The sequence below is a fragment of the Streptomyces sp. NPDC090077 genome (genome assembly GCF_044747545.1).
Lineage (GTDB): Bacteria > Actinomycetota > Actinomycetes > Streptomycetales > Streptomycetaceae > Streptomyces.
On record NZ_JBIVEG010000001.1, the window covers coordinates 727448 to 783968 of the forward strand.

49 protein-coding genes and 2 pseudogenes (1 of these 51 only partly in view) are annotated in these 56521 nt (G+C 73.8%); 21 read left to right on the plus strand and 30 right to left on the minus strand.

Features of this window, described 5'->3' with window-relative positions; all coding sequences use genetic code 11:
• Positions 1 to 222 precede the first annotated feature (222 nt).
• Positions 223 to 885, plus strand: coding sequence for a class F sortase (locus ACIPW5_RS03185; protein WP_401239568.1), 663 nt, complete (start codon positions 223 to 225; stop codon positions 883 to 885).
• Between the two features lie 84 nt (positions 886 to 969).
• Here the strand turns inward: ACIPW5_RS03185 and ACIPW5_RS03190 are convergent, their stop codons facing one another.
• Together ACIPW5_RS03190 and lysX are read right to left on the minus strand one after the other, a co-directional pair.
• Entirely contained in the window at positions 970 to 1833 is an 864-nt protein-coding gene (locus tag ACIPW5_RS03190) for a polysaccharide deacetylase family protein (protein ID WP_401239570.1), read from the minus strand.
• A 91-nt stretch (positions 1834 to 1924) separates the two neighbouring features.
• Positions 1925 to 5227, minus strand: a complete 3303-nt coding sequence (lysX, locus tag ACIPW5_RS03195; protein ID WP_401239573.1) for a bifunctional lysylphosphatidylglycerol synthetase/lysine--tRNA ligase LysX — start codon at positions 5225 to 5227, stop codon at positions 1925 to 1927.
• Positions 5228 to 5287: 60 nt separating this feature from the next.
• Between lysX and ACIPW5_RS03200 the strand changes: the two genes are divergently transcribed.
• A complete protein-coding gene (locus tag ACIPW5_RS03200; RefSeq protein ID WP_401239576.1) occupies positions 5288 to 5749 on the plus strand; it encodes a universal stress protein in 462 nt (153 codons plus the stop codon).
• Positions 5750 to 5764: 15 nt separating this feature from the next.
• Here ACIPW5_RS03200 and ACIPW5_RS03205 read toward each other — a convergent pair whose 3' ends face one another.
• Complete coding sequence (locus tag ACIPW5_RS03205; protein WP_401239578.1) at positions 5765 to 6964, minus strand: CapA family protein; 1200 nt, start codon at positions 6962 to 6964, stop codon at positions 5765 to 5767.
• 298 nt (positions 6965 to 7262) lie between these two features.
• Here ACIPW5_RS03205 and ACIPW5_RS03210 point away from each other — a divergent pair, with 298 nt between their 5' ends.
• Both ACIPW5_RS03210 and ACIPW5_RS03215 read left to right on the plus strand, forming a co-directional pair.
• Positions 7263 to 7796 (plus strand): sigma-70 family RNA polymerase sigma factor, encoded by a 534-nt coding sequence (locus ACIPW5_RS03210; RefSeq protein WP_401239580.1) that lies wholly within the window; start codon positions 7263 to 7265, stop codon positions 7794 to 7796.
• A 209-nt stretch (positions 7797 to 8005) separates the two neighbouring features.
• On the plus strand, positions 8006 to 8506 hold the full coding sequence (locus ACIPW5_RS03215) for a hypothetical protein (RefSeq protein WP_401239583.1): 501 nt from the start codon (positions 8006 to 8008) through the stop codon (positions 8504 to 8506).
• On the opposite strand, the gene ACIPW5_RS03220 is transcribed toward ACIPW5_RS03215, so the two are convergent.
• Positions 8503 to 9216 carry a TetR/AcrR family transcriptional regulator C-terminal domain-containing protein gene (locus ACIPW5_RS03220; protein WP_401239585.1) on the minus strand — a complete coding sequence of 238 codons (714 nt, stop codon included), beginning with the start codon at positions 9214 to 9216 and terminating at the stop codon, positions 8503 to 8505. The two genes, ACIPW5_RS03215 and ACIPW5_RS03220, sit on opposite strands and share 4 nt — an antisense overlap.
• 139 nt (positions 9217 to 9355) lie before the next feature.
• Between ACIPW5_RS03220 and ACIPW5_RS03225 the strand changes: the two genes are divergently transcribed.
• Positions 9356 to 10384, plus strand: coding sequence for an NAD(P)-dependent alcohol dehydrogenase (locus ACIPW5_RS03225; RefSeq protein ID WP_401239588.1), 1029 nt, complete (start codon positions 9356 to 9358; stop codon positions 10382 to 10384).
• Positions 10385 to 10400: 16 nt separating this feature from the next.
• Here ACIPW5_RS03225 and ACIPW5_RS03230 read toward each other — a convergent pair whose 3' ends face one another.
• From ACIPW5_RS03230 to ACIPW5_RS03245, 4 genes are all read right to left on the minus strand, one after another.
• Positions 10401 to 10784, minus strand: coding sequence for a hypothetical protein (locus ACIPW5_RS03230; RefSeq protein ID WP_401239590.1), 384 nt, complete (start codon positions 10782 to 10784; stop codon positions 10401 to 10403).
• Positions 10785 to 10811: 27 nt separating this feature from the next.
• On the minus strand, positions 10812 to 11672 hold the full coding sequence (locus tag ACIPW5_RS03235) for an Fpg/Nei family DNA glycosylase (protein ID WP_401239593.1): 861 nt from the start codon (positions 11670 to 11672) through the stop codon (positions 10812 to 10814).
• A gap of 73 nt (positions 11673 to 11745) precedes the next feature.
• Positions 11746 to 13809, minus strand: coding sequence for a SpoIIE family protein phosphatase (locus tag ACIPW5_RS03240; RefSeq protein WP_401240083.1), 2064 nt, complete (start codon positions 13807 to 13809; stop codon positions 11746 to 11748).
• Positions 13810 to 13816: 7 nt separating this feature from the next.
• Complete coding sequence (locus ACIPW5_RS03245) at positions 13817 to 15370, minus strand: DUF6777 domain-containing protein (protein WP_401239596.1); 1554 nt, start codon at positions 15368 to 15370, stop codon at positions 13817 to 13819.
• Positions 15371 to 15555: 185 nt separating this feature from the next.
• On the opposite strand from ACIPW5_RS03245, the gene ACIPW5_RS03250 reads away from it, so the two are divergent.
• Positions 15556 to 16995: a lipase maturation factor family protein gene (locus tag ACIPW5_RS03250; protein ID WP_401239598.1), complete on the plus strand. Its 1440-nt coding sequence runs from the start codon at positions 15556 to 15558 to the stop codon at positions 16993 to 16995.
• Here ACIPW5_RS03250 and ACIPW5_RS03255 read toward each other — a convergent pair.
• Together ACIPW5_RS03255 and ACIPW5_RS03260 are read right to left on the minus strand one after the other, a co-directional pair.
• A complete protein-coding gene (locus tag ACIPW5_RS03255) occupies positions 16981 to 17964 on the minus strand; it encodes an NAD-dependent epimerase/dehydratase family protein (RefSeq protein ID WP_401239601.1) in 984 nt (327 codons plus the stop codon). The two genes, ACIPW5_RS03250 and ACIPW5_RS03255, sit on opposite strands and share 15 nt — an antisense overlap.
• A gap of 190 nt (positions 17965 to 18154) precedes the next feature.
• Positions 18155 to 18325, minus strand: coding sequence for a hypothetical protein (locus ACIPW5_RS03260; RefSeq protein ID WP_401240124.1), 171 nt, complete (start codon positions 18323 to 18325; stop codon positions 18155 to 18157).
• Positions 18326 to 18621: 296 nt separating this feature from the next.
• On the opposite strand from ACIPW5_RS03260, the gene ACIPW5_RS03265 reads away from it, so the two are divergent.
• A complete protein-coding gene (locus tag ACIPW5_RS03265) occupies positions 18622 to 19032 on the plus strand; it encodes a hypothetical protein (RefSeq protein WP_401239604.1) in 411 nt (136 codons plus the stop codon).
• Between the two features lie 46 nt (positions 19033 to 19078).
• On the opposite strand, the gene ACIPW5_RS03270 is transcribed toward ACIPW5_RS03265, so the two are convergent.
• Positions 19079 to 20554, minus strand: coding sequence for an SDR family NAD(P)-dependent oxidoreductase (locus ACIPW5_RS03270; RefSeq protein WP_401239607.1), 1476 nt, complete (start codon positions 20552 to 20554; stop codon positions 19079 to 19081).
• Between the two features lie 280 nt (positions 20555 to 20834).
• Here ACIPW5_RS03270 and ACIPW5_RS03275 point away from each other — a divergent pair.
• Positions 20835 to 21560, plus strand: a pseudogene (locus tag ACIPW5_RS03275) (DMT family transporter); the annotation flags it as partial.
• Between the two features lie 156 nt (positions 21561 to 21716).
• On the opposite strand, the gene ACIPW5_RS03280 reads toward ACIPW5_RS03275, so the two are convergent.
• From ACIPW5_RS03280 to panD, 5 genes are all read right to left on the minus strand, one after another.
• Positions 21717 to 23135 carry a transglycosylase family protein gene (locus tag ACIPW5_RS03280; protein WP_401239609.1) on the minus strand — a complete coding sequence of 473 codons (1419 nt, stop codon included), beginning with the start codon at positions 23133 to 23135 and terminating at the stop codon, positions 21717 to 21719.
• Positions 23136 to 23378: 243 nt separating this feature from the next.
• On the minus strand, positions 23379 to 23573 hold the full coding sequence (locus ACIPW5_RS03285; protein WP_401239612.1) for a hypothetical protein: 195 nt from the start codon (positions 23571 to 23573) through the stop codon (positions 23379 to 23381).
• Positions 23574 to 23594: 21 nt separating this feature from the next.
• On the minus strand, positions 23595 to 24215 hold the full coding sequence (locus ACIPW5_RS03290; RefSeq protein ID WP_401240086.1) for an arylsulfatase: 621 nt from the start codon (positions 24213 to 24215) through the stop codon (positions 23595 to 23597).
• Positions 24209 to 24550 (minus strand): GNAT family N-acetyltransferase, encoded by a 342-nt coding sequence (locus ACIPW5_RS03295; RefSeq protein WP_401239615.1) that lies wholly within the window; start codon positions 24548 to 24550, stop codon positions 24209 to 24211. The genes ACIPW5_RS03290 and ACIPW5_RS03295 overlap by 7 nt, the downstream gene beginning before the upstream one ends.
• 17 nt (positions 24551 to 24567) lie before the next feature.
• Positions 24568 to 24987, minus strand: a complete 420-nt coding sequence (panD, locus tag ACIPW5_RS03300; RefSeq protein WP_401239618.1) for an aspartate 1-decarboxylase — start codon at positions 24985 to 24987, stop codon at positions 24568 to 24570.
• Between the two features lie 303 nt (positions 24988 to 25290).
• Between panD and ACIPW5_RS03305 the strand changes: the two are divergent.
• Positions 25291 to 25475 (plus strand): annotated as a pseudogene (locus ACIPW5_RS03305) (thioredoxin-disulfide reductase); the annotation flags it as partial.
• A 200-nt stretch (positions 25476 to 25675) separates the two neighbouring features.
• Here the strand turns inward: ACIPW5_RS03305 and ACIPW5_RS03310 are convergent.
• The 11 genes from ACIPW5_RS03310 to ACIPW5_RS03360 form a co-directional block, all read right to left on the minus strand.
• Positions 25676 to 26203, minus strand: a complete 528-nt coding sequence (locus ACIPW5_RS03310; protein WP_401239620.1) for a hypothetical protein — start codon at positions 26201 to 26203, stop codon at positions 25676 to 25678.
• 33 nt (positions 26204 to 26236) lie between these two features.
• The gene (locus tag ACIPW5_RS03315; protein WP_401240089.1) at positions 26237 to 26755 is read right to left on the minus strand and encodes a hypothetical protein; all 519 of its coding nucleotides are present in this window, start codon (positions 26753 to 26755) and stop codon (positions 26237 to 26239) included.
• A complete protein-coding gene (locus ACIPW5_RS03320; protein ID WP_401239622.1) occupies positions 26752 to 27624 on the minus strand; it encodes a hypothetical protein in 873 nt (290 codons plus the stop codon). Before ACIPW5_RS03320 ends, ACIPW5_RS03315 begins: the two co-directional genes overlap by 4 nt.
• Positions 27625 to 28275: 651 nt before the next feature.
• On the minus strand, positions 28276 to 29046 hold the full coding sequence (locus ACIPW5_RS03325) for a hypothetical protein (RefSeq protein ID WP_401239625.1): 771 nt from the start codon (positions 29044 to 29046) through the stop codon (positions 28276 to 28278).
• Positions 29030 to 30622, minus strand: a complete 1593-nt coding sequence (locus tag ACIPW5_RS03330) for a substrate-binding domain-containing protein (protein ID WP_401239628.1) — start codon at positions 30620 to 30622, stop codon at positions 29030 to 29032. Before ACIPW5_RS03330 ends, ACIPW5_RS03325 begins: the two co-directional genes overlap by 17 nt.
• A complete protein-coding gene (locus ACIPW5_RS03335) occupies positions 30619 to 31875 on the minus strand; it encodes a hypothetical protein (protein ID WP_401239630.1) in 1257 nt (418 codons plus the stop codon). The genes ACIPW5_RS03330 and ACIPW5_RS03335 overlap by 4 nt, the downstream gene beginning before the upstream one ends.
• Positions 31876 to 32029: 154 nt before the next feature.
• Positions 32030 to 32665, minus strand: a complete 636-nt coding sequence (locus tag ACIPW5_RS03340; RefSeq protein ID WP_401239633.1) for a carbonic anhydrase — start codon at positions 32663 to 32665, stop codon at positions 32030 to 32032.
• 61 nt (positions 32666 to 32726) lie between these two features.
• Positions 32727 to 33371 (minus strand): L-threonylcarbamoyladenylate synthase, encoded by a 645-nt coding sequence (locus ACIPW5_RS03345; protein ID WP_401239636.1) that lies wholly within the window; start codon positions 33369 to 33371, stop codon positions 32727 to 32729.
• A gap of 126 nt (positions 33372 to 33497) precedes the next feature.
• Complete coding sequence (locus tag ACIPW5_RS03350) at positions 33498 to 35363, minus strand: glycoside hydrolase family 15 protein (RefSeq protein WP_401239639.1); 1866 nt, start codon at positions 35361 to 35363, stop codon at positions 33498 to 33500.
• Positions 35364 to 35418: 55 nt separating this feature from the next.
• Positions 35419 to 36252: a class II glutamine amidotransferase gene (locus tag ACIPW5_RS03355; protein ID WP_401239642.1), complete on the minus strand. Its 834-nt coding sequence runs from the start codon at positions 36250 to 36252 to the stop codon at positions 35419 to 35421.
• A 150-nt stretch (positions 36253 to 36402) separates the two neighbouring features.
• The gene (locus tag ACIPW5_RS03360) at positions 36403 to 37689 is read right to left on the minus strand and encodes a DUF2254 family protein (protein ID WP_401239644.1); all 1287 of its coding nucleotides are present in this window, start codon (positions 37687 to 37689) and stop codon (positions 36403 to 36405) included.
• 272 nt (positions 37690 to 37961) lie between these two features.
• Between ACIPW5_RS03360 and ACIPW5_RS03365 the strand changes: the two genes are divergently transcribed.
• The 3 genes from ACIPW5_RS03365 to ACIPW5_RS03375 are packed head-to-tail and all read left to right on the plus strand — an operon-like array spanning position 37962 to position 39878.
• Positions 37962 to 38339 carry a PadR family transcriptional regulator gene (locus tag ACIPW5_RS03365; protein ID WP_401239647.1) on the plus strand — a complete coding sequence of 126 codons (378 nt, stop codon included), beginning with the start codon at positions 37962 to 37964 and terminating at the stop codon, positions 38337 to 38339.
• Entirely contained in the window at positions 38332 to 39603 is a 1272-nt protein-coding gene (locus ACIPW5_RS03370) for a hypothetical protein (protein WP_401239649.1), read from the plus strand. Before ACIPW5_RS03365 ends, ACIPW5_RS03370 begins: the two co-directional genes overlap by 8 nt.
• A complete protein-coding gene (locus tag ACIPW5_RS03375) occupies positions 39600 to 39878 on the plus strand; it encodes a hypothetical protein (RefSeq protein ID WP_401239652.1) in 279 nt (92 codons plus the stop codon). Before ACIPW5_RS03370 ends, ACIPW5_RS03375 begins: the two co-directional genes overlap by 4 nt.
• A gap of 6 nt (positions 39879 to 39884) precedes the next feature.
• Here ACIPW5_RS03375 and ACIPW5_RS03380 read toward each other — a convergent pair whose 3' ends face one another.
• Complete coding sequence (locus ACIPW5_RS03380; RefSeq protein ID WP_401239655.1) at positions 39885 to 41048, minus strand: PP2C family protein-serine/threonine phosphatase; 1164 nt, start codon at positions 41046 to 41048, stop codon at positions 39885 to 39887.
• A gap of 217 nt (positions 41049 to 41265) precedes the next feature.
• Between ACIPW5_RS03380 and ACIPW5_RS03385 the strand changes: the two genes are divergently transcribed.
• A complete protein-coding gene (locus tag ACIPW5_RS03385) occupies positions 41266 to 44136 on the plus strand; it encodes a peroxidase family protein (RefSeq protein WP_401239658.1) in 2871 nt (956 codons plus the stop codon).
• Positions 44137 to 44148: 12 nt separating this feature from the next.
• Entirely contained in the window at positions 44149 to 45531 is a 1383-nt protein-coding gene (locus ACIPW5_RS03390; RefSeq protein ID WP_401239661.1) for a hypothetical protein, read from the plus strand.
• Between the two features lie 3 nt (positions 45532 to 45534).
• Here ACIPW5_RS03390 and ACIPW5_RS03395 read toward each other — a convergent pair whose 3' ends face one another.
• A complete protein-coding gene (locus ACIPW5_RS03395) occupies positions 45535 to 48081 on the minus strand; it encodes a DUF6185 family protein (protein WP_401239664.1) in 2547 nt (848 codons plus the stop codon).
• Positions 48082 to 48283: 202 nt separating this feature from the next.
• On the opposite strand from ACIPW5_RS03395, the gene ACIPW5_RS03400 reads away from it, so the two are divergent.
• From ACIPW5_RS03400 to ACIPW5_RS03415, 4 genes are all read left to right on the plus strand, one after another.
• Complete coding sequence (locus tag ACIPW5_RS03400) at positions 48284 to 48667, plus strand: hypothetical protein (protein WP_401239666.1); 384 nt, start codon at positions 48284 to 48286, stop codon at positions 48665 to 48667.
• A 79-nt stretch (positions 48668 to 48746) separates the two neighbouring features.
• On the plus strand, positions 48747 to 49370 hold the full coding sequence (locus ACIPW5_RS03405; RefSeq protein ID WP_401239668.1) for a hypothetical protein: 624 nt from the start codon (positions 48747 to 48749) through the stop codon (positions 49368 to 49370).
• Positions 49371 to 49543: 173 nt separating this feature from the next.
• A complete protein-coding gene (locus ACIPW5_RS03410) occupies positions 49544 to 50302 on the plus strand; it encodes a DUF4142 domain-containing protein (RefSeq protein ID WP_401239670.1) in 759 nt (252 codons plus the stop codon).
• A gap of 4 nt (positions 50303 to 50306) precedes the next feature.
• Complete coding sequence (locus ACIPW5_RS03415) at positions 50307 to 51698, plus strand: DUF1996 domain-containing protein (protein ID WP_401239673.1); 1392 nt, start codon at positions 50307 to 50309, stop codon at positions 51696 to 51698.
• 103 nt (positions 51699 to 51801) lie between these two features.
• Here ACIPW5_RS03415 and ACIPW5_RS03420 read toward each other — a convergent pair whose 3' ends face one another.
• The gene (locus ACIPW5_RS03420) at positions 51802 to 53073 is read right to left on the minus strand and encodes a PucR family transcriptional regulator (protein WP_401239675.1); all 1272 of its coding nucleotides are present in this window, start codon (positions 53071 to 53073) and stop codon (positions 51802 to 51804) included.
• Between the two features lie 454 nt (positions 53074 to 53527).
• On the opposite strand from ACIPW5_RS03420, the gene ACIPW5_RS03425 reads away from it, so the two are divergent.
• The 3 genes from ACIPW5_RS03425 to ACIPW5_RS03435 form a co-directional block, all read left to right on the plus strand.
• The gene (locus ACIPW5_RS03425; RefSeq protein ID WP_401239677.1) at positions 53528 to 54517 is read left to right on the plus strand and encodes a hypothetical protein; all 990 of its coding nucleotides are present in this window, start codon (positions 53528 to 53530) and stop codon (positions 54515 to 54517) included.
• The gene (locus tag ACIPW5_RS03430) at positions 54514 to 55965 is read left to right on the plus strand and encodes an NADH-ubiquinone oxidoreductase-F iron-sulfur binding region domain-containing protein (protein WP_401239680.1); all 1452 of its coding nucleotides are present in this window, start codon (positions 54514 to 54516) and stop codon (positions 55963 to 55965) included. Before ACIPW5_RS03425 ends, ACIPW5_RS03430 begins: the two co-directional genes overlap by 4 nt.
• A 153-nt stretch (positions 55966 to 56118) precedes the next feature.
• Positions 56119 to 56521 carry the 5' portion of an SCO0930 family lipoprotein gene (locus ACIPW5_RS03435; RefSeq protein ID WP_401240091.1) on the plus strand. The gene runs 641 nt beyond the window's last position, so the window shows 403 of its 1044 coding nt (coding positions 1–403); the start codon lies at positions 56119 to 56121; the stop codon falls past the right edge of the window.

The window sequence follows — 56521 nt, forward strand, 5'->3', positions numbered from 1 at the left end:
ACGCCGAAGCGCGCACTGATCATCTGACGGATCCGCAGGTCATGAGCCGTCAGGCATTTATGTGACGAATACCTGGATGGGCGCACCCCAACCGGACGCGGCCACCCGTTCGCCCCTCCCCGATCGCCGTCCCGACCGTGCACCCTTAGCGTGCGTGAAGAAGGGCGTACCGGGGAGGGACTGGAACGCGGGTCGGGACCCCCGCGTCGGGAAGGGAGAGCCATGACCGAGGACGAGTACGAGCAGCGGCCGAGGAGACGCTCCCCCTGGGGAGCGCTCGCGCTGGTCATGCTCAGCGGCCTCGCCATGATGAGGAACGGGGCGAACGCCGAGGCCGGGCCGCCGCAGCCCGCCGCCGCGGCGGCGGTCGCGCACGCGGACCGGCTGCCGGACCGGCCGCCCGCGCCGGCGGCGGACGTGGAGGTGCTGGAGCACTCGTCGGTGCAGCGCATCCGCATCCCGACGATCAACGTGGACGCGCCGGTGATGACGGTCGGGCTGGACGCGCAGGGCTGGATCGACGCCCCGCCGCCGCAGGACCGCAACCTCGCGGGCTGGTACCTCAACGGCATCTCGCCGGGCCAGCAGGGCTCCGCGGTGATCGTGGGCCACGTGGACAACGCGCAGGGCCCGGCGGTCTTCTACGGCCTCGGCTCGCTCAAGCCGGGCAGCCGGATCGAGGTGGAGCGCTACGACGGGCGGACCGCGGTCTTCGAGGTGTACGGGGTGGAGGTGTTCTCCAAGGAGGCCTTCCCCGGCTCCCGGGTGTACGGGGACACCGGCCACCCGGAGCTGCGCGTGATCACCTGCGGCGGCAGCTACTCCAAGGCCAAGGGGTACGACGGCAACGTGGTGGTCTTCGCCCGGATGGTGTCGACCCGCTGACGGAACGTTTCACCTGGGCAGCGGCGGGCCTCGCCGCCCCCGTGGTCCCCCGCACCCGCCGGGAGGGGGACCACGGGGCCGGCCTCAGCGGGCCGGCAGGGTCATCCGGTAGCCGCGCCCGAGGAGCTGCGGCAGGTACGCCTCCAGCGCGCGGACGGTCTGCGAGCGGTTGCCGCCGGCGTCGTGGTTCAGCACGACCACCCCCGGCCCGGCGCCCGCCAGTACCCGGGAGACGATCGTGGTGCTCCCCGGCTCCTTCCAGTCGAGGGTGTCCACGGTCCAGGCGAAGGGCTCCATGTTGAGGTCGGCGCCGATCTCGAAGGCGGCCCGGTTCCACGCCCCGTAGGGCGCCCGGAACCACAGCGGGGCCTGTCCGGTCACCTGGTGCACGACCTCGCTGGTGCGCCCGATCTCGGCCTCCAGGGCGGACCGGGAGAGGCTGGGGATGAGCGGGTGCGTCCAGGTGTGGTTGCCGATGACGTGTCCCTCCGCGGCGATCCGGCGCAGCAGGGCGCGGTTCTCGGTGGCCATCTCCCCGCAGACGAAGAACATCGCGCGGACCCCGTACCGGGCGAGGGTGTCGAGGATGGCCGGGGTGTAGCGGGGGTCGGGGCCGTCGTCGAAGGTGAGCACCATGGCGTTGCCGGTGTCCGGGCCGGCCGGCAGTTCCAGGATGGGCCGGGTGCGGACGGCGGGCTTGGCGGCGGGGGGCCGGGCGGGGGCCTCGGCGGTCATGGGCCGCAGCCGGTAGGACTTGTCCGGGGGGCCTTCGGGACGGAGTCCGGGGGCTCCGGGGGCGGGAGCGGGGGTACCGGGGGCGCCGGCCGTGGACCCGCCCTGGGGGCCGCCCTCGCCGGCGCTGAGCAGTCCGGAGGCGGCGGCGATTCCGAGGAAGACGGCGGTACGCAGGAGCACGCGTCGTCCCACTGTCGGCTCGTCATTTTTCATTATTACTACGTATCAACGACATCGCCGGAGATGTCGAGAGGCGCGGACGCGCCCCGCCCCCGTCACCCCCTCGGACCAGCCGTCCCGTTGATCAGCCCTGTCGCACCAGGGGGAACGGCAGCGTCTCGCGGATCGTCAGGCCCGTGAGGAACATGACCAGCCGGTCGACCCCGATGCCGAGTCCGCCGGTGGGCGGCATGGCGTACTCCAGGGCGTCGAGGAAGTCGTTGTCGAGCTCCATCGCCTCGGCGTCGCCGCCCGCCGCCAGCAGCGACTGGGCGGTCAGCCGGCGGCGCTGCTCGACGGGGTCGGTCAGCTCCGAGTAGGCGGTGCCCAGTTCGGTGCCGAAGGCCACCAGGTCCCAGCGTTCGGCCAGCCGAGGGTCCTTGCGGTGCTGGCGGGTGAGCGGGGAGACGTCGGTCGGGAAGTCCTTGTAGAAGGTGGGGAGTTTCGTCCGCTCCTCCACCAGCCTCTCGTACATCTCCAGGACCACGTCCCCGCGGGTGTCGTCGGGGCCGTGCGGGACGGCCGCCCGGTCGCAGAGCACGCGCAGCAGGTGCTCCTCGGTGTCGGCGTCCACCTCCTCGCCGAGGGCCTCGCTGATGGCCCCGTACATCGTCTTGACCGGCCAGGGTCCCGAGATGTCGTGGACGACGAGCTTGCCGTCGGGGCCCGCCTTGTGCGCGACGGGCGAGCCGAAGGCGGCCGTGGCGGCGCCCTGGATGAGCTCCCGGGTGAGGTCGAGCATCACGTCGTAGTCGGCGAAGGCCTGGTAGGCCTCCAGCATCGTGAACTCGGGGTTGTGCTTGTAGGAGACGCCCTCGTTGCGGAAGGTGCGGCCCATCTCGAAGACCTTCTCCATGCCGCCGACGCACAGCCGCTTGAGGTAGAGCTCGGGGGCGATGCGCAGGTACAGGTCGAGGTCGTAGGCGTTGATGTGGGTGCGGAAGGGCCGGGCGTTGGCCCCGCCGTGGATCTGCTGGAGCATCGGGGTCTCGACCTCCAGGTAGCCGCGGTCCAGCAGGCCCTGGCGCAGTGCCTGGACCGCGCTGGAGCGGGCGCGCACGACGTCCCGCGCGTCGGGGCTGGCGACGAGGTCGAGGTAGCGGCGCCGGACGCGGGCCTCCGGGTCGGCCAGGCCCTTGCGCTTGTCGGGGAGGGGGCGCAGGCACTTGCCGGTGAGCTGCCAGGAGCCGACCACGACGGACGGCTCGCCGCTGCGGCTGGCGCCGACCTCGCCGGTGGCCACGACGTGGTCGCCGAAGTCGACCTGGGAGGTGAAGGCGTCCAGCACGCCGGGGCCGGACTCGTCGCGGGTGAACATCAGCTGGGCGTCGCCGGTCCAGTCGCGCAGGACGGCGAAGACCACGCCCCCGAGGTCGCGCACGACCATGACCCGGCCGGCGACGGTGACCCGTTCGCCGGTGCGGGCGCCGGGGGTGCGGCCGGGGCGGGCGGCGGCGAGGGCGGCGGCGGTGTGGGTGCGCTGCGGGATCCCGACCGGGTAGGGGTCGGTCCCGGCGGCCCGGATCCGCTCCAGCTTGGCGTGCCGGACCCGGACCTGTTCGGGCAGCCGCTCGGCGGGGGCCCGGTCGCCGTCCTCCCCCACGAGGTCCAGGCCCAGGGAGTCGATGGAGGGCAGCCCCGCGGTGTTGGCGGGGGCGGTGAGGCCCTTGGCGTGGCCGTTGCCCCAGAGCTTGCGCATGCTGGGCACGGAGACGAAGCCCTCGGCGATGCCGGAGGCGAGGCTGACCCGGGCGAGCGAGCCGGCGTCCTGGTAGCAGAGGAAGCGCGGGTACCACTCGGGGCCGTACTTGACGTTGGAGCGGTACAGGGCCTCCAGCTGCCACCAGCGGGAGAAGAACAGCAGCAGCCGGCGCCACAGTTTGAGGACCGGGCCCGCGCCGATCCGCCCGCCCTCCTCGAAGGCCGAGCGGAACACGGCGAAGTTGAGGGAGATCCGGCGCACGCCGAGGCCGGGGGCGGCCGCGCACAGCTGGGCCACCATGAACTCCATGACCCCGTTGGGCGCGGACCGGTCGCGGCGCATCAGGTCGAGGGAGATGCCGTCCCTGCCCCAGGGCACGAAGGACAGCAGGGCGATCAGCTCGCCGTCCGCGTCGAGGGCCTCCACCAGCAGGCAGTCCCCGTCCTCGGGGTCGCCGAGCCGGTCCAGGGCCATGGAGAAGCCGCGTTCGGTCTCGGTGTCGCGCCAGTGGTCGGCCCGGTCGACGATGGTCCGCATCTCCTCCTCGGTGAGGGCGGAGTGGCGGCGGATCACGGTGGTGGCGCCGGTCCGCCTGACCCGGTTGACGGCCTGCCGGGTGACGCGCATGTCGCGGCCGTCGAGGTCGAAGTGGGCGACGTGCAGGATGGCCTCGTCGCCGAGCTGGAGGGCGCTCAGGCCGGAGCGGGCGTACGCGGTGGCCCCGTCCTCGGAGGCACCCATCACGGCCGGCTGCCAGCCGTAGCGGCGGGCGACGCCGAGCCAGGCGTCGATGGCGGGGGTCCAGGCGCCGGGGTCGCCCACCGGGTCGCCGCTGGCCAGGCAGACCCCGGCCTCGACGCGGTAGGTGACGGCGGCCTTGCCGTTCGGGGCGAAGACGACGGCCTTGTCGCGCCGGGTGGCGAAGTAGCCGAGGGAGTCGGCCCGTCCGTAGGCGCCCAGCAGTGCCCGGATCCGGGGTTCCTCGTCCCCGTGCAGGGCGGCGGTCAGCCGCTGCGAGCGGAAGAGGGTGGCGGCCGCGTTCAGCAGGGCGAGGGCGCCGAAGAGGCCGAGCAGGAAGTAGAGCGGGCGGGGCGGGTGGCCGTCGAACTGGCGGGCGGAGAAGAGCCCGCCGAAGACCTGTTTGGCGGCCCAGTCCAGCCACTGCCCCTTGGGCAGGGTCCCGGGGAAGAGCGCGACGAGCGCCCAGCCGAGGAACACGGCGCCGAGCAGCCCGAGGCCGAGCACGAGCAGGGCCCGCCAGACGGCGCCGGGGCGCGAGGCCGCGTAGAACTCCTTGCGGGCGGCGACCAGGACGCCGAGCGCGGCCACTGCGAGGACCATGGAGGGGCCCCCGACCCAGAAGTCCCCGTCTGCGATGATCAGCAGGTCGACCAGGATCAGCAGGGCCAGATAGGTGACGACGATCCACCAGGCGATCTTCTTGCGGGTGCCGAGGGCGGCGGCGAGGAGGAAGAGGAACACGGCGTACGCGAGGTTCTCGCTGACGGGCACCACGAAGTCGTCGAGGAAGCGCACCACGGGCCGCAGGAGCCTGCGCAGCGTCGGGGAGAGCGCCAGCAGCGCGCACACCAGGCCCAGGGTTCCGAAGAACGCCCCGAAGGCGTCCGGGACCCGGTGCAGGAAGCGGTTGCGGGTCCCCCGGGTCTCCTCCAGCGTGGCGCTCATGCTTGGCACTGTAGGGAGGGCGGCGCCGCTCCGCGCGCCGAACCGGATAGCCTCGGCAGGGTGACGGAGCACGTGAACACGGGATTCGAGCGCGGCACCGACGGGCCGAAGGTGATCCTCGCGGGGGTTGACGGCTCGGAGTCCTCGCTCCGGGCCGCCGCGTACGCGGCCGGGCTGGCGCGGCGGCAGAACGCGCTGCTGGCCCTGGTGTACGTCCAGCCGGTACTGGCCGGCGGGGCCTCCCTGGGCGCGCCGGTGGCGGACACGACCGGGGAGATCGCCGAGGGGCTGGTGGCCGAGATCCGTGCCTCGGCCGAGCGTCTGAAGGGCATCTTCGAGGTGCGCTGGCAGTTCCACACCTTCCGCGGGGATCCTTATGCGGGGCTGGTGGGCGCCGCGGAGGAGCTCCGGGCGGACGCGGTGGTGGTCGGCGCCTCCGAGCAGGCCGGGCACCGGATCGTGGGCTCGGTCGCGGTCCGCCTGGTCAAGGCGGGCCGCTGGCCGGTGACGGTCGTCCCGTAGCCCTCCCGCGCCCCCTCAGCGCGCGCGTTTCAGGCCGTCCTCGGCGGCGCCGCGGCTGAGGACGGCCTCGGTGACGGCCTCGTCGGCGCTCTCGTACTCCTCGTCGCCGGGGTCCTCGGCGAGGGCGGCGGGCAGGTTGACGACCCTGCCGATGGACAGGTCCATCATCTGCGGGACGAACTCGGCGCCGGTGACCCGCCAGCGCCCGCCGGGGGCGGCGGGCGGGGCGAAGGTGAAGCGGGCGATGGAGCCGTAGTTGCCGCGCATGTCGCGGGCTCCGGAGTGGTTGAACATCTCGCCGGCGACCTGGTCGCCCATCCCGTAGACGATCCAGGTCCCGTTGACCTTCTCGTAGGCCTGGGGGATGTGGGCGTGCGTCCCGAGGATCATGTCGATGTCGGGGCGTCCGCCGGTCTGCGCGGCGGTGAGGGCCCTGCCCAGCGAGAGCTGCGTCCCGTCCGGTTCGGTCTGCCATTCGGTGCCCCAGTGGAGGCTGACGAGCACCACGTCCGCGCCGGCCTTCCGGGCCGCTCGGGCGTCCGCGAGGATCTTGTCCTGGCGCATCAGGTTGACCGCCCAGGGCTGTCCGTCGGGCATGGGGTAGCCGTTGGTGTCGTAGGTGTACGCGAGGTGCGCGACCTTCGCCGAGCCGGCCGGGTAGAGGGTGGTCCGCGCCGCCTCGGCGGCGGTGCGGGCGGAGCCGGCGTGGCCGAGGCCGACCTTGTCGAAGCGGTCGAGGGTGCGCGCGATGCCCTCGGCCCCGTCGTCGAGGGTGTGGTTGGAGGCGGTGGAGCAGCCGTCGTACCCGGCGTCCTTGAGGGCGTCGGCGACGGCGGGCGGGGAGACGAAGGCCGGGTAGCCGCTGAAGGGGCCGTCGTCCTCGCCGTAGATGGTCTCCATGTGGCACAGGGCCAGGTCCGCCGCCGAGACCACCGGCTTGACGCGGGAGAACATCGGCCGGAAGTCGTGGCCGTCGCCGTCCGCGTCGGCCGCCGCGCGCTTGATGACCGAGGTGTGCGGGAGTACGTCTCCGCTCGCGACCAGGGTGAATCCCCGGGCGGCGGGGGCGGCCGGGGAGGTGCCGGCGGGGGCTCCGGCGGCGCTGGAGCCGAGGCGGGCCGGGGTCCGGTCGCCTGCGGTGGAGCAGCCGGCGGCCGACGCCGGGAGCAGCAGGGCCGTCAGCAGGGCGAGGGCCCGCCGGGTGCGTTGGGTCATCTGTCCCAGCTCCCATTTGTAGGACTGTCGGATCAAATGAAATCCATAGGAGGAGGGCTTTCAAGTCAAGGAGCGGCGCCGTCCTCCGGCCGCGTCCCACCCCGACGGCCGATGGCCGTTCGCCGCGCCGTTCGACCGTTCGTCGCCCGGCGCGGCCGCCCACCGGACGACCCGGGGCCTTGGGCGCAACGCCCCCGCCGGACGGTTCCCGGGCGGCCCGGTGCAGGTGAGGGTGAGTGGGACGCCCCCCAGCCCGGCCCGCGGCCCGGCAGCCCAGCGGACCCGGAAGGAGCCACTCGTGTCGCCCTCCCCCACCCTCCAGCGCACGGAACCCGAGGCGCTCGCCGAACTCCAGCGCGACCACGGGCGGGCCCTGTTCGGCTTCCTGCTCGGCCTCACGGCCGGCGACTCCCAGCGCGCGGAGGACCTCGTCCAGGAGACCCTGGTACGCGTCTGGCAGCACCCGGAGGTCCTGGCCACCGGGCACGAGTCCATGCGGCCGTGGCTGTTCACGGTGGCCCGGCGGCTCGCGATCGACGCCCGCCGGGCACGGCTGTCGCGGCCGCAGGAGGTCGACCCCGACGGTCTGGAGCAGGCGCCCGCCCCCGTGGACGCGGTGGCCGGCTCGGTCACCGCGATCGACGTCCGGCGGGCGGTGGGGAGCCTCGGGCCGGAGCACCGGGCCGTGCTGATGCAGGTCTACTTCCAGGACCGCTCGGTGGCCGAGGCGGCGGCGGAGCTCGGCATCCCCGCCGGGACGGTCAAGTCCCGTACGTACTACGCCCTGCGCGCCCTGCGGAAGGGGCTCCAGGGGTACGGGCTCGGCGCCTGAGCGGTGCCCCCGCGCCGCGGGCCCGCTGGAGAAACACTCAAGGATCGCCCCCGAAGCGCACGATCCGGACACGGATCACACCGATATCGGCACCAGTCCGTGCAAGTTGAGTAAACATCCCCCGTTCCGCGAGCCGTCCGGTGAAGGCTCAGGGGTGACGGCGGCAGGCTCGACACGCGGGAGAGGGTGGCACGGTGCAGCCCGAGGGTATGAACGGCACCAGTGACGGCGGACTGGCTGTGCCCATGGCGTGGCTCTACGCGGAGTACATCGCCGACGAGCTGCTGCGCACGGGGCGGCTGATCCCGGTGAGCACGCTGGAGTTCCGGGCCGGGCGCGACACGCTCGCGCTGACGATCTACCTCTCGGACGCGGCCGGCGAACTGTCCGGGATCCGGGTGGTCTCGCAGCTCGACGAGTGGCTCTCCCTGACGGCGTACGGGCACCCCTGGCGCGACTGGGTCCACACCCGGTTCCTCGCGCTGGGCGAGGAGGCCCGCGAGCGCGGCGGCGAGGACCCGGACCTGGAGCTGGCCCGGGCGGCGTGGCGCTGGCTGGACCGCACGGAGCTCTTCGCCACCAACCTCGACCCGGGCCGGCCCGGCGAGGCCGACGACGCCCCGCCGGCCCTGGACGAGAACGCCCGCGTGTGGACCCCGGCCTGGCAGCTCGGCCTGCCGCTGGGGCACCTGGCGATGCACCTGTTCTAGAGCCCCGGGGCGGCGTCCCCTTCCGACGGGGCGGTCCCCTGCGGCCGGTCCGCCGCCTGTCGGAGGCCGTCCAGGACGAGGTCCAGCCCGTACTCGAACTCGTCGCCGTAGGAGTAGCCCGGCCGCATGACGTGGGCGGTCGCGATCTCGGTGAGGTACGGGTACTCGCCGTCCCCGAAACCGCTCATGATGGCGTCCGCCAGTCCGGCGGTCTCCTCCGGGGAGCCGACGGGGAGCGTCTTCTCCTGGAGGGCGAACCCGTAGACGTAGCTGTCGATGACCGAGACCGCGTGCGCGGTCAGGACGAGGGAGAACCCGTCCCGGCGCAGACAGCCCAGGACCGCGTCGTGGTGCCGCAGCGTCGCCGGGCCCGGCGCGGAGCGCGATTCCATCAGCCCGATCGCCCAGGGGTGGCGCGCCAGCGCGAGGCGCATCGAGACCGCCCGGCTCCGCATCGCCGGCCGCCAGCGGTCGCCGGGCACGGGCAGTTCGACCTCGGCGAAGACCAGGTCGACCATCCCGTCGAGCAGGGCCTCCTTGTTGGCCACGTGGTTGTACAGCGACATCGCCTCGACCCCGATGGCCTCGCCGAGCCGGCGCATGCTGAGCGTCTCCAGCCCGCCCGCGTCCGCGAGTGCGACGGCGGCGTCCAGCACCCGCTGCCGGGTGAGCGGCTCGCGGGGCGGCCGCCCGGTGGTACGTGGGCTCACGGTGGACCGTCACTTCCTCATCCTGGGTTCCCGGCGTTGACGAGCTTACGCCGTAAGTGCTCTACTTACGGCGTAAGTGAAGCACTTACGGCGTAAGTTACAGCCGTGGGCGACAGACGGCGGGACAGGACCGGAGAACATGACGAGGACGAGCGGGCCGACGGCGGTCACCGATGCGGGCGGGACGATGGCGGCCGTCGTGCAGGAGCACTACGGCGCCGGACCCGAGGGGGTGCTGCTCCCGGCGCGGCTCGCCCGCCCCGGCGCGGGACCGGGCCAGGTGCTGGTGCGCGTGCGCGCCTCCAGCGTGGACCGGGGCACCTGGCACCTGATGGCCGGCCTGCCGTACGCGGTCCGGCCCGTGAGCGGGCTGCGAAGACCGAAGCTCCCCAACCCCGGCCGCAACATCGCCGGCGTCGTCGAGTCGGTCGGCTCCGGCGTGACCGGGTTCGCTCCCGGCGACGAGGTCTACGGCACGGCCCCCGCCGCGTTCGCCGAGTACGCGGTCGCCCGCCCCGACCGGATCGCCCCCAAGCCCGCCGGACTCACCTTCGAGGAGGCGGCGACGCTGCCCGTCAGCGCGCTCACGGCACTCCAGGCCGTCCGCGACAAGGGCCGGGTGCGGGAAGGTCAGGACGTCCTGATCACGGGAGCCTCGGGCGGCGTGGGCAGCTTCGCCGTCCAGCTCGCCCACGCCGCCGGCGCCCGGGTCACGGCCGTCGCGAGCACCTCGAAGCTGGAGGCCGTACGGGCGCTGGGCGCGGACCACGTGGTCGACTACACCCGCGAGGACTACCTCGCCGGCTCCCGGCGGTACGACGTGGTCATCGACATCGCGGGCAACTCCGGCCTGCGCCGCCTGTGCCGGGCCCTCACTCCGCGCGGCCGGCTGGTCATCACCGGCGGTGAGACCGACGGCCGCTGGCTCGGCGGCACCGACCGGCAGCTCCGCGCACAGCTGCTGTCCCCGTTCAGCGGACGGCACCTGGGCACCTTCATCGCCTCCGAGCACGCCGACGGGCTGCGCGACCTGACCGCCCTGGTCGACCGGGGCGCGCTCACTCCCGTCGTGGACCGCGTCTACCCGCTCGGCGACACCGCCACGGCCGTCCGTGACCTCCTCGACGGCCGCGTCACGGGCAAGCTGGCGATCACCGTGCCGCTCTAGGGCGGGCCGGTGAGGGTCAGGGGGCCGACTCGGCCGGGTCCGCCACCAGGCCCGTGAAGTCGGCCTCGTTGCGCTCGGCCCGGCCCACGTACCAGCGGGCGATCAGCCACATCGCCGGGTACGCCACCAGGCCGAGCGCGACCCACACCAGCGGGCCCGCAGCCGCCCGGGGCAGCAGGAAGCCCAGCGGCAGCAGCCCGAGCAGGAGGGCCAGCACGGCCAGCGCGCCCAACCCCGCGCGCAGCTGGCTGCGCATCAGGGCCCGTACGTAGGTGGCGCCGAGGCTGGTCTGCTCGGAGATCTCCGAGCGGGCCGGGGTGTGCGCGGGCGGACGGCGGCGGGCGGCGCGCGGGACGCCGGTCACGATCTCCCGCCGGGGCGGCGGCTGCTGCTCGGCCATGGTGCGGGAGTCTACGCAGGGGCCGGGCTACTTGAGGAGGCGGGAGAGCCTGCGGTCCGCGAGGGGCCTGCCCCCGGTCTGGCACGTCGGGCAGTACTGGAGCGAGGAGTCGGCGAAGGACACCGAACGGACGGTGTCCCCGCACACGGGGCAGGGCTCGCCGTCCCGGCCGTGCACCCGCAGGCCGCTCTTCTTCTCGGCCTTCAGGTCCTGGGCCGCCAGCCCGCGGGCCCGCTCCACCGCGGCCCGCAGGGTCTCGCGCACGGCCCCGTACAGGTGGGTGACCTGCTCCTCGTCGAAGGAGGCGGCCAGTTTGAAGGGCGAGACCCGCGCGGCGTGCAGGATCTCGTCGCTGTACGCGTTGCCGATCCCGGCGATCACGCTCTGGTCGCGGAGCACGCCCTTGATCTGCCTGCGCTCCGCGGCCAGCAGCGCGGCGAAGGCGTCCCTGCCGAAGCCGTCGGCGAGCGGGTCGGGACCGAGCCGGGCGATGCCCGGCACCTCCCGGGGGTCGTGCACGACGTACACGGCGAGGCGCTTCTGCGTGCCCGCCTCGGTGAGGTCGAAGCCGCCGCCGCCCTCCAGTACGAGGCGCAGTGCGAGCGGGCCCTTCCCCGGGCGGGGCGGCTGTGCGGGGAACTCCTCGCGCCAGCGGAGCCAGCCGGCCCGGGCCAGGTGGGTGACGAGGTGGAGCCCGCCGATGCGCAGGGCGAGGAACTTGCCGTACCGGGCCACGGGTCCGGCGGGCCGCCCTTCGAGGGCGGTGGGGGGAGGGTCGTAGGTCTTGAGCACGCTGACCGCGAGCGGGAGGACGCGGGCGACCACCCGCCCGGCGAGGTGCTCGTCGAGGAACTCCCTCAGGGCCTCGACCTCCGGCAGCTCGGGCACCCTCCCAGCCTGCCGCCCCGGCCCGCGGCCCGCGACCGGAACCCGGGCGCGGGGCGTGCCCGGGTCCGGCCGTTCAGCCCATCACGAACTCGCACCACACGCACTTGCCGCCGCCCCGGGGCTCGACGCCCCAGACGTCCGCCAGCCGGTCCACGAGCATCAGGCCCCGCCCCGACACCCCCGCCTCCCCCGCCTCGCGGCGGCGCGGGAGGGCGCTGGAGCGGTCCTCCACCTCCACCCGCAGCCGGCGTTCCGGGCCGGTCAGGACGCGCAGGGTCACGATCGCCGGGCCGTCGGTGTGCATCAGGGCGTTCACGATCAGCTCGTCCGCGACCAGCTCGATCTCGTCGGCCCGCTCCCGCGCACCCCAGGAGCGGACGGCCGCGCCGATCATGTGCCGGGCGGCGACGAGCGCCTCGGGGTCCCCGGGGGCCACGTGCTGCCGGAGCCGGCCGCCGCCGGGCCGGGTCTCCTCGCCCTGGCGGCGGAGCAGCAGCAGGGCCATGTCGTCGTCGCCGCCCCGGTCGTCGACGACCTCGCACAGCCGGTCGGCGAGCCGCTGGAGGTCGGCCGGGCCGCCGCGGACCAGGGAGGTCAGCAGGCTGACGCCGTCGTCGAGGTCGGCGCCGGGCTGTTCCACCAGCCCGTCGGTACACAGCACGAGCGTTTCGCCCGGGTCCAGCTCCACGGTGGTCACCGGGTACTCCAGCCGCCCGAACTCCGCCGACAGGCCGAGCGGCATCCCGCCCTCCACCGGCAGCCTGCGGCACTCCCCGTCGCGGGTGCGCAGGAGCGGGTCGATGTGCCCGGCGCGGACCAGCTGGAGGACGCCGGTGGAGAGGTCGGCCTCCACGTAGGTGCAGGTCGCGAAGCGGTCGGTGTCCAGCTCGTGCAGGAACAGGGAGGCCCGGGCCATGACGGTGCCCGGGGAGTGGCCCTCGGCGGCGTACGCGCGCAGCACGATGCGCAGCTGGCCCATCACGGCCGCGGCGTGGGTGTCGTGGCCCTGGACGTCGCCGATGACGGCGCCGACCCGGCCGCCGGGCAGCGGGATGACGTCGTACCAGTCGCCGCCGATGTCCTGGCCCATCCGGGCGGACCGGTAGCGGACGGCGATCTGGGCCCCGGGGACCTCCGGGATCCGGCGGGGCAGCATGGCCTGCTGGAGGCCTTCGGCGAGGTCGTGCTCCTGTTCCAGCAGCATGGCGCGCTGGAGGCTCTGGGCGATGCTGCTGCCCAGGGCGACGAGCAGGTTCCGCTCGTCCTGGGTGAAGCCGTCCTTGTCCTGGTAGAGCAGCCCGATCGCGCCGATCGGGCGGGCCTGGGCGATCAGCGGCAGGTAGGCGGCGGCCGATATCCGCATGGAGGAGATCTTCGACCAGAGGTCGGGGTAGCCCTCGGCGAACTCCTCGGCGGAGTCGAGGAAGCGGGGCTGGAGGGAGCGGACGACCTCGCTCATCGGGTACTGCTCGTCGACGCGGGTGTAGCGGGTGCCGGGGACGAAGCTGTCGGCGGGGCCCTCGGCGACCAGGTGGATCCGGCCTGCCTCGACGAGGCCCATCACCATGCCCATGGAGCCGAGCCGTTCCAGGCCGTGGGCGTCGCCGATGACGTCGATGACGTCGCGTACGGTCCGGGCGTGCGCGAGGGCGGCGGTGGTGCTCTCGACCACGGTGGTCTGGCGCCGGCGCTCCTCGTCGAGGCCGAGGCGTTCGGCGGAGTGGCTGAGTTCCTCGGTCGCGTCGCGGACGATCCCGATGACCCGGTACGGGCGGCCGTCGGGGTCGCGCATGACGCGGCCCTGGGTGTGGGTCCAGCGCAGGGTCCCGTCGCGGCAGCGGACGCGGAAGTACGCGCCGTAGGTGTCGACGCCGCTCTTGAGGGCGCTGGAGACGAGGGCGTCCAGCCGGGCGGACTCGGCGGGCGGAACGCGCGGGGACAGCGATCCCGGCCGTCCGTCGTACTCGTCCGGGGTCGTGTCGAAGACGTCGAGGGCCGCCGCGTCCATGTGCATGAGCCCGGTGACCAGGTCCCAGTCGAAACTGCCCATCCGGTTCAGTGACAGGGAACGGTCCGCGTGTGCGGGCCAGTCCTCCGGCAGCGATACGGTGCTCGGCACCGGTCCACCATGACACAGCGCCGCGTCAGGCGCTCTCCAGGTACGGGGACTCGTCGCCGGCCTGCTGCCCGTCGGGGAAGCCGTCCGGGGCGGCGGGATCGGCCGCGTCCGGGGGCAGGGCGGGGTCGCCGCCGGTGCCCGGGCCGTCGTCCGGGGTGTAGGTCAGGCCGGGGTCGGACGGGGCGGGGTCGGACGGGGCGGCGGGGTCCGGCAGGTCGCGCGGGAGGTCGCCGTTCGCGTCGGGCGGGGTGGCGGCGGGGCCGTCGGACGGGGGCAGGGCGCCGCGGGGGGCGTCCTGCGGGGAGGCGGGGGCGCTCGGGACCTTGGCTGTGGCCGAGGGGCAGGGGCTGGGAGCGGGCGCGGGGGCTGCGGCGTCCGGGCCCACGGGGTCCGCGGCCTGCGGACCGGCGGCGCCGGGGGCGGACGGGACGGCGGGCGGCGCCTGCGGGTCCAGGCCGGGCGGGGGGATCAGGTCCGAGGCGGGCGGCTCCCCCGCGTCCGGGGCGTCGGGCGCGAGGGCCTCGGGGCCGGGGAGCGGGGGCGCGGCCGGGTCCGGGGCGGGGTGGACGTCCGGGTCCGGGGCGGGGTGGACGTCCGGGTCGGCGGCCGGGGGGCCGGCCGGCGGGGTCGGGGGGCCGGCCGGCGGCGGGGAGGAGGGCGGGGTGGTCCGGGCCGGGGCGTCCGCCTCCGTGCCGGCGCAGGGGTCGTCGGCCGGGGTGGCGGGGGCGTTGGGGATGCCGTCGGCCGGGTCGTAGGGGGGAACGGCCCTGGGGGGCTTGTCCTGGGCGCCGTCATCGCCCGCCTTGCGCTCGATCCAGGTGTTGTCGGCGATGTTGACGATGACCAGCCGCTTGATGATCTGGACGGTCGGCTCGATCACGATGACCTGGTTGGGCTGGTAGCCGTTCCACTGGTCCCCCTTGAGCACCGGGTTCCCCTTGGCGGAGCGCGGTGCGCCGAGGGGGTTGCCGCAGCCGCAGCGCACCCGGGGCATGCCGTGGTCGTCGACGAGCACGGCCGTCCCGGCCTGGAGCACCGACTGGTAGCCGTCGGCGCGGCCGTCGCGGAACCCGTGGTTGGTGACGCGGGTGTCGGCGCGCAGCACCACGGGGGTGAGGGCGCGCAGGAAGTCGGGGATCTTCTCCTGTTCGATCCCGGCGGCGTCGGCGAAGGAGCGGGCCTTGGCGGCGTCGGAGGTGAGGAAGGCGACCTGGCGTTCCACGTCGCAGCTGCCGAGCCGGTTGGTGCCGCCGTAGAGGCCGGGGGTGGCGGCGCCGACCGTACGGACGCCGCGTCCGCTCGTGTTGGGCAGCGGGGGCTGGAGGGGGGCCGACTCGGCGGTGGCGGAGGAGGGGGTGAAGGGGTCGGGCCCGGCCGCTCCGACGGGCTGGAGGGTGAGTTCCAGGCTTTCGGGGACCGGGCCCTTGGTCTGTTCGGGGGCGGCTCCGGAGCAGCCGGCGGCGATCAGGCCGAGGACCGTCAAGAGGGCCGTACGGGCGGGCACGTGACGGCGCGGTGCCTGACGGCGCGCTGCCTGACGGGACGTCGGTGCGGGCACGTCGTTCAGGTCGTCGTTCACACTGCTCTCCCTTTTCGCCCCGGTTGCTCCCTCTTGTCTGCCGCATGTCCCGGGGTACCGCAACCGGAGCGCCGGACCGGCCCCGGCCGCCTCCGAGGGGCCGGGCGGGCCCCGGCCGGCCTCTTGAACGCGTTCGGGAAGACGCACCTGCGCGCCCCGGCCGGTCCCGGCCGATACTGGAGGGGATGGACTGGTTCACCGCGCCCGGCTACTGGCTGGGGCGGCTGGTCTTCCAGCGGGCCCTGGCCGGTGTCTACGTCTTCGCCTTCGTCGGGGCCGCCCTGCAGTTCCGGGCGCTGATCGGGGCGCACGGCATGCTGCCCGTCCCGCGGTACGTGCGGTACGTGCCCTTCCGGCGCGCTCCCAGCCTGTTCCAACTGCGCTACTCCGACCGGCTGTTCGCCTGCTGCGCCTGGGGCGGGGCGGCCGTGGCCGCGGCGCTGGCCGCCGGGGTGGGGGACCTGGTGCCGCTGGGCGCCGCCATGGGGATGTGGGCGCTGCTGTGGCTGCTGTACCTCTCCATCGTCAACGTGGGCCAGACCTGGTACTCGTTCGGCTGGGAGTCCCTGCTGCTGGAGGTCGGCTTCCTCGCCGTCTTCCTCGGCAACGCCCGGACCGGGCCGCCGGTACTGGTGCTGTGGCTGCTGCGGTGGGTGCTGTTCCGGGTGGAGTTCGGCGCCGGGCTGATCAAGATCCGGGGCGACGCCTGCTGGCGCGGGCTGACCTGCCTCTACTACCACCACGAGACCCAGCCGATGCCGAACCCGCTGAGCTGGTTCTTCCACCACCTGCCGAAGCCGCTGCACCGGGTGGAGTGCGCGGCGAACCACGTCACCCAACTGCTGGTCCCGGTGCTGCTGTTCACCCCGCAGCCGGTGGCCTCGTACGCGGCCGGGATCATGGTGGCCACCCAGCTGTGGCTGGTGCTGTCCGGGAACTTCGCCTGGCTGAACTGGCTGACGATCGCCCTCGCGCTCTCGGCGGTGGACTTCACGGGGGTCGCCGGCCCGCCGCCCGCCGCCGCCTCCCGCGGCGCGCCGGTCTGGTACGCGGTCCTGGTGTGCGCGGTGACCGTGCTGGTGCTGGCGCTGAGCCGGCACCCGGTGGCCAACCTGGTGTCGCGCCGCCAGGTGATGAACCGGTCCTTCGACCCCCTGCACCTGGTGAACACCTACGGGGCCTTCGGCACCGTCGGCCGGTTCCGCGACGAGGTGGTCGTCGAGGGCACCGCGGACCGCGTCCCCCGCGAGGACGGGGACTGGCGCGCGTACGGCTTCAAGGGCAAACCGGGCGACCTCCGGCGGCTCCCGCGCCAGTTCGCCCCCTACCACCTGCGGCTCGACTGGCTGATGTGGTTCGCGGCCCTCTCCCCCGGCTACGCGCGGGACTGGTTCGGGCCGTTCACGGAGCGGCTGCTGGCGGGCGACCGGGACACGCTGCGGCTGATCGGCCGCAATCCGTTCCCGGACGCCCCGCCGCGGTTCGTGCGCGCCCGGCTGTACCGCTACCGGTTCACCACCTGGCGGGAGCTGCGCGAGACGGGCGCCTGGTGGCACCGGCGGCTGCTGCGCGAGTACCTGCCGCCGACCCGCCTCGCGGAGGCCGCCCCCTCAGAGCCCGAGTAGGGCCGCCTCCCGTTCCGCGGAGATCCCCTTCTCCGGGACGTCGGGGCGCATCGGGGCGGTGCCGCCGATCGAGCGGAGCCAGGCCCAGGTGTCGGCGACGGTCTCCTCGACCGGCCGGCAGACCAGGCCCGCCGCCAGGGCCCTGGTGACGTCGCTGGCGAACATGTAGTCGTGCAGCTCGCCCTCCGGGATCCAGACCGGCAGTTCCGTCCAGGGTGCGATGCCGGCCTCCTCGATCGCGGCCGCGCCGGTCCAGCGCAGCTCGGGCGTACCGCCGGTGGCGGCGGCGCAGGCGTCCAGGAGGGTGCCCATGGTGGCGTGGCCGGACGGGGAGACCAGGTCGTAGGGGCCGCCGAGGCCGGCCGCGGCGGCGTCGAGGGTCCAGCGCGCGAGGTCGCGCACGTCGATGTACTGGAGCGGCAGGTCACGGGGGCCGGGTGCGAGCATCGGGCCGCCCCGGGCCGCGCGGTTCAGCCACCAGGCCAGCCTGCCGACGTTCTCGTACGGGCCGAGGATCAGCCCGGCGCGGACGAGGAGGGCGCGGTCGCCGAAGGCGTCGAGGGCGGCGAGCTCGGCGCCCCGCTTGTCCTCGGCGTAGGCGGTGGAGCCGGCGTCGGGCGAGCCGTCGACCACCGGACCGTCCTCGGTGAGGCCGGCGGGGGCGGGGTAGGCGTACACGGAGCGGCTGGAGACGTACGCGTAGCGGCCGGCCCGGTCCGCGAGCAGCCGGGCGCTGTCGCGGACGGCGGTGGGGGCGCCGCCCCAGGTGTCGACGACCAGGTCCCACTCCCCCTCGGCGAGGGCGGCGAGCCCGCCGGGGGCGGTGCGGTCGCCGTGCAGGACCGCCGCCCCGGCCGGGGGCGCGTGGTGCCCCCGGTGGAAGACGGTGACCTGCCAGCCCCGGTCCAGGGCGGCCTCGGTGATCGTGCGGCCGACGAATTCGGTCCCGCCCAGCATCAGAAGTCTCATGCGCCCGACCCTGCCGGGACCGGCGGGGTCGCGGAAGGGCTGATCGCCCACGGCGATGACGCTGACGGCGTAGGGGGTCCGGGAACCTTCCGGCGGGGGCCGCCGCACGTGCCGCGCCCCCGTCGCCGTGGGGCGCGGGGGGCGCGGGTCCGCTCTTCGGGTCGGCGGCCCGTGGGCCGCGCCGGCGGCGTCAGTCGATGCCGGGCAGGATGTGCGGCTCGGCGAGGTCGTCCTCGTAGCCGGCCAGCCGGATGGGTGCGGAGCGGGCCCAGACCTCCAGGCTGCCGAGTTCGTCGGACCGCGTGCTCGGCCCCCGTCCCGTGAGCTCCAGAGTCGGGTCGGTCTTCTTGGTCTCAGTCACCGCGCACTCCCTTGTGTCGCGTAACCCGGCGGGCGGGACCGCGCGCCGGATAGGGGGATTCAGAGGTTCGTCCGGACGCGGTGGCGCCTTGGTGGAGCGGGTGCCCGGGTGGGGGCTCCTTGCGCCTTAGGGTACACATATGAGCGGGGGTCCGCTCGATGGAACGGTAAAATCCGCGCTGGACCGCTTGTTTTCGCCCCGAGTTCAGGAAGTCGTACGTCGGCGTGTCCGCCGGGGCTGATCTGCTCGTCGGCGGTGGCGCGTGCGCGCGGACGACGGAGGGAGCCGTTGTGGCTATGTCGGGGTTGCCCACGATCGACAGTGTCGACGAGCTGATGGAACTCCTGCACGCGCACCGGGGCGGCCGGGGGCTCCAGACGGCGGCCCTGCTCCGCCGCTCGCACCCCTTCGACAAGGAGCTCCAAGTGGCCGGGCTGGTCCACTTCCTGGGCCCGGTGCTGTCGGCCCAGGGGGGTGACGCGGCCGAGGCGGTCCGCCCCCTGCTGGGCGACCGGGTGGCCCGTCTGACGAGGCCGGAGGGGCCGGACGCCGCCGGGGACGCGGCGGCCGAGGCACTGCACCACGCGGTCCGCTCGGGCGGCAGTTCCGGGCTGGACGCCGGAGTGGTGGAGGACTGGCGGCCGCTGCTGGAACTGGTCGCGGCCGGGGCCTACGGAAGGCAGGGCACGGTTCGCCCGTACGAGTGAGGGGCCGGCCGTCCCGGCGGGACGGCCGGCCCCTCGGGAGCCGCTCTTACCAGTTGGCGGGGGCGTAGTCCTTCAGGAAGACCCCGTAGAGGTCCTCGCCCGCCTCGCCCCGGACGACCGGGTCGTAGACGCGGGCGGCACCGTCGACCAGGTCGAGGGGGGCGTGGAAGCCCTCCTCGGCGAGGCGCAGCTTGTCGAAGTGCGGGCGCTCGTCGGTGATCCAGCCGGTGTCGACCGAGGTCATCAGGATGCGGTCGGTCTGGAACATCTCCTGGCCGCTGGTCCGCGTCACCATGTTCATCGCGGCCTTGGCGGCGTTGGTGTTCGGGTGTCCCGCGCCCTTGTAGCCGCGGCTGAAGACGCCCTCCATCGCGGAGACGTTGACGACGTACGCGCGCCCGCTGGCGGCCTTGCGGGCGGCCTCGGCCATCGACGGTCGCAGCGCGCTGATCAGGATGAACGGCGAGGTGTAGTTGCACAGCTGGGTTTCCAGCAGCTCGACCGGGGTGATCTGGTCGATGGTCTGCACCCAGGTGTTGGACTCGACGACGTCGGGCAGCAGGCCGCCCGCGTCGATGGCGGTGCCGGCGAGGTGCCGCTCCAGGCTGGCGTTGCCCGCGACCAGGGCGAGGTCGGCGACCTTCTGTGCCTCCAGCCCGCTGACGCCGACGGGCAGCGCCGCCAGGCCGTCGACCGCACCCGAATTGAAGGCGCCGATGACGTGGTGGGCGGGCAGCTCGCCGGCCGGCAGCGGGGCGCCCTCCCCCTCGACCAGCGCGGCGTACGCGGTGGGGAGGCGGCGCACGGTCTGGGTCGCGTTGTTGATCAGGATGTCGAGCGGGCCCGCCCCGGCCACCTGCTCGGCGAGCGCCACGGACTGGGCCGGGTCGCGCAGGTCGATGCCGACGACCTCCAGGCGGTGCATCCAGTCCGCCGAGTCCTCCATCGCCTTGAAGCGGCGGATGGCGTCCTTGGGGAAGCGGGTGGTGATCGTGGTGTGCGCGCCGTCGCGCAGCAGGCGCAGCGCGATGTACATGCCGATCTTGGCCCGGCCGCCGGTGAGCAGCGCGCGCTTGCCGGTGAGGTCCGCGCGGGCCTCGCGCCGGGTCCGGTTCTCGACGGCGCAGTCCGGGCAGAGCTGGTGGTAGAAGTAGTCGACCTCGACGTACCGCGTCTTGCAGACGTAGCAGGAGCGCGGGCGCTGGAGTATCCCGGCGATCCGGCCGGCCTCGGTGACGGAGCTGGGCAGGATGCCCTCGGTCTCGTCGTCGATGCGTTCGGCGGAGCCGGTCGCGGTCGCCTCGGTGACGGCCTTGTCGTTGGCGGTCTTGGCGGCGCGGCGCTCCTGGCGGCGGCGCTGCTTCACCGTGCGGTAGATGCCGGCGGTGGCGCGGCGTACGGTGATGGCGTCGGGATGGTCGACGTCGATCTTGTCGAGTTCGTCGAGCACGCTGAGGCAGACGGCGAGGCGCTCGGGGTCGATGCCCGGCCCGTATGCGTGGTTGTCTTCGGTCACCGTCATGGCCGCTGCCGTTCCCTGTTCGCTCGTCCGCGTCCGCCTGCTGCGGAAGTCCCCAAAACGGAAACTGTACGGATCCGACACGCCCGGGACCAAACCCGTTCCCGCCCGCCTCACGGACCGCGAGGGGCCTGTCACGGTATGGAGGGGATCAAGGCCCTTCGTCCCCCGGGGGCGGCTTGCGCGTACTCCCGCTGGTGTATGCCAGGAGGACGACTCGGACCGCGATCAAGGGGTCTGCGGGCGGATGAACGGCGCGCCCCTTTGGGGCATGGTGGATCTCATGAGTGCCCTGGCCCTGTCGGTTCTGCTCTGCCTGGTCTCCGCCGTCGCGTACGCGGGCGGCGCGATCGTCCAGGAACACGTGGCGGCGAGCTCGCCGGACCGCCCCTACGCACCGGTGCGCCGCGCGGGCTGGTGGGCGGCCGTCGCGCTGAACGGCCTCGGTGCGCTGCTGCACGTGGTGGCGCTGGCGTACGGGCCGCTGAGCCTGGTGCAGCCGCTGGGTGCGCTGACCATCGTCTTCGCGCTGCCGATGGCGGCCGTGTGCGTACACCGCCGGGCGGGCGTGGCCGCCTGGCGCGGGGCGCTGCTGGCGACGGCGGGCCTGGCGGGGCTGCTGGCCCTGACGGGCGGGGAGGGCGCGGGGCGGCAGGCCCTGGCGGGCGGTGAGCGGAGCCTGCTGCTGACGGTGACGGCGGCCGGGGTGGCGGTGCTGGTCCTGGCGGCGGGGCGGATGCGCCGGACGGTGCTGCGCAGCGTGCTGCTGGCCGCGGCGGCCGGTACGGCCTTCGGGATGGGGTCGGTGTTCACCAAGTCGGTGGCCGAGGCCTTCACTCCCGGCTCGCTCGGCTCCCTGGGTCCGGACCTGGCGGCGATCGCGGTACTGGCGGCGGGCGGGCTGCTGCTGTCGCAGGCGGCCTACCGGGGAGCGGGCCTGACCGCGCCGCTGGCCACGGTGACGGTGGTCAACCCGGTGGTCGCGGCGGCGGTCGGGATCTCGCTGTTCGAGGAGGGCTTCCGGTACGGGACTGCGGGGGCCGTCGCGGCGCTGGCGAGCGGCGCACTGGCGGCGGCCGGCCTGGTCCTGCTCACGGCCGTGCCGCCGCACGTGCGGGGGTCAGATCCCTCGGACCTCCCGGATCCCTCGCGTTCCCCGGATCCCTCAGATGCCGACGCCCTTGTTCCGGAGGTACTTCAGCGGGTCGATGTCGGAGCCGTAGCCGGGGGCGGAGCGCATCTCGAAGTGGAGGTGCGGGCCGCTGGAGTTGCCGGTCGAGCCGGAGCGGCCGATCCGCTGGCCGCCGGAGACCTGCTGGCCGGCCTTGACGCCGAGCGCGGACAGGTGGGCGTACTGGGAGTAGCGGCCGTCGGTGTGCTTGATGACGACCTGGTAGCCGTAGGCACCCGCCCAGCCGGCCGACTCGACCGTGCCGGGTCCGACGGACTTGACGCTGGTGCCGGTCGGCACCGGGAAGTCGACGCCCGTGTGGTACCCGCTGGACCAGGAGGATCCCGCGACGCGGTAGGCGGTGCCGATCCCGGCGTCGACGGGGGCGGTGAAGGCGCCGCCGCCCGAGGCGGGCTTCTGCTCCGCTGACACGGGCTTGCCGGCGGGCTTCGAGGCCGGCTCGGGCTTGGGCTTCTCGGCGGGCTTGGACTGCTCGGGCTGGGGCTTGGGCTTCTCGGCCGGCTTGGACTGCTCCGGCTTGGGCTGTTCGGGCTTGGGCTGTTCCGGCTTCTGCTGCTCCGGTTGCGGAGCGGCCGGTTCCACGGGCTTGACCGGCTCGGCGGTGCGCGGCGGCTTCTCGGGGTTCTGGGCGGGCGGGGCGGTGGTGACCCTGAGGGTGAGCCGCTGGCCCGGGAAGATCAGGTTGGGGTTGGCCCCGACGGTGGACCGGTTCGTCTCGTACAGGGCCTGCCAGCCGCCCTCCACGTGCTGGTCGGAGGCGATCGTCGAGAGGGAGTCCCCGGGGGCGACCACGTACGGGTTCGGCAGGACGGTGGTGCCGGTCGGCCGGGGCATGGTGACGGGGGTCGGGGTGGTGGCCTTGGTCGCCCGCACCTGGTCCTGGTGGGCCTGCCCCGAGGGCTTCGCGGCGGGTTCGGGCGAGGGCTTGGCGGCGGGCTTGGCGGCCGGCTTGGCCGCTGCGGCGGCCGTCGGCTTCGCGGGGGCCTTGGTGTCGAGGACCGGGGCCGGACCACTGCGGCTGAGCCCGGCCTGGGGGCCGCAGGCGGGCCAGGCCCGGGGGCCCTGCCCCTTCAGCACCTTCTCGGCGACCGCGATCTGCTGGGCCTTGGTGGCGAGGTCGGCGCGCGGGGCGTAGGCGGTGCCGCCGAATTCGCGCCAGGTGCTCTGGCTGAACTGGAGGCCGCCGTAGTAGCCGTTGCCGGTGTTGATCTGCCAGTTGTTGGTGGATTCGCAGGCGGCGACCTTGTTCCAGGTGTCCACGGAAGCGGCCTGCGCGTCCGTGGCACCGATGAGGGGGAGCGCGATCCCGGCGCCACCTGCGGTGACGACGAGCGAGGCCCGGTTGATGCTGCTCGGCTGGTACCGGCGGTGCCGGCCCCGTCGTACACCCATAAGAGCCCCCTAAAAGACATCAGGACCGCACAACCTAACGGCGGCCCGATGCAGGGACAAGGGCGACAACCAGCCGTAGGGCGGCCTGAGTTGACGATCCCACAACTCCGCGCCGGGGTCCCCCGATTCCACGGATCCACCCCTGACCCCCCGTCCGTCACGTCCCCTTTTCTGGTGACATCAAGGGGTATTGCACCTGCCTGAGGACGCTGCGGATCATCGTTCCGGCCGCAGCCGGGTCCGTCAGCTCAGCGGACCCGGCTGCGGGATCGGCGCGGGACCGGGCGGCGGAGGCACGGGGTCGGGCTCGGGGAACGGCGGCGGCACGGGGGGCACGGGATGCGGCACGGGCCCGGGGTCCGGCAGCGGCGGGAACGGCTCGGGGGCCGGCTCGGGCTCGGGGACGGGCGGCTGCGTCTGGTCAAGGTTTCGCACCATAACGACCACCTTCCCCCGATCTCACCCGGTACGCCCCCCGGCGAGCGCGGCGGCCAGCCCCGGCGCCGGACTGGCCAGCACGGGTACCCGGGTCCGCACCAGCCCGGCGGCCCCGGCCATCGAGGCCTGCGCCAGCACGATGACGTCGGCACCGGCGACGCCGTCGGCAGCGGCCGCCACGGCGCGCAGGTACCCGCCCCCGTCCCCGGCCTCGAAGAGCTCCCACGCCCCGGGGACCACCTGCCCCCGCACCTGCCGGCCCCCCTCCTCCAGGAGCAGGTCCCGGGTCGGCCCCAGGGTCGACTCCAGCGCGGCCAGGACGACGACCCGCGGCCCCGTCCGCACGGCCAGGGCGGCCATCGGCCGGTCCACCCGCAGCACGGGGAACCCGAGCTCGGGGGCGAGCGACTCGGCGACGCCCCCGAGGGTGGAGCAGGTGACCAGGACGGGCCCCGTGAGCCCCGACAGCACCTCCCGCACCTCGGCCCGCACACCCTCCGGCCCCAGCTCCCGGGCCCGTTCCAGCAGCCCGGGCCGCACCACGTGCCGCAGCACGGCACCGGGGTGCTCCCGCTCGGCGAGGGCGTCGAACACGGGCACGTGCACGGGGGAGGTGTGCAGCAGCGTCAGCCCGTTCACCAGAGGTCGGCGTCCTGCTCCAGCTGCGCCCTGGCGGCCTCGACGACGGCGGCCGGGGCCGCGGGCGCCCGATCGGGGTGCTTCGCGGCCCAGGCGGCGGCGTAGGGGCAGAGCGGCACGACGGGCACCCCCTCGGCCGCCGCCATCCCGTAGAACCCCTTCACGAGGTCCCCGCCGATGCCCCGCCCGTCGTGCCCCGGCTCGACGACGGTGTGCACCGCCACCAGGGCGCGGGGCTCCGCGGCGAGCACGAAGTACGCGATGAACCCGACCACCCTGCGGTCCTCGACGGCCAGCAGCCGTCCGGCCTTGCGCTCGTCCACCAGCTCGATCGCCACGGTCCCGCTCCCTCGGCTCAGGCAGCCACCGAACGGGGGCTGCGCTCCTGGTCCGTACCCGGCACGGGCGCGGAGGGATCCGCACCCAGCTCCACGATCCGGTTGTCCCCGTCGACGTGCACCACGCGCGGCTTCAGCGCCCGCGCCTCGGCGTCCTCGACCTGCGCGTAGCTGATCAGGATCACCAGGTCCCCGGGGTGCACGAGGTGCGCGGCGGCCCCGTTGATCCCGATCACCCCGGACCCGCGCTCCCCCTCGATGACGTACGTCTCCAGCCGGGCCCCGTTGGTGATGTCCACGATGTGGACGAGCTCCCCGGGCAGCAGGTCGGCGGCGTCGAGCAGATCCGCGTCGATGGTCACGGACCCGACGTAGTGCAGGTCGGCCTGCGTCACGGTGGCCCGGTGGATCTTGGACTTGAACATGGTGCGAAGCAATGCGAGCTCCTAGAAGACGGCTCCCTGCCTGCTTTCTGCAGGTCAAGGGCATTCCGCACTCTACACCGCTAGGCTTTTGGATCGGAGATCTTAAGGAAAATCGACTGCCTCTGACGAGAAGGCTCCTGGCCTGCACTTCCGTGGGCTCCAGGCCGTTGCGAAGCAGCAGACCAGGCTTGGCATCGGCCAGCCTCTTCGGAATGGGGGGGGACCGATGCTGACTTATCTGACGGCACATCACGCAGACGTGCCGATCCCCCAGCGGCCGACCGCCAGGGCCCCGCAGGACCGGTCCCTGTGCCCGCCTCCCCCTCAACCCGTACGAGCATCCCCGGCGTCTTCACCGCGGGCGACGTCGTCGACCACACCTACAACCAAGCCGCACCGCAGCCGGTTCGGGCTGCGCAGCGGCCCTGCACGCCGGGCGCTACCTCCCCACCATGAGCGACGGCAACACGAAGGTCGGCATGGCGCAGGTCAACGCCTGACTGGCTGCCCCCCGGGGGTGGGGGCGACAGCGACGATGTGCGCGCTTACGCCCGTCATGCGCCCCTGATCCTGGTGGCCGAGGATGCCAAACTCATGGGATTCGACGGCCAAGGCCATGCTCGGCGTCCAACAGCTCTACTAACCCCCGCCCCGAGCCCCCGGGATTCCACCCGACGGTGGAATCCCGGGGGCCGTTCGGCTACATCTCCTCGATTTCCTGCAGGACGTGCCATCCGAAGCGGAGGAAGTAGCGCTTCCCATCCTTCGGGTTCAGTACGTCATAGGTCTCGTAGGGAAGCCAGAGCGTGAGTTCCTTGACGTCCTCGTACTGCGCAAGGACCTCATCCTTGAGCCAGGTCCACGGCGTGGGCTGGCCAGTGGGTGACTCGCTTCCGGGGGCTCGGACGAACCAGAGCCGCATGAAGAAATCCCATGCCGGATGGTATTCGACTTCGAGTTCACAGTCCGGCCAGAGCGGGAATTTGTAACGCTCGACGAGCCCATTCTGTTCCTGATGGGTCCGAACGTCTCTCAGGATGTCCCGTGTCCGGCCTGCGGACCCGGCAGGCATCTGAATGACTGACCGGATGCGTTCCGCGTCTTGTTCCATCCGTTCCTGGGAGCATCCGACCCCCCTCAGAGCCGCGTCCAGTGCTTCCGGCAGCGGCCTCATCGTCTCGAGCAGATAGAGCTGGTATTCGGCCGGGCCCAAGTCGCCTTGACTCATTTTCGTTTCCTTCGGGTGCATTGCATATGAACGTCAGGGCCCGTCTGGCCGCAGATCCCACTTTCCGTTGATGGGAGGCATCCATGATCTCTTGCGGGCGAGGACAGCCCCTTCGGGAGTCACTTCAAACCATGCCTTGACGGTCGGAAGCGTCGGCAGGATGACAACGTTCCCGTTCGGGAGGGGGTCCTCGAAGAAGGGGGGCATCGCATCGCTGAACGCCCGCTTGGCAGCAGCGTGGGCTGTCAGAGCTGCATTCTTCTGTCCCATCCCCAGGCCGGTCACGGTCTCGGAGATGTGATTCAGCTGCCCGCTGCCCTTGGGGACGTTGGCCCTGACGTAATCACCGATCTGCTGCCCCACGTCCAGGGGGTTGCACGGGAGTTCGTCCTGGTTGTGCACCAGCACCGCGGTGTCACCGGCCAGCACGTAGTACGTGTGGAGGTCGTTGACCGTGAGGTCATACGCCGGTGCCAGGCCGGTCCAGTGGCGGATCTGGGCGATCTGCGCGGTGCCACCCTCAGGGGTGCGGAGGGTGTCCTGCGCGGTCAGATCGGCCGCGTTCTTCCACTTCTTCTCGTTCTCGCGCCCTGCCGGATTGAGGGGTAGGGGCTGGTGGTGCTGAGCTGCAGGACCTTCTCCCGGGCCTCTTCCTGTTCCGCCTTGCGCCAGCCATTGCGCAGGTATTCCAGGACGACGGCATCCGAGCCGGCCAGCGCGTCGGCGGCGGCCTGCTGGGCCCACGGGCCGCGGAGCTTGAAGGCGTCCAGCGCCGGTCGGCGCCCCTTGGCAGCCGTGACCTTGACGTCCACGTCGGGCTTCGCGGCCTCGGCGGCCAGAGCAGTCGCGGTCGAGTCCAGGGCACGTGCCTGGAGGGCGACCGCCGCCGTCTTGGAGATCAGACGCTCGTTCTGGGCCTTCTCCGACCGGGCGCGCTCCAGGGCGGCCTCGCCCCGGGCGGACAGTTCCTCCGTTTCGATGTCCAGCGCGATCTGGTGAACCTTCTTGGCGGTGTCGACGGCCGTCGTCGCCGCGTCGGCCGCCTGCCGGGCGGCTTCGGCCTGCCTACGGGAATCGACTGCCGCATTGGAGGCCTGCCCCGCGTTCTTCGCCGCCAACTCAGCCGCATCCGCCGCCCTCTCGGCATGGCCCGCGGCGGAGTTCGCCGCGTCCCGCGCCTCGAAAGCAGCCTCGGCCGAACGGCGCGCGAGCGCGCCGGCGTTGTTCGCGGCACGGTTGGCGGCGTTCGCATGCCGGCGTGCCTCCGCCGCGGCACTGCTTGCCTCCGCCGAATGCGCGCCCGCCGCGTCCGCGTAGCCGTTGGCCGCCTCAGCCGCATCCGCAGTCGCATTGGCGTTCGCGCTCGCGCTCCGCGAAGCGTCGGCCGCGCCGGTCCGGGTCCGGGCGCGAAGAACGGCCACAGCACCGGAGGAATCCCCCTGCGGCGCTCGAAATTGTGAGTTCCTCATACTCGCGCAGGACAGCCGTGCGCCGCTTCGCCTGGCCTGGAAGCCGACGCGCTACAGCGGGTGGACGCACACCTACAGCAGGGTCGGTCACGTTCGAGTCCTCTCGCCCAGCGAAACACTCCTGCCGACGCTAGGAACCCTGAGATCGAACTGCTGTCGAAATAGCGTTCGCTTCACCTGAACGAAGGAGACGAAGCTGCCGCCGCCATACTCTGCGCCGTCGTCGGGTGGATGACTGCAACCGTGTCGTCGGCGAGGGCGGCCTGGCGCAGCCTCAACGACGTCGGGCTCCACGCGGCAGAGGCCCTCACGCCGCGCCGACACGCCCCTGCGCCAGCGACATGCGCGACCGCCGGCTGGCGTGCCTCCGTGAGCAGCTCAAGGGGCTGATGCTGACCGTTTGCTGACCAAAGCCCCGCCGCCACGCCGCTGACCTGCGGAAACGTTCAGATGTCAGATGTAGGACTTGAACATGGTGCGGAGCATGCGGAAACTCCCGGTTCGTCTGCTCCCTGCCCGCTTACCGCAGGTCAAGGGCGTTCGCCGCACCCTACAACGATTCGCGCGGCCGGCAGCAGGGGTCCGGGGCCCCGGGGTCGCGGGTCAGCGGAAGATCGCCATGGCCTGGACCTCCAGGACCGCGTCCTCCGCGTTCCAGTCCTGGACCTTGCCCAGGCAGCGGGCGGAGAAGGGGCCCCGCGGGACCTCGTTGCGCAGTCCCTCCGTGGCGCAGGTCACCCGGACGCGGGGGCCTCGGGCCGGGTCCTCGGGGTCTCCGTACGGTGCGAGGAAGACGGTGCCGTCCGGGGTGTCGCCGATCCTGCGGAACCGGCCCCGGACGAGCACGAAGTCCTCGATGTCCCGCAGCCGTACGTCGCGCGCCCGGCCGGGCCCGGGGGCGGCGGCGAGCGCCTTCGCCAGGGCCTTGTTGCGCAGGACCGTCCGGGTGACGAGGTCGACGTGGACGATCACGTCCTTCTCCTCCAGCACGTCCATGACCAGGCCGATCACCGATATCGGCTCGGCGACCTCCAGGTACCTGCTGACGACCTCGCGGTTCTCCCGCCGGCCCGCGTCCGCCCCGACCCCGAAGACCTTGGTCCGGATCGTGCCGTCCTTGCTGTCGCTGGTCCGCTGCTCGACCTCGCGGCGCAGCGCGGCCGCGTACCCGCGCATCTGGTAGTGGTCCATGACGGACTTCTCGTGCAGGTAGAAGCAGATGCTGTACGTGAGGTCCCGGCCGGCGGAGCGGCGGCCGCCGGTGAACCAGGACACGGCGAGCACCAGGAGCGTGAGCGCGCCGCCCGCCGTCAGCAGCCACACGAGCATCCAGGGCCACCAGACGCCCCACCATTCCTCACTCAGTACAGCCACGGGTCTCCTTGAAGGCGTTCAGCAGGGACTGGGCGGTGGCGTCGACCATCCGGCCGCCGGTGGCCCGCGCCGCGCGGTCGAGTTCCCGGGGGTCGGCGTCGCCGTAGCGGACGGTGTAGGTGTGGACGGCCCGGGCCGCCGGGGGCAGCGCGCGGTAGCGGTCGAGGAAGGCGTCGAGCCCGGTCCCGGCGTTGTTCTCGCCGTCCGTCATGAGGACGACGGAGGCCTCCTGCCCGGGAATGTCCCGGACCAGTTCGGCCGCCCGGCCGTAGGCGTGGTCGAGTGCGGACCACACGGCGGTGTCCGCCGCGAAGTCGTCGGCGGCGACGGCCCGCCGGAGCAGGTCCAGGTCGGCCGGCGTGCGGTAGGTGAGGGTGCGTTCGTCCAGGACCCGGCCGGCGAAGCGGATCACCGTGAACGACTCGCCCCGGTGGAACCTGAGGAACTTGCCCGACCGGGAGTCGTCCGCGCCGCTGAGCCCCGCGAAGGTGGCGCGGAGCGCGGCGATGCGCTCGCCCGCCATGGACGTGGAGAAGTCGAGGACGAAGAACACCCGCGCGGGCGGGGCGCCCGCGGCCTTCGCGTAGTCGGCGAGCAGCCGGTCGAGCACCTCCTGCCGGTCGGGGAAGTAGAGGGCGTTGCCGATGGGCGGGCGCAGGGCCTCGATCCGGGGGACGGCGGGGTCGACGGGCCGGCGCAGCGTCCGTTCCATGATCTTCTTCTGTACCGGGCCGCTCTTCAGCCAGGCCGTGAGCCGGTCGTACGCGGCGCGCTTGGCCGGGTCGAGGAGCAGCAGGGGGTAGTCGGCGAGGACCATGCCGTCCGCGGGGTGGACGATCTCCAGGGGCTCGCGCAGCCGGCCGCCGGCGTTGAGCGCGAGGAGGTCGGACTCGTAGGTGACGAGGGCGTCCAGCTCGCCCTGGCGGCGTACGAACCCGTCGGCGAGGGCGGCCGGGGAGTCCTCGGTGAGGCGGTGTCCGGTGAAGAACCCGCGGAGCCGTTCGCAGGAGACGTCCTCGGGCCGCAGGGCGGAGCCCGTCCCCGCGGCGGCCGTCGCGACGCCGACGAGCGCGGCCAGGCCGCTGTCGGTGTGCCGCGGGTCGGCCATCCCGAAGGCGAGGGAGCCGTCGGCGGCGGCGTCGGCCACGTCGGCCCAGGAGATCCGGCCGTCGGGCGTGCGCTGCCGCAGCCGCTCGGCGGCGGCCCGCTTGAGCCCGATCGCCACCGGGGAGCGCATGATGCTGGTGGCGAGCGGGGTCTCGGTGCGGCCTCCGGCGGCCTTCAGCCGCAGCTGGAGGGGGCGTTCGGAGGCGAGCCAGGCGAGGTCGTGGCCGGGGCCGGGGCCGGTGAGCGTCCGGAGCACCTCGTCGGTGCCGCGGTGGTCCAGCTCCAGGGTGATCCCGGTGTCCCGCCGGAGGTCGTCCCACAGGGGTGCCATGTCCCGGAGTTCCGCATCGGCCAGCACCCGCAGGGTGGTCGGCCGGTCCCCGTGCGCCGTGCAGCCCGTGCCGGCGAGCAGCCAGAGGAGGCCCAGGCACAGGGCGAGCAGTCCGGCCGTCCGGCTGCGGCCGCTCACCCGGGCGGCCCGCCCGCCACGTCGGCGACGGGGCAGTCGCCGATCCGGGCGATCATCCGCTCCAGGTAGCGGATGCGGGGCATGGGGGCACGGGTGTCGTTGCCGGTCACCGAGGGCACGGGGATGTGCCGGTCCTCCAGGAACCGGGTGAGCTGGTCGCCCGCCACCTCTCCCGCCGGGTCGAGGATCCGGAAGCCCAGCTCCATCGCCCGGCGCCGCAACCCGGGGTCGTGGGTGAGGAGTTCGCCGAGCCGGTCGCCGTCCCGGTTCAGCGCGATGAACTCCGGCTGGGTGACGAACTGGGTGGACGGGTAGAGCAGCACCCGCCCCGCGTCCAGCTGCTGCGTCTCGGCCCGGACCTGGGTCTGGTAGGTGAGGTACTGGTGCTCGTACGCCACGACGAGCGGGGCGATCCCCTTGCCCTCCGGCGAGATGTAGGTGCGGAACACGTCGGAGGCGGGCAGGCCCTGCTCCATGAGGGGCCCGATGGCGTCGGCGCGGGCGTCGGCTTCCTGGTCGGTCGAGGGGACCTCGGCGCCGTTGCCGCGCCAGGTGTAGGAGACCAGGGCCAGGTAGGTGCCGGCGGAGTTGGACCCGCAGACGTCCGGGGACTGGACGACGATCCGGTTGTCGTTCGCGATCCCGTGGGCCCGGATGCCCAGGTCGTTCCAGCGCTTGCCCTCGTTGACGCGGAGGAGGAACTCGCGCATGTCGAGGACGTAGTAGAGCGGGTGGGCCGGGTCGCCGCCGGCGGCGGAACCGGGCTGCGGGGTGGCGATCCCGGCGGCGCGCAGCGTCTCGGCGTACTCCCGGTAGGTGGCGAGCACGATCGGGCTCACGAACGGGCGGTGCACCTTGGCGTACTTGCCCTCCGCGGCGAGCCTGTTCGTGATCAGGTCGCCCGCGGGCTGGCCGGAGGGGAAGACGAAGTCGTACCCGGACAGGTCACGGACGGCGACCTCGCGCGATCCGGCGCTGGTGATGTGCAGGCGTATGTGGTGGCGCAGGAGGATGCGCCGGACTTCGGGGTCCTCGAAGTAGTCCCGCTTGGAGGCCATCCGGCCTTCCAGGGTGACGATCCGCTCGGCCGGCAGGCCCGCGTTCCCCGAGGTGGCCAGCAGCCCGCCGCCGATCAGCACGGCCGCCAGGGCGGGTGCCAGGACGGCCGTGAGCCTGCGTCTCGGCCACCGGGAGGACACCGGCGGCCCGACGGCCAGGCGCGGTTCCTCGACGACGCGTAACTCCCCGCCCATCGGTACGCTCCCCCCTCGGCGGTTCTCCGCCGCACCGCCGGGAGCGTACCCGCGCGATCGGGTGTCCGATGCGCGGTTCACCGGGAATTCGTGTGGGCGGCCCGAGGACCGCCGGGACGGGCGCCGGGGGACCGCCGTGCGGTCCCCCGGTCGGTCAGGCCGGAATCCCGCTGGGGAGGCCGCGGGTGGTGACGACCCGGGCGCTGCCGTCGGCGAGCCGGTAGGACAGGCCGACCACGGCGGCGCGGCCCGCGGCGACCTGGTCGGCGATGACGCGGGAGCGGTCCAGGAGGAGGTCCACGGTGTGGCGTATGTGCTCGGCGATGATGTCGTCCTCGTCGGTGAGGCCGGCGGCGCGGGCGGCGAGCACGCTGGGGGTGACGCGTTCGATGACGTCGCGCACGTAACCGGTGGCGCTGACTCCGTCGGTCAGGGCGGCGCGGGTGGCGGCGACGGCGCCGCAGGTGTCGTGGCCCAGGACGACCACCAGCGGGCAGCCGAGCACGCTCACCGCGTACTCGATGCTGCCCAGGACCTCCGGTCCGGCGACGTGGCCCGCGGTGCGGACGACGAAGAGGTCGCCCAGGCCGCGGTCGAAGATGATCTCGGCGGCCAGGCGCGAGTCCGAGCAGCCGAAGAGCGCGGCGAAGGGGCTCTGGGCCGGCGCGGTCTGGGCGCGGCGCGCCGCGTCCTGGTTCGGGTGCTCGGGCGTGCCCGCGGTGAAACGCCGGTTGCCTGCCAGCAGCAGTTCGTAGGCCTCGGACGGGGTCGGTGACGGCGGAGTAGTCATGACCGCAGGCTACGGCCCCGCCCGGACCGCCGCCCAGCGAGGTCCCGCGGGCGGCCGCCGGTCAGGGCTCCAGCAGGTCGGGCACGACGCGGCGCAGGACGTCGGCGGTGATCGCCCCGGCCCGCCTGAGGACCGGGGCCGGGCCGGTGAGGTCCACGATCGAGGAGGCGACGGCGGCCTCGGTGGGACCGCCGTCGAGGTAGACCGCGACGGAGTCGCCGAGCATGTCCTGGGCCGCGTCGCAGTCCTGCGGGGAGGGGCGGCCGGTCAGGTTCGCGCTGGAGACGGCCATCGGGCCGGTCCGGGCGAGCAGGTCGAGCGCCACGGGGTGGGAGGGCATCCTGACCGCGACCGTGCCGTTGGTGTCCCCGAGGTCCCAGGTCAGGGACGGCAGGTGGCGCAGGACCAGGGTCAGCCCGCCCGGCCAGAAGGCCTCCACCAGGGCCCATCCCTCCTTGGGGAAGTCCGCGACCAGGCCCTCCAGGGCGTCCGGGGAGGCGACCAGGACCGGGGAGGGCATCGCGCGGTCCCGGCCCTTGGCCCCCAGCAGCCGGTCCACGGCGTCGGGGGCGAAGGCGTCCGCGCCGACGCCGTAGACCGTGTCGGTCGGGAGCACCACGAGCTCGCCCCGGCCCACCGCCAGGCCGGCGGCATCGAGTCCGTCGGCCAGGCCGGAGGGCGTGGAGCAGTCGTACCTGAGGGCCATCGTCGTTCTCCGTTCCACCGGGCGCTCGGCCCGGCCCGCACCTGCAGACGTACCCCGGCAGGGTACCGGCACGGGCGGGCGCGGTCCGGCCGCGCGGGGGCGGGGAGGGCGGGCCCCGGGCGGTGCTCAGGCGGTGCCGGCGGCCCGGTCGAGGGCGGAGTCGAGGGCGAGTGCCGCGGTGATGAGGGCCAGATGGGTGAAGGCCTGGGGGAAGTTGCCGAGCTGTTCACCGGTGAGACCGACCTCTTCGGCGAAGAGCCCGACGTGGTTGGCGTACGTGAGCATCTTGTCGAAGGCGTAGCGGGCCTGGTCGACGCGGCCGGCCCGGGCGAGTGCGTAGACGTAGAGGAAGGTGCACAGCGAGAAGGTGCCCTCCGAGCCCTGGAGGCCGTCCGGGGAGGCCGCCGGGTCGTAGCGGTAGACGAGGCTGTCGGAGACGAGCTCCCGGTCCATGGCGTCCAGGGTGGACAGCCAGCGCGGGTCCCCGGGGGTGATGAAGCCGACCAGGGGCATGAGCAGCAGTGAGGCGTCGAGGACGGTGCTGTCGTACTCCTGGACGAACGCCCCGCGCTCCGTGCTCCAGCCCAGGGTCATGATCTGTTCGAGGATCGCGTCGCGCGCGGCGGTCCAGCGGGGCAGGTTCCCGGGCCGGGCGGTGACCGTGGCCTGGCGGATGCCGCGGTCGAGGGCGACCCAGCACATGAGGCGGCTGTAGGTGAAGTCCTTCCGGCCGCCCCTGGTCTCCCAGATGCCCTCGTCGGGGCGGTCCCAGTTCTCGCACAGCCAGTCGAGCAGGGCCGCGCAGCGCCGCCAGTCGTCGAAGCCCACCAGGTCGCCGGTGGGGCCGGCCTGGGCCAGGCCGTACAGGGCCTCCCCGTAGATGTCCATCTGCAACTGGTCGGCGGCGCCGTTGCCCGCGCGGACCGGAGCGGAGCCCCGCCAGCCCTCCAGGTGGCCGAGGACCTCTTCGTCCAGGTACGGGTCCCCGTCGACCCGGTACATGATCTGCAGGGGTTCGCCGTTGGGGGCCCTGCCGTCCGCCACCCGCTGCATGAGCCAGATCCGGAACGCGTGCGCCTCCTCGGTGAAGCCGAGGTCGCGCATGGCGCGCACGGCGAGCGAGGCGTCACGGATCCAGGTGTAGCGGTAGTCCCAGTTGCGCTCGCCGCCCTCCTGTTCGGGCAGGCCCATGGTGGCGGCGGCGACCGGTGCCCCGGTGGGGGCGTAGGTCATGAGCTTGAGGGTGATCGCGGAGCGGTTGACCATCTGCTGCCACCGGCCGTGGTAGGTGCAGCGTCCGATCCAGCCGTGCCAGAACTCGCGCACGGAGTTGAACGCCCCGATCACGTCGTCGGGGCTCGCGGGCGGCGGGGCGGGGCCGTCCGCGTCGCAGACCGTCAGCAGGACGGCCGCGCGTTCGCCCTCGGACAGGGTCACGGCCGCCCGCACGTCCGTCCCGTCGGCCTCCAGGGCGACGGGGCCCAGGGCTTGCAGGTAGGCGGTGGTGCCGGGTCCGTCGAAGCGGGCGGTGGCGCCGTCGCACGCGAGGGCGTGGGGCGCCCGTCCGTAGTCGAAGCGGGGGCGGCACTCCAGCCGGAAGCGCACGGTCCCGCGTACCACCCGCATGACGCGCACCACCTGGTGCCGGTCGGTGGCGGTGTGGGGCTCGTGGACGGGCATGAAGTCGATGACCTCGCCGACGCCTTCGGGGGTGAGGGAGCGGGTGACGAGGACCGCGGTGTCGGCCAGGTAGAGCTGGCGGGTGACGACCCCGTCGCCCGGCTCCCGCGGTGCGCCGTCCGGGGTCCGGGCGGGGTCGGTCGTGAGGGCGAGGTATCCGCCGCGGTCCGCGTCGAGCAGGCTCGCGAAGACGCTGGGCGAGTCGAAGCGCGGTGAGCAGAACCAGTCGAGCACCCCGTCGGACGAGACGAGGGCACAGGTCTGCAGGTCCCCGATCAGTCCGTGCTCGGCGATGGGCGGGTAGGGGCGCATCGGGCCTCCGCTGGGGGTCCGGGAGCCGCCCGGCCGGTGGCCGGCGGCGGCCGTGTCACACGGGGGCCGGGGCGAAGGGGTACAGCGCGTCGGCACCCGGCTGGACGACGCCGTAGGTGCTCTCCGGTACCTCGTGCCACGCGCCGGGCAGGTCACCGAGGGGCTCGGACACGACCATGCGGGTCTCGTCGGAGACCTCCTGGAGGAACGCGACGTCGGGGTGGAGCCTGCGCAGCGCGTCCACCCGGCTGCTGTAGAACAGCGACCGGGACGCGTGGGCACTGGAGTAGCGGAAGGCCCAGAGGCTGGTGCCGTCGGTGATGGCGAGCGTCATCTGGAGCGGGAACTCCACTCCGTGGTCGCGCCCGACGCGTTCCACCGTCCCCGCCATCCGGGCCACCGCGGCCGGCGGGTCCTGGTCCAGGCCGAAGGTGAGGGCCAGGTGGAACATCACCTCCGAGTCGGTCGTCCCCTCGATGCCGGCGTACAGCGCGGGGTCGACGAGGAGGGTGAGGTCCCGGCGCATCAGGTGGAAGCCGGAGATCGCCCCGTTGTGCATGAACATCCAGCGGCCGTGCCGGAACGGATGGCAGTTCGACTGCTGCACCGCCGTGCCGGTCGACGCGCGGATGTGGGCGAAGAACAGGGGGGCGCGGACGTGGGAGGCCATCTCCCGCAGGTTGCGGTTGTTCCAGGCCGGTCCGACGTCCCTGAGCAGCGCCGGCGAGGGGTCGTCCGGCGAGTACCAGCCGACGCCGAACCCGTCGCCGTTCGTCGTCTCGACGCCGAGCTTGGAGTGCAGGCTCTGGTCGATCAGCGAGTGGGCGGGCTTGTAGAGGATGGTGTCGAGCAGCACGGGTGTTCCCGAGTAGGCGAGCCATCGGCACATGTGCGATCACCTGGGTCCTTGCAGCGTCCTTGCAGCACGAGTGCGGGCCGGCGGACCCGGCCCGGCAGTCTCATTCTCGGCTCGCGCTCCGGGGCACGCCACACGGGGCGGGACCACCGCCGCGGGCCGGTCCCGGGCGTCCGGCCCGCGCTATCCGGCTCCGGAGGCCGTCCAGATGAGCGGGTACGCCCCGGCGCCCGTCCGCTCGACCCACCGGAGCCGGTCGTCCACCACGGGCCGGCGGTGCTCGTGGGTCCGCTCCGCCAGGTTCCGCAGCATGTCGCGCATCCTGCGCAGGGCCATCGGGGATCCGGTGGCGGCGATGGCCACGTCGTCGACGGCGATCCGGACGTACCGCTCCCAGTCGGGTACCGGGATGCTCACCCGCAGCCTTCCCCCGGGGTCGTGGAACCGGCCGATGTCCAGGTCGCGGTCGGCGAGGCGGGTCAGCAGGTCCTCGATGCGGTCCAGGGCCTCCACGGCCGTGGCCGGATCGTTCACCGCCGGGGACAGGGCGCGCAGCGCGATGTCGGCGAGGAGCCTCAACGGCAGTTCGGGGTCCTGGCCGAAGGTCCGTTCGACCCCCGTCGACAGGGCCGCCAGCACCTCGGCCCCGTCCGGACCGCCCGCGGTCACCTCGGCGAACACCGTCCCGCCCGACAGGGTCGCGCCGGGTGCGACCCGGAAGGCGATCGTGCAGTCGCGTTCCCGCGCGAGGTCCACCAGGGCCGGTACGTCGATCGCCCGGAGCACGGTCGACGGTCCGGCCCAGCGGACGGCCGCGCCCACGCCGCCGGCCCCGGACGGCGGGCCGGCCGCCGCGTCCGCCGCGTCCGGCGCGTCCGGGGTGTGCGGGCGCGGGTACGGGCGGTCGTACAGGCCGTCGTACAGGCGGTGCGCGCGGTCGGTGACGGCGGTCAGCGCGTGGCCGAGCTGGATCGAGTGGAAGGCCTTCGTCTGCAGCGTCCGCATCAGGCCGAGCGCGACCAGCGTGAGAATCATGGCGGCACAGGGGAGGAAGGCGGAGACGCTCTCCCGGGTGCCGATCGCCAGGCCCGAGGTGATGCAGAAGACGAACACGCCCACGGTGAAGGCGAACGCCCGCCAGACGATCGGCTCGTCGCGGAACAGGCCGAGGCGGGGGGTGAACGTGCTCGCGGAGAACTGGACGACCAGGAACAGCATCGAGTAGATGATGCTGACCAGGCTGACGACGCCGAAGCCCAGGGTGAACAGCATGCTGACCACCCGTCCGGCGGCCACCGGGGCGCCCAGGTCGACCAGGGGGGCCAGCAGGCCGAGGACCAGCCCGGCGACCGCGTAGACCAACTGGGTCAGCTCCCTGCGCGCGGTGTGCGCGGGCCGGTGGAACGGCGCGCCCGGCCGGCGCCGCTCCCGTGCGGCGCGGCCTGCGGGGCCTCCGGCAGAGCCCGGCATCCGGCCTCCTCCCGGGTCGTGTCCTCCCGGCCATTGGACACGCGCCGCCACCGTTCCGCTCGTCCGGCCGGGGCACCCGCTGCCGCCGGCGCGGGGTGCCGGCAGCGGAGGCCGGAGGATCACCTGGCGCGGCCGTCGTGACGGTGGATCCGTGCAGCCCGATCGAACGCAAGGTCGATGCAAGCGAACTCCCTTTCTCCGTACGTCAGTTCAGAGGTCCGGATGCTTCTACTTAGGTAGACGGCCCCCTTCTACCTAAGTAGATTGCCGCCATGCCGGACGTGAATCTGACGCCGCACACCCAGACCCTGCTGCGCACCCTCCTCGGCCAGGGCATCGACATCGGGCAGCGCTCCGTGGTGCTCACCGAGGGGCTGTACGGGCTGGACCTCGTCCGGCGCACCGGGCTCCCCAACGGCACGCTGTTCCCCATCCTCGAACGGCTGCGCCAGGCGGGCTGGGTGGAGCGGTACTGGGAAGAGGACGCCATAGCGGAGGCCGAGGGCCGTCCCCGCCGCCGTTTCTACCGCATCAGCCCCAAGGGCGCCGTCCTCGCCCCGCAGGCGCTCGCCGAGGCGAGCGCCGCGGCGTCACGGGCGTCACGGCCGGGCCTCGCCCGCCCCGGTCTGGCCGGTGGTGCCGGTGAGTGACCGCATCGCGGGGCGGGTGACACCGCTCCTCCTCGGAGCGGCCTGTGTCGGCTACGTGACGGGATCCGCCCTGGAGTGGGGAGGCTCCCGGCAGCTCTCGCTCGTCATGGGCGATTTCACGCTGGGCGCGACCGCAGCGGCCGCCGCCGTGGCCTGCCTCCGCCAGGGGCGGCGCCGCGACGGTCGGGACCGGGCCGCCTGGCTGCTGTTCGCCCTGTCGTTCACGGCGGCGGCCCTCGGCCACGTGGCCGCGCCGCTCTCCCTCTGCTTCGCACCGCCCGCCGCCGCGGGGCTCCTGCTCCTCGCCAAACGGGCCGTGACCAAGGCCGGCTGGGTCTGCGCGGTGCTCGACGCGTGGCTGGTCGGCGGCTCCCTGTTCACGCTGTACCGGAGCCTGGCCCCGGCCGAGGCCGTCCAGCACACCGCGCTCGCCCCGGCCCGGGCGCTGCTGGACATCGTCCTCGTGTCGATGGCGCTCGTCCTGCACTTCCGCCGTTCCGGGGCCGGGCGCCCGGCCGTCGGCGCGGCGGCCGCCGCCCTGGCGGTGATCGGGACGGGCGACGTGCTCGCCCTGACGCCCCTGCAGGACACCATCTGGTTCGGCGGCCCGCTCCTCTTCGCCCACGCGCTCCGGGACTCCCGGCGGGCGGACACGGCCGGGGCTCCGCCCCCGCCGCCCGGCGTCCGGACGGGCACCCACCCGGTCGGGACCGCACTGACCGCGCTCTCGCCGTACCTCGCCGCGGCAGCCTGCGCCCTCGGGATCCTCTGGGACGCCCTCGACGGCGGCAGCGTCAACCGCGCGGTCCTCCTCGCCGGATGTGCCGTCGTCGTGGCCTTGGTGGTCCGGCAGGGGATCATGCTCCTTGACACCATCGCCCTCACCCAGGAACTGGCCCGGAGAGAGCACCACTTCCGCTCCCTCGTCCAGTCCGGCGATGCCGGCAATACCGCCGAGCCGAACCCGGGCGGCGAAGGCGGCACCGGTGACCAGCCGGCCGCCGACGCACCCCAGGAGGACATGGTCCCGTCGGGCATCGCGGGACGGGGGGACGACCGGGGCGAGCCGGGCGGGCGGGTGCTCCGGTTCGGAGCCCGGCTGCTTCCCGCGGAGGAGCGGGCCGAGTGGCTGGACGAGCAGAGCGCCATCCTGTCCGACCTCCCGGGACGCCGTGAGAAGTGGAGATGGACCGTCGACCAGCTCTTCGCCATGCCCCGATACGCCTACACCGTCCGCAGCGGCCGCGACAAGGAGTCCGCATGACCACCCCGCCCCCGCCCTCGCCCCCCTGCCCCGAGCCGGTCCCGCAGCCCCCGCCCGTACCGCCGCCACCCGCACCCGCACCGCCCCCGTCGCCCGACGCGGAGCCCCTGGTGAGCCTGCGCACCGCACTGGTGCTACTGACGGCCGCCTTCGTCGGCACGGTCGTCGGCGCCCTCACCGCCCTGTCCACGGGCAGTTCCGCCGGGGCCCTGCTCGCCGCTCTGACCGGCTTCGGGGCTGCGGTCCTGGGCCTGCACAAGCTGATCGGCCGCTGAGGGCGCTCACCGCCCCTCCCCCTCGTGGCGGTCCACGACGATGAGGGCCACGTCGTCCGACAGGCGGCGGGTCTGCGTGTGCCGCAGGAGGGCCTGGCGCACGGCGTCCAGGAAGGCGGGGCGGGGGTGGCGGCGCAGGGCCGGCATGAGGCCGGCCAGGTCGAAGAAGGCGCCGTCGCGGTCGCGGGCCTCGATGACGCCGTCGGTGTGCAGCAGGAGGCGGTCGCCCGGGGCGAAGGGGTGGCTCTCCGTCCGGACGGGGCCGCTGATGAACTCCTCCAGGCCGAGCGGCGGCAAGGGGGTGGCCGGTGTCAGCGGCCGGACCGCGCGCCCGTGGAGGAGCAGCGGCGGGGGGTGTCCGCGGTTGACGACCTCGATGCGGGGGCCGTCGGGGATCTGGGCGACGAGCACGGTGACGAAGCCCTCCAACAGGGCGTCCGCGCCGTCCGGCGGGTCCGTCCGCGCGTTCGCGCTCGCGCTCGCGAGGGCGGCGTCCCGCCGCAGGGCCGCCGCGCAGTGGGCGACGACCTCCACCAGGTCGTCCTCGTAGTGCACGGACTCCCTGAAGGCGCCCAGCACGACCGCCGCGGCCCGGACCGCGGGCAGCCCCTTGCCCCGGACGTCCCCGACGATCAACCGGACCCCGTACCGGGTCTGGACGGCGTCGTAGAGGTCGCCGCCGATCTGCGCGCCCGCCTCGGCCGCCAGGTACAGGCTGGCGGCCCGTACGGGGCCCAGCCGGTCCGGTACCGGCCGCAGCAGCACTTCCTGGGCGGCCGCCGCGATCCGGCGCACCTGGTTGAGCTGGCCCTCCCGGCGCGTGCGCGCGGCACGGCTCGTCGTGAAGCTCGCCGCCGTGACCAGGCACAGGGCGAAGAGATTGGTGTAGACCTGCTGCCCACCCCAGGCGTGGTTGTGGGTCGCGGTGATGATGCTGACGACGACGGCCAGTCCCGCCGCCGCGAGCGTGCCCCGGGGGCCCGTCGTCACCGCCGCCAGGGCGGGCGTCGCGACCAGCAGGGGCCCGGTGTAGACGACGTGCGCGGGCGTGAGCTCGATCAGGAGCACCAGCAGGGCGAGCGCGAAGGGCACGCACTCGGCGAGGGCGAAGAGGACCTGGTGGTGACCGCCGGCTCCCGGTCCCGGGGGCGAGCGCAGGGGCGCTCTCATGAGTACAGCCTGCCCCTCCCGGACGCGCGGACGCCACTCCGTGCGCCCGGTGCGCCGACAGCCGGGGACGGCCGGGGCGCGGCCGGGGGCGCGGCCACCCGAAGGGGGCATTCCGGGAACCCGTCTGCCCCGCTCCGCACGACACCGCCGCGCCGGTGGGGAAACGTCGTGGGGAGTGCACCCAAGCCCCCGGAACCCCCTTCGCGAAGAGGCACGCATGGACGAGGCCGAGCGGTACGAGCGATACGTCGGCGGCAGCCCGGAGACCGAGCGGCTGGCCTTCGAGCGGCTGGCGGGGGAGCTCCTGCGCGTGCAGCTCAAGGCGCAGCGGCGCAGCGGCGCCGCCGCCCCGGAGCGGACCTTCCACGCGAAGGCGGTCCTCGGGGTGGAGAACGCGCGCCTGCGCTTCCGCGACGACCTGCCGGAGCCGCTGCGGACCGGGTTCGCCCGGCCCGGCGCCGAGTACCCGGTGACGGTACGGCTCTCCAACGCCGGCGGGGTCCGGCGGCCCGACTCCGCACCCGACCTGCGCGGGGCGGCGCTGCGCGTCGAGGTGGGGCCCGGGGAGACCCACGACCTGCTGATGACCAGCCACCCGGTCTCCCACGCCCGCGACGCCCGCGAGTTCGTGGCCTTCGCCAAGGTCATGGCGGGCGCCGAGTCGCGGCCCGCCCGGGGCTTCGCGCTGTTCGTCAGGCTGCCGCTGGCGGTGGGCTGGTCCACGGCGGGCCGGATGCGCCGCAACGTGATTGCGGGGACCCGGCGCACCGTGTCCAGCCTGGCCCTGGAGACGTACTGGAGCCGGGGCGCGATCCTGTGGGGCGGCGCGGGGCCGGTGCGCTACCAGCTGCGGCCCGCTCCGGGCGCCGCGGCGGCCCCGGCGGGCCCGCCGGCCGGGCCCGACGGGCTGCGGGGCGAGCTCGCGGGGAGGCTGGCGGCCGGGGACGTCGTCTTCGAGCTGTGCGTGCAGCGCTACGCGGACCCGCGCCGCACCCCGATCGAGGACGGCGCGGCCGAGTGGCGGGAGCAGGACGCGCCCGTGGTGCCCGTGGCCACGCTGACCGTCCCGCGCCAGGACGTGCACACGGCACAGGCCCGCGCCGCCGGGGCGCGGGTCGAGCTGCTGGCCTTCAACCCGTGGCACACCGCGGAGGGCTTCCGCCCGCTGGGGAACCTCAACCGGGCCCGCAAGCTCGCCTACGAGGCGAGCAGCGCGCACCGCCTGGGCCGCCGCTTCGTGACCGTGGAGCCGCGCCGCAACGCCCTGCTCGGGACCCCGCTGCGGGCCGTGTTCCGCTCGGTGAACCGGGTCGTGCCGTGGCACCGGCTGCCCACCCCGGTGGCGCTGCTGAACCTGATGGCGTTCCGCCAGACGCTGCGCCGGCACAACCTGATCGACACCGAGGTGTACGAGGCCCCGCCCAAGGCGGGTCCGGTGGAGCCGCCCGTGGACGAGGAGCTGCTGGTCAGGCGGAGCTACGACGGCAGCCACAACGACCTGTCCGCGCCGCGGATGGGGGCCGTCGGCGCGGCGTTCGGGCGTTCCATGCCGCCGGACTACCGGCCGGACCGGTTCGACACCCCGAACCCGGTCGTCGTCAGCAGGGAGCTGCTGCGGCGCGAGGCCTTCATCCCGGCGACCTCGCTGAACGTGATCGCCGCGGCCTGGATCCAGTTCCAGGTGCACGACTGGGTCAACCACAAGCGCTTCCCGGCGGGCACCCGGAGCGTGGAGGTGCCGCTGCCGCCCGGCACGGACTGGCAGAACACCCCGGGCGGCCCGCGCGAGAAGGTGATGCGCTTCGGCGACGACGAGCCGCTGGACGGGGCCGGGAGCGGACGGCCGCCGATCCGGTTCGCCGGGGGCGTCTCGCACTGGTGGGACGGATCGGAGGTGTACGGCGGGGACCGGGCCGTCGCGACCTCCCTGCGCGAGCCCGGCGGCGGTGCCGCGCTGCGGCTGGAGGGCGGGCACCTGCCGATGGGCGCGGACGGCCTCCCGGTCACCGGGTTCGCCGACAACTGGTGGCTCGGCCTGAGCGCCGTGCACACCCTCTTCGCCCGCGAGCACAACGCCGTGTGCGAGGCCCTGCGCGGCGAGTACCCGCACCTGGACGAGGACCGGATCTACCACACGGCGCGCCTGGTCGTCTCCGCCCTCATCGCCAAGATCCACACGGTGGAGTGGACTCCGGCGATCCTCGCCACCAGGACGCTCGACATCGGGATGCGGACCAACTGGGAGGGTCCGCCGAAGAAGTGGCTCGAGCAGCTGGGCGTCTGGCTGCTGGAGGCGAACGGCAAGGACGGCATCCCCAGGACCCTGCCCGAGCACCACGGGGCCCCGTACGCCCTCACCGAGGAGTTCGTCACCGTCTACCGGATGCACCCGCTGATCCCCGACGACTACGCGTTCGCCGACCACCGCTCCGGCCGCAGGCTCGACACCCTCGGCTTCGACGCCCTCCAGGGCGCCGCGGCGGAGCCGCTCATCCGCCGGACCGGCCTGGTGGACTCCCTCTACTCGCTGGGCATCGCCCATCCGGGGGCGATCACCCTGCACAACTTCCCGCGCGCGCTCCAGGCGTTCCGGCGCGACGGGGAGGTGATCGACCTGTCCGTGGTCGACCTGGTGCGCACCCGGCGCCGCGGGGTCCCCCGCTACAACGACTTCCGGGCCGGGCTGCACAAGCCGCGGATCCGGCGGTTCGAGGACCTCTCCGGGGATCCGGAGACGGTCGCGCGGCTGCGGGAGGTCTACCGCTCGGTGGACGACGTGGACACGGTGGTGGGGCTGTTCGCCGAGAACCCGCCCGCTGGGTTCGGCTTCAGCGACACGGCCTTCCGCGTCTTCATCCTGATGGCGAGCCGGCGGCTGCAGAGCGACCGCTTCCTCACCGTCGACTTCCGGCCCGAGATCTACACGCCCCTCGGCATGGACTGGATCGCCCGCAACGGCATGACGAGCGTCGTCCTGCGGCACTGCCCCGAGCTGGCGGGCGTCCTGCCGCGCGGGGCGAGCGCCTTCGCGCCCTGGCGTCCGGTCCAGCCGGTCCGCGGCCACGCCGGCCGCGACGGCCGCGACTGAACGGGAGGGGCCGTGTCCGCACCCGAAGGAGGCGGCGGCCGCCGCCACCCCGGCCTGGAGGAGCTGCTCGCCCGGCCGCTGCTGGAGACCGTGTTCGGCCGGCGCACCCACCGGGTCGGCCGGGGCGCCTCGGTGCCCGCCGGGTCGATGAGCTACCGCTCCCCGCACCGGCCGCAGCCGCTGGGCGAGCTGGAGGAGGCGGTGCTGATCGCCCTCACCGGCTCCTCGGGGCTCACCATGCCCGACCGCCCCTTCGAGGACCCGCGCGACCACAAGCCGATCATGGCGAAGCCGAACCTGAACATGACCGGGCGGACCGCCGGCAGTCCCGACAACGCGCAGGCCACCCACTTCTTCATGATCAACGACACCGGCACGTACTACCTGCGCAAACTCCCGCCCGCCCCGGGGGCCGCCTTCGACCCGGACACCCTGGTCGAGCGGGCCCGGCAGGCGAAGGTGCGGGTGCTGGACCACCGGCTGGACGTCGCCGAGGGGATGCGCGACTTCCCCGCCTACCTCGACTCCAACCGGTTCCTGTCCAACCTGCCGGGGAGCACCCTGTTCCTGCCCGTGGTAGACCTCTCCCACCAGTACGTCAACGCCCTGATGTACCTGCTCACCCAGCCCGACGGAGCCCGCCCCACCCTCGTCGACGACCGGAACTTCTACCGCCCGGCCGGGGTCCGCCGGTGGGTCCGCAGCGGGTTCCTCAACCCGGGCATCAAGATGCCGCTCGGCGCCCTGGGGCCGATGCGCACCCAGATCGAGGCCGATCTGCTGCTGCAGAACATGATGCTGGTCGCCGACGCGATGGGGCTCGGCGCCTGGATCCACGCCGCGATCAGCCCGCAGATCATGCTCGGCGACCCCAGGTTCTCCCGCACCTACGGGCGGATGCTGGGCTTCGACTTCGTCACCCCCCGGTTCCGCCCCCTCGACGCCCTGCGCTGGCAGGTACCGCTGCCGAAGTACGCGTCCCTGCGCGCCCACCCGGTGGGGCTGCGGGCCGGCGGCGAACACCTCATCAAGGCCGCCTGCCCGCCGCACTACCCGTCGATGGCGGAAGCCGTCGACTCGGTCGTCCGGTCCAAGTTCGGCAAGGACGGCGTCTACGCGGACAAGGAGCTCTTCGCCCGGGTCTACAAGGAGGACTACGCGCAGCGCTACCTCACCGAGGCGAGCGAGTACGGCCGGCAGGTCGTCGACTGCGCACGGGACGTCTGCGTGTACGTCCACGAGACCCACGGCCGCTTCCCCGCGCACACCGACGCCATCCACGTGCCCGGTGTCTGGCTGCAGGCGCACCACGTCGAGTCCGAGTACTACGAACGGTTCTTCCGCAGCGGCCTGACCGAAGCACACCGCCGGCACGCCGCGCACTGGGACGCGTAGGGCCTACTTCGGCCGGGAGTCGCTGCCCGCCAGGCTGCGCCACACGCCCACGACGATCGCCAGCTGGGCGGCCAGGTAGGCGACCTGCGTGGACAGGCCGCGCAGCTGGTAGACGGACAGGAGCAGGCCGACCCGGCTGGGCCAGAACCTCCGCTCCTCGGTGAACGTGGCCATGTCCATCCAGATGCTGGTGAGGGTCAGGACCAGGAGCATGAGCGCGACGTGCAGGAAGACGTACCCGAGCTCGGTGTCGGTGATCTGGGTGACCAGGGCGCCCACGCAGACGGGGATGGCGTAGGCGGCGGTCAGGCTCAGTGCGCGCACGGGACTCCGCCGCCCGGGCAGCACCCGCCACAGCGCCCCGAGGACCAGGCCCCCGCCGGCCCACGCCACCTGCCACGCGAGGCACTTGGCCGCGATCTCCGGCAACCCCGAGAGGCTCTGGAAGGTCGCCATCTGGGTGCGGTCGTCCTTGAGGTAGCTCAGCCAGACGAGGGCGACGCTGGCCGGGAATCCGAAGCCGAACGCCAGGCGCGCGGCACGCTTGGCGTTGTCCCACCAGTCCTCGCCGGGTCCCCAGCTGAGGGCGACGTCCAGCACGGAGATCTGGGCGGGCGGAGGGCCCTCGCCCCGGCCGTCGAACAGCCAGTGGTGCAGGCCGTCCAGCCGCTCCTCCAGCTCCTCGCGCGAGAGGTCTCCCTCCCCCCGCCCGCGGTCCAGCGCGTACAGCTTGTGGTGCAGGTTGCGGAACTCGTGGGCCTTGTGCAGCAGTACGCGACGGCGCCGCTCGGTCCCCAGCCTCCGCACGCGGAACCTTCCTTCGGTGCGGCCCAGTACGGAGAACCGCCGGCCGACCGTCACCACGGCGTACAGCGAGGCGATCATCAGCAGGAGCCAGGCGCCGAACAGCAGGTTGGAGCCCGCGAACTCGACCTGCCGGAACCCCACGGAAAGGGCGAAGACCGCCACGGTCAGCAGGAGATCGGCCTTGACCGGCCCCAGGGGCGGTCCCTTGTCACCCTCCTCGGGCCGGCCCTGCCGGTCCCGGACGCGGATCTGCAGCAGCGCGACGAGGGCGAGGCCCGTCAGCATCCACGCGTAGGCGTAGACCCAGGTGAGGCCGGAGTAGGGGAACTGGACGAGGAACTTGGTCCATTCCCGGTCACGGCCGGTTTCGGACCCGTCGATGAGCCAGTAGGCGCGGCTCCACCAACGCGCGTGCGTCCACCAGAAGGAGGTGAGGAGCGCCGCCGCGGCCAACGCCAGCAGGGCCGTCACGACCAGGGTGGAACGGACCGGCGCCGTCTCCCACGCGTCGTTCCAGGAACGCCGGACGATCGCCCCCTCCCGTGCGAAGCGCCACGCCCATGCCACCATCGCGGCGAGCCACAGCCACAGCGTTCCCAGCGCCAGCAGCGTCAGCCCGACGAGGCCCGGCAGTGCCACGACCGACAGCAGGCCGGCCAGCGCCACGGCCGAGGCGATCAGGACCACCGCCCGGGCCCGGCGTCGCGGGGCGTCCTCCGTGCCGGCGGCGGCCGCTGCTCCCTCCGGGGTCGGGCGGGGCGAGGAGCCGGTACGGCACCACGGGCGGGCGGCCAGCACCAGGGCCAGCGCCAGGGCGATGGCGACGAGGTGGCGCCAGGTCGGCCCCTCGGACGGGGGCCGGTCCACGATCAGCGCGCGCAGGACGGCCGCCACCACCATGCTGAGAACGGCCCACAGCAGGACCAGCCTCGCGAAGCCGGCCGGTCCCGGGGTGCCGGACGCGCCGGCCGGAACGGATGCGCCGGGCTGCTGCCGTGACGCGTACAGAACGGCTGCCGCGCTCAGCAGCGAGGTGAACATCCACCAGGTGGCCACGCCCACCCAGCCCAGGCTCCACCACTGCTCCCCGACGTTGAAGGAGCGCTGCCAGGGGGGATCCACCTCCACCCGCACGTCGAAGGGTTCCGGCTCGGACCACACCAGGCGCTCCGGGTCGGCGGAGGAGGGCGGGGGAAAGACGTTGGTGGCTTCGAGCCCGTCGAGCCGGACCTCGACCTGGCCCCACGCGGCGTTCTTCAGCGTGTTCGGCGGCCGGAGGAAGACCCGCCAGTCGTCCCCCTCCTCGTCGACCTCGATCCGCCACGGGCCGAGCAGGAACGGCCTGTTCTGCTCGATCCACGCGGTGGCCTCGTAGTTCACGGTGACCAGGTCGCCCCTGACGCTCACCTGCGGGTCGTGGAAGCGCCACTCGCGACTGCGCGGGACCGCCTCCCGCCCCCGCAGCAGGCAGCGCATCGCCCTCTGGTACGGAGCCGACTTCTCGCTGAGCGCCAGGTCCGTGGCGCGGTCCCATTCCTTCGCCGAGACGCTGACGGTGAGGGTCGAGATCACCTGGGCGTAGCTGCGGTCGTGGTAGTCGAAGTCGAGCCTGGCACTCACGTTGCGCGCCTTCAGCTTCCCCGCCTCGCAGACGTCGACGGCGTGCGCCCGCTGCACCCCACCCCATGCCGCCATGGCCGCGGTCAGCAACAGGATCAGGCTCCACCACCGGGTCCGCACCATCGTGCCCCGTTCGCGTCGTCTCCTCCGGCACCCGTACGGAGACCCTCTAACACGCGGCGCGCCGAGCCGCACCCGGCCACGCGGCCGCGAGCCCGGTCCTCACCCGCCCGGCCGCGGCCGACCGGATTGCACGGGGCGGGTGGGCGGCCCACGATGGGACCGGGGGGTTCCTGCCCACTGCCCACGATCCACGGGACGCGCCATGACCCACCCCAAGGAAGCCATCGCCGGCAAGCCCCTCCCCCGCTTCGAGGAGGCCGTGGGCCTCGGCCCGTCGGACGCGGCGTTCGTACGGGACCTCGTCGAGGTGCTCGACCGGCACGGGAACCTGGACCGCTTCGGCCTGTGCCTGCTCCACGACCACTTCCCGCTCGCCCCGGACGAGGTCATGGTGGAGACGAACGACCCCGCGACCCGCACCCTGCACGCCCGGGTGGAGAAGCGGGAGGGGACGCGGCACGTGAAGCCCTCCCAGTGGAGGTTCGCCCCCCACGGCACGGAGCGCCCGGAGGGCGGCCCCTACCAGGTGGTCATGCTGTGCGACCCGCTCGACCTGTGCCCGGGGTGCGAGGGCCGCCACGACTGACCCGTCCCCCGTGCCGCCGACCGGATGGCCTTGCCCGGCGGGCCGTCTACGGGTCCGCGCCCCGGGGTAGTACCGTTTCGTGCTGCTTCTGCCTGCCGACCGCCGCGGCCTGCGCGACCGCTTCGCCGCCGAGGGCTACGTACCGCTTCCCGGACTCGTCCCGCCCGACCGGCTCGTGCCGCTGCGGCGCGAGATCCGGCGCCTCGAATCGATGGCGGCCCACCAGGACCGCGGGGCGCTCCGCCCCATGACCACGCTCGGCGGGCGGCTGATCGCCGAGGAATCGGAGCTGATCCCCCGCGTCTACCACGACCCGTCCCTGATCGAGCTGGTGCGCGCGGTCTCCGCGCTGGAGGCCGTGCCCGTCGCCGATCCGCCGGAACGGCACGTGATCGACATCCTGCACCGGCACGACGACGCCCACGGCGAGCACACCCACGGCCACCCGCTGGCCCTGGTCGTCTTCTCCGAGGCACCCGGCTCGGCCCGGGACGGCGGTCTGCTCCAGTACGGGCCCCGGGGGACGGATCCCCGGTCGGCGGACGAGGTCGCCCGCCGGGCCCATCACCGGCCGGGGGACGCCTACTTGCTGCGCAGCGACACCACCGGCCACCAGGTGACCGCGCTGCGCCGGCCCGGACTGCGGCGGGTCGCGCTCAACTTCGCGTACACCACGCCCGACCGGCAGCCCGCGGCAAGATAGCAGCCCTCCGAGGGATCGCCCGGATGTTTATCCGATGGTGATGGTCCTTCCGCAGCGGCCCCGGACGGGGCACTAGCGTCCCGTGGCACCCAGGAGTTCGGGTGCGCACCGCAGGGCGCCTGCCGCCGCTGCCGCCCCGCTCCTCCTGCCTGCCCACGGAGCGAGGAGGCACTGTGCTGTCATTGCGACGGCGATCCGCCGGCGGCCTGTCGGTGGCCACGAGATACACCATCGGGAGCGCCCTGGTCATCACCGCGCTGGCCGTCACGCTCATCGCGCTGCTGATCCCCGTGTCGAAGTTCGGCGACCGGGCCTCGGCCGCCGCCGCGGGAACGGCCGCGAAGCCGGGCACCGACGACGACGGCGGCGGCACCATGAGCACGGCGTACGGTCCGCTGTCCGCGGCCGACCGGGACTTCGTGCGCAAGGTGCGGCTGGCCGGGCTGTGGGAGCTGCCCGCGGGGCGGCAGGCGCAGCAGCGCGGGACCCGGCCCTCGGTGCGCACCGCCGGGATGCACCTGGTGGAGGGGCACACCGAGCTGGACCGGCAGGTGCTCCAGGTCGGCCAGGCCCTCGGCATGGACCTGCCCGACCAGCCCAGCGCCCAGCAGCAGGACTGGCTCAACCAGCTGACGAACGCCTCCAACGCCGAGTACGAGCGGCTGTTCATCCAGCTGCTGCGGCGCGCGCACGGCAAGGTGTTCGCCCTGCTGGCACAGATCCGGGCGCAGACCCGCAACTCGATGGTGCGCTCCCTCGCCACCTCGGCCAACGCCACCGTGCTGGACCACATCACGGTCCTGGAGGAGAGCGGGCTGGTCGACTTCGACTCCGTCTCCGACGCGACTCCGGCACCCGCCTCCCCCACCCCGGTCCACCACCAGGGGGCCGCGCCCCCTCAGATGTCCGACCGACGAAACGAAGTGAAGTGATCGCATGAGTCACAAGGGCCACAGGCGCCCCCGGTTCAAGCTCCTCGCGGTGGTTTCCGCCCTGGTGCTGGGAGGCGGCGGCGTCGCCGTCGTCGCCGGCAACGCGAGCGCCGGGCAGGACGGCCGTACGGGGCAGGTGACGGCCACCATCGACTGCCCGGACGTGGGCGACCGGCTCACCTCCGTACCCGACCAGGCCAGGGGCGAGGTCGACGAGAACCTCGCGCAGCTGGACGTCCAGGTGGCCGACGCCTACCGGCAGCTGGCCTCCGGGCAGGTGCAGGGCAAGACGCAGAAGGACGCCCTCCTCGGCCGGCTCCGTGACCAGCGCGCGACGACCATCAGCCGGGTGTCCGAGGCGATAGGCCGCTCCTCCGGGCGCCCGGAGGGCCTGGACAAGCTCAGCGGGTGCGAGATGAAGGAGGCGCCGGCCGGGCAGGACGAGGCGGCGCCCGACTCCGGCGTGGCCGCGGCCGCGGGTGCGGACGCCGGGGCCCGGAGCTTCGGGCAGAAGGGCGGACCGGCCAAGAGCGACTTCGTCGACATCACCAAGGTGAAGCCGAACGTACGCAACCCCGCGCCCTCGGGGGGCGCCTCCAGGGGCTCCTTCACCTCCGAGTGCGGCCGCAACGAGAACGGCCACTTCAACCCCGACAACGTCATCGTCGCGCCGGGCGTCTCCAACGGCGCGCACCACATGCACGACTACGTGGGCAACAAGACCACGGACGCCTTCTCCACCAACGACAGCCTCGCCGCCTCGGGCACCACCTGCGGCAACGGGGACCAGTCCACGTACTACTGGCCGGTGCTGCGGCTGCGCGACGGCCGGGCGGAGAAGGACGCCAAGGCCCCGGGCGGCGGGCAGGACGCCAACGTGGGCACGATCCTGCGGGCCAAGCAGGTGAGCATCACCTTCAAGGGGAGCCCCGCGGGGCAGGTCAAGGCGATGCCCCGGTTCCTGAGGATCATCACGGGCGACGCCAAGGCCTTCAGCAACGGCACGGCCAACGCCAACGCCTCGTGGAGCTGCACCGGCTTCGAGGACCGCCAGCTGAAGGACAAGTACCCGGTCTGCCCGAAGGGCAGCGACGTGGTGCGCACCTTCACCTTCCAGAGCTGCTGGGACGGCCGCAACACCGACAGCGCCAACCACCGCACCCACGTGGACTTCGCGGACAAGAACGGCCGCTGCAAGAAGGGCTTCACGGCCATCCCGCAGCTGGTGCAGCGGATCACGTACGGGGTGTCCCCCGGGGCGCGGATCGCCGTGGACAGCTTCCCGGAGCAGCTGCACAAGCCGGTGACCGACCACGGGGACTTCATCAACGTCATGTCGAACAACCTGATGTCCCGGGCCGTGGGCTGCATCAACAGCGGGCGCACCTGCCGCTGAGCCGGCGCGGTCCGGCGGACGCGGACGCGGAAGGGGCGGTGGCCCGGAGCCTTCGGGCTCCGGGCCACCGCCCTTCGTGTGCCGGCCGCGCGGGGAGCGCGGCTCACAGCCCGTTGACGCGGGCCATCCGTCCGACGACGACGGGGGTGAAGTCGGCGGTGACCACCCGTCCGCCGCGGCGGCCGGTGCGCGAGTTCTGGCGGCGCACCTGGGCCATCAGACGGCGGCTGCGCAGGGCCATCTCCAGTTCGAAGCGGGTCCGGGGGTCGCGCAGGCCCGGTCCGAAGAGCTTCTCCAGCTGCCGCATCCGGTAGCGCACCGTCTGCGGGTGGACGCTCAGGGCCTTGGCCGCCTCCGGGGCCCCGCCGCCCTCCAGCCAGGCGAGCAGCGTGACCTCCAGCCGCTCGCTCTGACGGGGGGTGAGGTCGGCGAGGGGCTTGAGCCAACGGGCGGCCAGGGCGTGGGCGAGGGGTTCGTCCTGGAGCAGCAGGAGGGTCGAGAGGTGGTCGTCGACGAAGACGGCCCGGGTGTCCAGGCCGCCGCGGTGGGGGGTCAGGGTCAGCAGGCGCATCGCCCAGCGCAGCGAGGAGGCCGTGTCGCGCGGGGCGACGGCGTGGCCGACGGCCGCGAACCTGCCGCGCAGCGGGAGTTCGAGGGCGGCGCGGGCGTCGGGGTCGGGGCTGGGCAGGAGCAGGCAGGGCCGGCCGGCGAACATGCCGGCGAGGGCGTCGTCGAGGACGGCCGCCAGCTGCTGCGTCTCGCCGGGGGTGGCCAGGGCGACGGCCCGCACCGCGTGCGGGAGGGGCCAGTGGGCGGCTTCGGCGAGTTCGGCGAGGGAGCCCTCGCAGCCGGTCCGGTCGTCGGTGAGGGCCCTGAAGAGCTCCTGCCGGGCCCGGTCCGGCGGGGCGGCGGGCACCTGCCGGAGCGGGTGGCCGGGGCCGTGGCCGCCGTCGGTCCGTTCGTGTTCGCGCGCGGGTTCGCGTACGTACTCCCGCACGGCGCCCCGCGGTTCCTCGACGCGGCCGTCGTGACGGTCCTCGTCCTGGGCGGGCCCGGTGCGGCGGGCGGGGGTGCCGGGGACGCCGGACGGGTCCTCGGCGGGGTCCGGCGTGGGGGTTTCGGCCGGGTCCGCGCACTGCGGTTCGCGGTCGCCGTCGTCGTGGTAGCCGAGGGCGGAGAGGAGGGCCTCTTCCACCCTCAGCCTGAGCAGATCGTCGTCGATGGCATCGTTGTCATCGACAAGGGCGGAAAATTCCGGAATTCCATGCAGAAGCTCCTCCACTATCTCCGCGGCCAGCGCGGGGAGTTCCCTGCGCAGGACACGGGTCCACTCTCCGCGCGGGCGGGACCAGATGCGGTTCAGAAGTTCGCACATCGTTTCCTCGTTCTTGCCGGGTGAGGCCTGTCCGGTACAGGGGTGACAGGCCCGCCAGGGTTGTCCGTCTCGCCAACAGCCCTGTCTGCCAAGAGAGTTGCAGCCACCGCGTCCCCTTCTGGAGGGTTCCGGCCACTTTCGGTCCCACGGATTTGCCTTGTTTTTGCCGCCGGGGACGCATGGATGGCCGACGAGGCGGTGGCCTGTCGCAACCTCCACTGGAGGGGAATCTTCCGGGGTTGTTCGATGCGCTGTAGACGCGGTGCGAGAAATTATCACGTTTCGATAAATCCTGTGGAGATGCTGCGTAGCTCCACGATGCTGCTGCACTCCGGCCCCCGAGCCCCGCGGCCGGCGCGGGAATTCCAGGCGCTGCCGGCCGTCACCGTCCCCCAACCCCCGGGTGCCGAGCGCGAGGTGGACCGCTCGGAGCCCGGGTGCTCAGGAGAACCGCATGCCCCTGCCCCAGCCGCACATACCCCGCTCCCACAGGGCACGACGCAGGAGTCGCCACGCGGCGGAGGCCGCCGCGGCCCCGGCCGCCGGGCGGCGGGCCGTCCGGCGGCCCTCACTGCTGCCCGCCGCCGGAAGGCTGCGCCCCAGTGCACTGTGCGCCGCGGGCGCGGCCCTCGTCTCGCTCCTCGTGGCGGCCCGCGCGGGCGCCCTGACCCGCCTGTGGGAGTTCCTCGACTTCGGCGCGGGCGTGCTCTCGCTCGTCTGCCTGACCTCCACCGTCCTGTGGGGGCTGGTGGCCACCGACCGGGTGCTGCTCGGGTCGGGCCACCGGCTGCTGGCCCAGGGCGTCCACCGGGGCCTCGCCGTGGCGGGGCTGGGCTTCCTCGGCCTGCACATCTGGGTCAAGGTGGCCGAGAAGCAGGCGGACGCGGCCGCCGCCGCGGTGCCGTTCGCGGACTCGGACCGACCCGTCGTCATCGGCCTGGGCACCCTGGCCGGATATCTCTTCGTCGCCGTGGCGGCCTCCGGAGCCCTGCGTAGTGTGTTCGCCACCAAGAGCCGTTCGCTGTGGTGGCGCGCCCTGCACATCGGGGCGTACCCGGCGTGGGGCGCGTCGCTGCTGCACGGGCTGAAGGCCGGCCGCGCCGCCGACACCTGGGTGACGGCGGCCTACGGCCTGTGCCTGGCCGGGGTCATCGCCCTGCTCGCCTTCCGGCTCCGGGCCCGCGGGCTCGGCGCCGCCTGGCAGCCGTCCGTCCCGCAGAACACCGGGGCCGCCCAGGCTCCGTCCCAACCCCCGCGCGTGCGGCCGTTCTTCATCCAGGACGTGCCGCTCGCGGACCTGCTGGTGCGGCCCCGCGGCAGCGCGCCCTCCGGTCCCGCGGCCGGGCCGCCCCGCAACGGGCGCGCCCCCTACGCGGCCGCCGCGGCGGCCCCGGGTGCCGACCGGCGGCCCGGACAGCGGGGCGACGGGGAGCGGTGGTCGTGAGCGGAGCCTCGCGCCCCGGCCTCGGCTGCGTGGGCACGCCCCGGCTGCTCGCCGGGCTCGACCGGGACCCGCGGCTCGACCGCGAGGCCCACGTGGCGGCGCACGGCCCGCTGCCGCGCTACGCCTCGGACGAACTCGTCGGTCTGGCCGCCGACATCGACCTGCGGGGCCGCGGCGGGGCCGGCTTCCCCTTCGCCCGGAAGCTGCGGGCCGTCATCGCGTCCGCCCGGGAGCGCGAGGGGCCGACGGCCGTCGTGGTCAACGGCAGCGAGGGGGAACCGAGTTGCCTCAAGGACAAGGCACTGCTGCTGCACGCCCCGCATCTGGTGCTCGACGGCGCCCTGCTGGCCGCCGCGGCCGTCGGGGCGGAGGAGGTGGTGGTGGCCGTCACCCGGCCGGACGTGGAGCGCTCGGTACGGGACGCCGTCGCGGAACGGGGCCCGGGCGGCCGCCGGGTGCGCGTGTCACGGCTGCCCGAGCGCTTCGTGACCGGGGAGGGGACCGCCATGGTGGGCGGGCTGAACGGGGGTGCGGCGCTGCCGTCCGGGCGGCGGGTGCGGACCAGTGAACGGGGGCTGGGCGGGGTGCCGACGCTGCTGTCGAACACCGAGACCTACGCGCAGCTCGCCGTCGCCGCCCGGATGGGCGCCACCGACTACCGCTCGGCGGGGCTGCCGTCCGAGCCGGGGACCGTCCTGCTGACCGTCGCCGGGCAGACGGTGGTCGAAACCCCGACGGGGACCTCGCTGGCCTACATCCTCGACCTGTGCGGCACCCGCACCGGCCAGGGCGTCCTGGTCGGCGGCTACCACGGGCGCTGGCTGGATCCCGGGGCGGCCCGCTCGGCGGACGTGTCCCGGGGGTCGCTGTCGGCCTTCGGCGCGGTGCTGGGGGCGGGGGCGGTGCTGCCGCTACCCGAGGACACCTGCCCGGCCGGCGAGGTCGCGCGGGTGACGCGCTGGATGGCGAAGGAGTCGGCCGGGCAGTGCGGGCCCTGCGTGCGGGGCCTGCCCGCGCTGGCCGACGTACTGGAGGACGCCGTGCGGGGCGGGGGCCGCGGCGCCCTCGACGCGGTGGAGGCAAGGCTGCGGGCCGTCCGTGGCCGGGGGGCGTGCAGCCATCCCGACGGCACCTCCCACTTCGTGGCCTCGGCGCTCGCGGCGTTCCCCGACGAGTTCCGCGACCACGCCCTCGGCAGCGGCTGCGGGCGGCGGATCGTGGGGGCGCTGCCACTGCCGCAGGACGAGAGCCCGCCGGAGCGGCTGGTGGTGGACTGGACCCTGTGCAAGGGGCACGGGCTGTGCGTGGACGTCCTGCCCGACGTCGTGCGCCTCGACGCGGACGGCTTCCCCGCGGAGGCGTCCATGCCGGTGCCGGGCCACCTGCGGCCCAAGGCGCTGCGGGCGGTGCGGCGGTGCCCGGCCCTGGCGCTGCGCATCCAGGAATGAGCGGGCGCACGAGTGCGGGACGCCCCCGAGTTCATCCTTGGCGCGATCTGACAAATTCCCGTGGACATCCGCTCCGGCCGCCGTTCGCCCCGTATCAATGAACGCAGGAAAAAGAACGACGGCACCGAATCCCAAGGAGAGATCGTGAAGACAATGCGCCGGGAGATAATCGCCGGGTCGGCGGTCGCGGTACTGCTGCTGACGGCCGGTTGCGGTCTCTCCGACAAACCCTCGTCGAAGGCCGCCGCGGTCCAGCCGGCGGGCTCCGGGAAACAGCTCGGCGCCTACGGGTCGGACGGGGGTTCGGGATATGGCGCGGGCTCCGGTTCGGGTTACGGCGAGGGCTCCGGCGCCGCGCCGGCGGGTGGCGCCGGGAAGAGCGGGCCGGCCGGGATGCTCCAGGTCCGGGAGATGGCGAACGTGGGCTCCGGGGTCGCCGACGGCGACGGGTTCACGCTCTACCGCTTCGACAAGGACGCCGCGAAGCCCCCCAAGTCCAACTGCGAGGGGGACTGCGCCAAGGCCTGGCCGGTGGTGCCGGCGGACGACGCCCAGG

Coding starts and splice junctions, on each gene's coding strand:
- ACIPW5_RS03185 (WP_401239568.1), top strand. CDS start 223: ATGACCGAGGACGAGTACGAGCAGCGGCCGAGGAGACGCTCCCCCTGG.
- ACIPW5_RS03190 (WP_401239570.1), bottom strand. CDS start 1,833: ATGAAAAATGACGAGCCGACAGTGGGACGACGCGTGCTCCTGCGTACC.
- lysX (WP_401239573.1), bottom strand. CDS start 5,227: ATGAGCGCCACGCTGGAGGAGACCCGGGGGACCCGCAACCGCTTCCTG.
- ACIPW5_RS03205 (WP_401239578.1), bottom strand. CDS start 6,964: ATGACCCAACGCACCCGGCGGGCCCTCGCCCTGCTGACGGCCCTGCTG.
- ACIPW5_RS03215 (WP_401239583.1), top strand. CDS start 8,006: ATGAACGGCACCAGTGACGGCGGACTGGCTGTGCCCATGGCGTGGCTC.
- ACIPW5_RS03225 (WP_401239588.1), top strand. CDS start 9,356: ATGACGAGGACGAGCGGGCCGACGGCGGTCACCGATGCGGGCGGGACG.
- ACIPW5_RS03230 (WP_401239590.1), bottom strand. CDS start 10,784: ATGGCCGAGCAGCAGCCGCCGCCCCGGCGGGAGATCGTGACCGGCGTC.
- ACIPW5_RS03250 (WP_401239598.1), top strand. CDS start 15,556: ATGGACTGGTTCACCGCGCCCGGCTACTGGCTGGGGCGGCTGGTCTTC.
- ACIPW5_RS03255 (WP_401239601.1), bottom strand. CDS start 17,964: ATGAGACTTCTGATGCTGGGCGGGACCGAATTCGTCGGCCGCACGATC.
- ACIPW5_RS03265 (WP_401239604.1), top strand. CDS start 18,622: ATGTCGGGGTTGCCCACGATCGACAGTGTCGACGAGCTGATGGAACTC.
- ACIPW5_RS03270 (WP_401239607.1), bottom strand. CDS start 20,554: ATGACGGTGACCGAAGACAACCACGCATACGGGCCGGGCATCGACCCC.
- ACIPW5_RS03280 (WP_401239609.1), bottom strand. CDS start 23,135: ATGGGTGTACGACGGGGCCGGCACCGCCGGTACCAGCCGAGCAGCATC.
- ACIPW5_RS03285 (WP_401239612.1), bottom strand. CDS start 23,573: ATGGTGCGAAACCTTGACCAGACGCAGCCGCCCGTCCCCGAGCCCGAG.
- ACIPW5_RS03310 (WP_401239620.1), bottom strand. CDS start 26,203: ATGAGTCAAGGCGACTTGGGCCCGGCCGAATACCAGCTCTATCTGCTC.
- ACIPW5_RS03335 (WP_401239630.1), bottom strand. CDS start 31,875: ATGGGCGGGGAGTTACGCGTCGTCGAGGAACCGCGCCTGGCCGTCGGG.
- ACIPW5_RS03340 (WP_401239633.1), bottom strand. CDS start 32,665: ATGACTACTCCGCCGTCACCGACCCCGTCCGAGGCCTACGAACTGCTG.
- ACIPW5_RS03345 (WP_401239636.1), bottom strand. CDS start 33,371: ATGGCCCTCAGGTACGACTGCTCCACGCCCTCCGGCCTGGCCGACGGA.
- ACIPW5_RS03350 (WP_401239639.1), bottom strand. CDS start 35,363: ATGCGCCCCTACCCGCCCATCGCCGAGCACGGACTGATCGGGGACCTG.
- ACIPW5_RS03355 (WP_401239642.1), bottom strand. CDS start 36,252: ATGTGCCGATGGCTCGCCTACTCGGGAACACCCGTGCTGCTCGACACC.
- ACIPW5_RS03360 (WP_401239644.1), bottom strand. CDS start 37,689: ATGCCGGGCTCTGCCGGAGGCCCCGCAGGCCGCGCCGCACGGGAGCGG.
- ACIPW5_RS03365 (WP_401239647.1), top strand. CDS start 37,962: ATGCCGGACGTGAATCTGACGCCGCACACCCAGACCCTGCTGCGCACC.
- ACIPW5_RS03375 (WP_401239652.1), top strand. CDS start 39,600: ATGACCACCCCGCCCCCGCCCTCGCCCCCCTGCCCCGAGCCGGTCCCG.
- ACIPW5_RS03380 (WP_401239655.1), bottom strand. CDS start 41,048: ATGAGAGCGCCCCTGCGCTCGCCCCCGGGACCGGGAGCCGGCGGTCAC.
- ACIPW5_RS03385 (WP_401239658.1), top strand. CDS start 41,266: ATGGACGAGGCCGAGCGGTACGAGCGATACGTCGGCGGCAGCCCGGAG.
- ACIPW5_RS03395 (WP_401239664.1), bottom strand. CDS start 48,081: ATGGTGCGGACCCGGTGGTGGAGCCTGATCCTGTTGCTGACCGCGGCC.
- ACIPW5_RS03400 (WP_401239666.1), top strand. CDS start 48,284: ATGACCCACCCCAAGGAAGCCATCGCCGGCAAGCCCCTCCCCCGCTTC.
- ACIPW5_RS03415 (WP_401239673.1), top strand. CDS start 50,307: ATGAGTCACAAGGGCCACAGGCGCCCCCGGTTCAAGCTCCTCGCGGTG.
- ACIPW5_RS03420 (WP_401239675.1), bottom strand. CDS start 53,073: ATGTGCGAACTTCTGAACCGCATCTGGTCCCGCCCGCGCGGAGAGTGG.
- ACIPW5_RS03425 (WP_401239677.1), top strand. CDS start 53,528: ATGCCCCTGCCCCAGCCGCACATACCCCGCTCCCACAGGGCACGACGC.